This is a genomic window from Tistlia sp. (assembly GCF_040905785.1).
Lineage (GTDB): Bacteria > Pseudomonadota > Alphaproteobacteria > Kiloniellales > DSM-21159 > Tistlia.
The window spans coordinates 95,790-151,100 of sequence record NZ_JBBDQW010000016.1 but is presented as its reverse complement, the minus strand read 5'-3'; the positions used below and the strand labels follow the sequence as shown (position 1 = coordinate 151,100).

Below are 55,311 nucleotides of genomic sequence, written 5' to 3'. Positions count from 1 at the left end.
CGGCCGGCGCCGTCGACCACCGCCTGGGAGTCGCCCTCGGGGCCCATGCTGCAGGTGCAGGAAGGGTGGTAGGCGCTCTCGCCGTGGGAGCGCACGAAGGCGTCGATCTCGGCATCGCTCTCGGCCTGGGGGCCCGGCGCCAGCTCCTCGCCGCGCAGGCCCTCGAAGGCCTGCTGGTGGAAGATCTCGCGGGTCAGGCGCACCGCCTCGCGCATCTCCTGGCGGTCGCTTTCGCTCTGGTTATAGTTGAAGACGAAGGCCGGGGCCTGGCGCCAGTCGGCGCTGGCCAGCCACAGCCGGCCGCGGCTGGTCGGGCGCATCGGGCCGACGTGGGCCTGGAAGCCGTGGCCGGCGGCCGGCGCCGAGCCGTCGTAGGAGATCGCGATCGGCAGGAAGTGATACTGCAGGTTCGGGTGCTCGATGCCGGCGCGCGAGCGGATGAAGCCGCCGACCTCGAACTTGTTCGAGGCGCCGTGGCCGCGGCGCAGCAACATCCATTCCAGGCCGATGCGCAGCTTGTTCCAGGGCTTGAGCGCCGGGTAGAGCGTGATCGGCTGCTGGGAGGCGTACTGGACGTAGATCTCCAGGTGATCCTGCAGGTTCTCGCCGACGCCGGGCCGGTCGGCCACGACCTCGATGCCGAGCTGGCGCAGTTGCTCGGCCGGGCCGACGCCCGAGAGCAGCAGCAGGTGCGGCGAGCCGATCGCGCCGCCCGACAGGATCACCTCGCGGCCGGCCCGCGCGTGCCGGTCGCGCCCGCCCGCCCGGTAGTCCACGCCGACCGCGCGGCGGCCCTCGAAGACCACGCGCCGGCTCTGCGCGCGGGTCACCACCGTCAGGTTCGGTCGCGCCATGGCCGGGCGCAGGTAGCCCTTGGCGGCCGACCAGCGCTCGCCCTTCCAGCTGGTCTGGTCCATGCGGCCGATGCCTTCCTGGCGGTAGCCGTTCATGTCCTCGGTGACGGCGTAGCCGGCCTGGCGCCCGGCCTCGAGCCAGGCCTTCGAGAGCGGCGCCTCGACGTCGCCGGCGGTGACCTTCAGGGGGCCCGAATCGCCGCGGTACTCGTCGGCGCCCAGCTGGTGCGTCTGGGCGCGCCGGAAGTAAGGCAGGCAGTCGGCGTAGGACCAGCCGGAAAGCCCGGCCTGCGCCCAGCGGTCGTAGTCGCGGGCGTGGCCGCGGACGTAGGCGAGGCCGTTGATCGAGGAGGAGCCGCCCAGCACCTTGCCGCGCGGCTGGTAGATGCGCCGTCCGTCCATGTGCGGTTCGGGCTCGGAGTGGAAGCCCCAGTTGTAGCGCGTGCCCTTGAGCGGCTCGGCGAAGGCCAGCGGCATGTGAATCTGCCAGCTCATCGGGCCGCGGTCCTGGCCGCCGGCCTCGAGCAGCAGCACGCTGACCGTCGGGTCCTCGGTCAGCCGCGCCGCCAGCACGCAGCCGGCCGAGCCGGCGCCGACGATGACGTAGTCGTGGATCTTGTCGCTCATGCGCCCTCCTGTTTCGTCCCTCTTGCGCGGCCGTCCGCTCTGGCCGGCGCGTCGCGCTTCATGGTTCGACAGGCTCACCATGAAGCGACGGTGGGGCCGTCGCAGGCTTCTGGTCGCGCTTCATGGTGAGCCCTTCACCCTGAGCTTGTCGAAGGGCGAACCATGCAAGCGCGGAAGCGCGGACCCACCGCCCTCAGTAGGGCGACTCGACCTCGCCGAGCTCGACGTAGACCGACTTGAGCTGGGAGTAGTGCTCGATCGCCGCCTTGCCGTTCTCGCGCCCGATGCCCGACTGCTTGACGCCGCCGAAGGGCATCTCGACGGGCGTGATGTTGTAGGTGTTGATCCAGCACGTGCCGGCTTCCAGGGCCGCGACCGTGCGGTGGGCGCGCGCCAGGTCCCGCGTGAAGACGCCGGCCGAGAGGCCGAAGGGCGTGTCGTTGGCGCGTGCGACCGCCTCGGCTTCCTCGGCGAAGGAGAGCACGGTCATGACCGGGCCGAAGATCTCCTCGCGCACGATGGTCATGGCGTCGGTGCAGCCGTCGAACACGGTCGGGGCGACGAACCAGCCCCCGGCGCAGGCGCCCTCCGTGACCCGGCCGCCGCCGACCAGCGCGGTGGCGCCCTCGGCTTTGCCCTTTTCGATGTAGCCCAGGACCTTGTTCATGTGGTCCTCGGAGATCAGCGCGCCGACCTGGGTCTCGGGGTCGAGCGGGTCGCCGATGCGCATGGCCCGGGTCCGCGCGACCAGCTTCTCCAGGAAGGCCTCGCGCACGCTCTCCTGCACGAAGACGCGGGTGCCGTTGGAGCAGACCTCGCCGGCCGAGAAGAAGTTGCCGAGCATCGCCCCGGAGACGGCGCGGTCGAGGTCGGCGTCCTCGAAGACCAGGATCGGCGACTTGCCGCCGAGCTCCAGGGTCACGTGCTTCAGGCTGCCGGCGGCGTCGGCCATGACCTTGCGCCCGGTGCCGACTTCTCCGGTCAGCGACACCTTGGCGATGCCCGTGTGGCGGGTCAGCAGGCGGCCGGTCTCGGCGAAGCCCTGGACGACGTTGAAGACGCCGTCGGGCAGGCCCGCTTCCCGGTAGATCTCGGCCAGCTTGACCGCGCTCAGCGGCGTCAGCTCGGCCGGCTTGAAGATCATCGCGTTGCCGCAGGCGAGCGCCGGCGCCGACTTCCAGCAGGCGATCTGGATCGGGTAGTTCCAGGCGCCGATGCCGGCGCAGATGCCGAGCGGCTCGCGCCGCGTGTAGGCGAAGGCGCTCCCCAGGTCGATGTGCTCGCCGGACAGGGAGCCGGCGAGGCCGCCGTAGTACTCCAGGCAGTCGGCGCCGGAGGCGGCGTCGGCGACCAGGGTCTCCTGGATCGGCTTGCCGGTGTCGCGGGTCTCGATCTCGGAGAGCTCCTGGTTGCGCGCGCGCAGGATCTCGGCGGCGCGCTTGAGGACGCGGCCGCGCTCGGTGCCGGTCATTCGCGACCAGAGGCGGAAGCCGGCCGCTGCGGCCTCGACCGCCGCCTCGACCGTCGCCGCCTCGGCGATCTCGACCTCGGCGAGCAGCTCGCCTCGTGCCGGATCGCGGGTCTCGAAGGTCGCGCCGGCGGTCGGCTGGAAACGCCCGCCGATCCAGGGGCTGATCCTGCCGTACCTAGCCATGGCTCTTGCTCCTCTGTCGTGTCGGCCGGCCGGCCTGCAGGGCCTCGGCCGGCAGGTTGTCGTGGAGGAAGCGGCGCATCGTGGCGCGCGCCTCGTCGGGATCGGACGGCTCGACCGAGAGCGTCGCGCGCAGCCACAGACCGTCGATCAGCGCCGCCGTCGCGGCGGCCAGGCGCGCCGCTTCCGGCGCCGGCACGATCTGGCGGAAGGCGTGGCGCAGGTTGCTGGCCAGGCGCTTCTCGTAGACCATCTGCACGCGGCGCAGCCGGGGCGAATGCAGCACCTGGCCCCAGAAGGCCAGCCAGACCGTGGCGATGCGCCGGTCGAACTGCGCCGGCTCCAGGTTCGCCTCGACGACCGCCAGCAGCCGCTCGTAGGGGCTCGCCGCCGTCGCCAACCGCCTGGCGGCGCCGCGCCCGAGGTCGCCGGCGAGCTGGCGCAGGGTCGCCTCGAGCAGGCCCTCCTTGTCGCGGAAATAGTGCGCGACCAGGCCGGGTGAGACGCCGGCGCGCCGCGCGATCGACTGCAGGCTGGCGCTGGCGAAGCCGACCTCGTGAATCGTGTCGATCGTCGCCTCGATCAGCTGATGCCGGCGCAGCGTCTCCATGCCGACCTTCGGCAAGGCGGTTCTCCCCAGTGGGTGTGGGCATTGAATTTGATTGAATGTTCAATCAAAATCAATGGGCGGGAGCGCTATGCCGCGGACCTGTCGAACCATGACGTCCCCCATGACGCCCGGGGGAGCGCGGGCGTAGGCCCGCTCGCGTCGCCGCCACGGCACTTGCGTGGTTCGACAGGCGTCGGCGACCGGTCGCCCTTCTGCGAGGCTTATCGAGGGCCGGTCAAGGCCGGTGCCTTCGCGCCTCGTATTTTTTATTGAACGTTCAATCAAAAACCGGTTAGGCTTCGGCCTCGATTTTTGCCCCGGCGGGGACGATAGTGGTCCCGATTGAGCAGTTCCAGGATCGGCCGGGGCGGGCCGTCCGGCGCGCCAGGGGAACGGCGCGAGACCTGCCGGGCCGGCCTCCGTTTCAGTTCAGACAAGAACGGGAGGCAAGAAGACATGCGTTTCGCCATCACGCTCTCCGCGGCGGCCCTGACCGCCACGCTCGCCGCGGCGCTCGCCGCTACCGGCCCCGCCCAGGCGGCCGTGCCCGATAGCTGCCGCACGGTGATCTTTTCCGACGTCGGCTGGACCGACATCACGGCGACCACGGCCACCGCCTCGGTGGTCCTGCAGGGGCTCGGCTACGAGACCGAGACCGAGGTGCTGTCGGTGCCGGTGACCTACCAGTCGCTCAAGAACGGCGACATCGACGTCTTCCTCGGCAACTGGATGCCGACCATGGAGGCCGACATCGCGCCCTTCCGCGAGGACGGCTCGGTCGAGGTCGTCGGCGCCAACCTGGAGGGCGCCAAGTACACCCTGGCGACCCTCAAGAGCACCGCCGACAAGGGCCTGACCTCCTTCGAGGACATCGCCGGCATGAGGGACGCGCTCGACGGCAAGATCTACGGCATCGAGCCCGGCAACGACGGCAACCGCCTGATCCTCGACATGATCGAGCAGGACGCCTTCGGCCTGAAGGGCTTCGACGTGGTGGAGTCCTCCGAGCAGGGCATGCTGTCCCAGGTCGCGCGCGCCAAGAGCCGCGGCGAGGACGTGGTCTTCCTGGGCTGGGAGCCGCACCCCATGAACGCCAACTTCGACCTGGTCTATCTGTCGGGCGGCGACGACTGGTTCGGCGCCGACTACGGCGGCGCCACGGTCTACACCAACGTCCGCAAGGGTTACCTCGAGGAGTGCGCCAACGTCGGTGCGCTGCTGGGGAACCTGAAGTTCTCCCTGGCGATGGAGAACGAGATCATGGCCAGCATCCTGGACGACAACAGGCAGCCCGAAGCGGCGGCCGAAGCCTGGCTGAAGGAGAACTCCGACGTGCTGGACGGCTGGCTCGAAGGTGTCACCACGGTCGAGGGAGAGCCCGGCCTGCCCGCGGTCAGGAGCGCGCTCGGCCTGTAGCCGACGGCGCGGAACCGTCCCCTCACCCTCCCTCGCTCCCGCGTGGGCCCCGCCCTCTCGCCTCGGGGGAGTGGGTGCCAAGCCTAGGCGAGGCGGGTGAGGGGTGGTTCGGCTCCGAGCAACGCAGAACAGCGACCGGGGGGCCCAGACCATGGAAGAGTGGATCACCGCCTATCGCATCCCGCTCGGCGCCTGGATGCGGCAGTTCGTCGACTTCATCAACGCCTACGCGGCCGGCTTCTTCAACCTGATCTCCGACGTCTTCGGCTTCCTGATCGACGGCCTCGTCGACCTGCTGCTGTGGTTCCCGCCGCTGGCGCTGATCGCGGCGATCGCGGCCTTCGCCTGGTTCATGCAGCGCTCCTGGGTGCTGACCCTGGGCAGCCTGCTGTCGCTGCTGCTGGTGCTCAACCTCGGCTACTGGGAGGCCACGGTCGAGACCTTGGCCCTGGTGATCTGGGCGACCTCGCTGTGCATGACGATCGGCGTGCCGCTCGGCATCGCCGCGGCGCACCGTCCCTGGCTGTTCACCCTGCTGCGCCCGGTCCTCGACCTGATGCAGACGATCCCGACCTTCGTCTACCTGATCCCGACCCTGATCCTGTTCGGCCTCGGCGTCGTGCCGGGCCTGATCTCGACGGTGATCTTCGCGATCCCGGCGCCGATCCGCCTCACCCAGCTCGGCATCGCCTCGGTGCCCAAGCCGCTGGTCGAGGCCGGCCAGGCCTTCGGCGCGACCCGCAGCCAGCTGCTCTGGAAGGTCGAGCTGCCGCACGCCCTGCCGACCATCATGGCCGGCCTGACCCAGTGCATCATGCTGTCGCTCTCGATGGTCGTGATCGCCGCCCTGGTCGGCGCCGACGGGCTCGGCAAGCCGGTGGTGCGCGCGCTCAACACGGTCGACATTGGCCGCGGCTTCGAGGCCGGCCTCGCGATCGTCGTGCTGGCGATCATCCTCGACCGCGTCGTCCGGCAGCGGCCGCGCGGCAAGGGAGGCCGCTGACATGACGGACGAAGGCACCGGCGGCGGCGCCGCCGTCACCTTCGAGAAGGTCGACATCGTCTTCGGCGAGGCGCCGGCGAGCGCCCTGCCGCTGCTCGACGCCGGCAAGACCCGCTCGGAGATCAACGAGGCGACCGGCCAGGTGATCGGCGTCGCCGACGCCTCGCTGGCCATCGAGCCGGGCGAGATCTGCGTGCTCATGGGCCTGTCGGGCTCGGGCAAGTCGACGCTGCTGCGCGCCGTCAACGGCCTTAACGCCGTGACCCGCGGCCGCGTCCTGGTGCGCCATCGCGGCGACCAGGTCGACGTCGCCGCCTGCAGCCCCGCGACCCTGCGCCAGCTGCGCACCGAGCGCATCGCCATGGTCTTCCAGCAGTTCGCCCTGCTGCCCTGGCGCACGGTCGCCGAGAACGTCGGCTTCGGGCTCGAGCTGCGCGGCCTGCCCAAGGCCGAGCGCGACCGCATCGTCGCCGAGAAGCTCGAGCTGGTCGGCCTCGGCGAGTGGGGCGGCAAGTACGCCCACGAGCTCTCGGGCGGCATGCAGCAGCGCGTTGGCCTGGCCCGCGCCTTCGCCACCGACGCCGACATCCTGCTCATGGACGAGCCCTTCTCGGCGCTCGACCCGCTGATCCGCGACAAGCTGCAGGACGACCTGCTGGAGCTGCAGCGCTCCCTGCACAAGACCATCCTCTTCGTCAGCCACGACCTCGACGAGGCGATGAAGCTGGGCAACCGCATCGCCATCATGGAGGGCGGCCGGATCATCCAGGTCGGCACGCCCGAGGACATCGTGCTCAACCCCGCCAACGACTACGTCGCCGAGTTCGTCGCCCACATGAACCCCTTGCGGGTGCTGCGCGGCGGCTCGCTGATGACGCCGGTCGAGGAGCTCGCCTGCGACGGCGAGGAGCTGCTGCTCGACCGCGCCGGTCGCCTGCGCCTGGCGCTCGACGCGGAGGGACGGCCGAGCCGGGTGACCGGCGACGGCCGCCCGGGCGAGCTGGTGGCCTACGCGGGCGAGGGCAGGATCGCCGACCTGCCCGAGGGCGCCTTCGTGGTCGCGCCCGTCGAGCTCTCGATGCGCGCCGCCATCGAGCTGCGCCAGGCGACCGGCCACCCCGTCATCCTGACCGAGCAGGGCCGCGCCGTCGGCCTGTGCGGCGACGAGGAGATCTACCGCGGCATCCTGCGGCAATCGTCCCACGAGCCCGAATCCCGCGTGCCGGCGGACGGCACCGCCGCCTGAGGAGTCCCATGCCAGCCATTCGCGCCATCGTCTTCGACAAGGACGGCACGCTGTTCGACTACTACCGGACCTGGCTGCCGGTGAACCGCGCGGCGGCCCTGGCGGCGGCCGGCGGCAGCCAGGCCGTGGCCGATCGCCTGCTCGCCCTTTCCGGCCACGATCCCGAGACCGACCGGGTCGAGCCGGGCTCGCTGATCGCCGCCGGGGACACCCGGGAGATCGCCCTCGCCTGGCTGCCCGAGCTGCCGCACCGCCGGATCGAGGAGCTGGTGCCGCTGCTCGACCGGGTGTTCCTGGAGCAGGGCGTCGCCAACGCCGCACCGGTCACCGACCTGGCGGCGCTCTTCGCGCGGCTGCGCGCCCGCGGCCTGACCCTGGCGGTGACCTCCAACGACAGCGCGGCGGCGACCCTGGCCACCGTCGCCCGCTTCGGCCTGGAGGAGCACCTGGCCTTCGTCGCCGGCTATGACAGCGGCCACGGCCACAAGCCGAGCCCGGGCATGGTCCGTGCCTTCTGCGCGGCGACCGGGCTTGCGGCCGAGAGCGTCTGCGTCGTCGGCGACAACCTGCACGACCTCGAGATGGGCCGCGCCGCCGGGGCCGGGCTGGTGATCGGCGTGCTGACGGGCAGCAGCACCGCCCAGGTGCTGGCCCCCCAGGCCCAGCTGGTGCTCGAGTCGATCGAGAGCCTGGAAGCAGCCCTGGAGGCCTGGCAGGCTCGCGTGGCCTAGCCGCGCCGCCGTCGGCCCGTGCGGTGGCCGGCGCTCGCGCCCGGGCCCTGGCCCTGGCCGCCGGCCGAGACGCTGCCGAGTGCCGCGATCACCGACTCGATCGTCGGCGGCTCGCCCGGCGGCGTCGTCTCGAGGGCCTCGCGCATGGCACGGATGTGTTCCGGCGTGGTACCGCAGCAGCCGCCGATGATCCGCGCGCCGCTGTCGCGCGCCAGCACGGCGTAGCGCGCCATCAGCTCCGGCGTGCCGTTGTAGACGACCTCGCCCTCGACGAACTCGGGAATGCCGCAGTTGGCCTTGGCGATGACGACGTCGCCGGGGCCGGTCGCCTGGCGCATCTGGACCAGGGCGGCGACCAGCTCGGCGGCGCCCGTGCCGCAGTTGCCGCCGAAGGCCAGCGGCCGCGGCGCGCTGTCGTGAGCGAGGCCGGCGAGCTCGGCCGGGGTCACGCCCATCATGGTGCGGCCGTGGGTGTCGAAGGACAGGGTGCAGGTGACCGGCAGGCCGGCCTCGGTGGCGCCCTGGATCGCCGCCTTGAGCTCCTCGGGCGAGGACATGGTCTCGATCCAGGCGAGGTCGGCGCCGCCGGCCTTCAGGCCCTCGCACTGGGCCCGGAAGGCGGCCACGGCCTGGTCGTAGGTCAGCGGCCCAAGGGGCTCCAGCAGGTCGCCGGTCGGGCCGACCGAGCCGGCGCAGACGACGGGGCGGCCGCAGGCGGCGATTTCCTCGGCCAGCAGCCGCGCCGCGGCCTCGTTGATCTCATGCACCCGGTCCTGGGCGCCATGCAGGCGCAGGCGGTTCGCGGTGCCGCCGAAGCTGTTCGTCAGCACCAGGTCGCTGCCCGCCTCGAGGAAGCCGCGGTAGTGGGCGCGCACCTTCTCGGGCTGCTCCAGGTTCCACAACTCGGGCGCGTCGCCGTGCTGCAGGCCCATGGCGAAGAAGTTGGTGCCGGTGGCGCCGTCGGCGATCAGCCAGGGGCGCTCGGCGAGCAGCTTGGTCAGCAGGTCGGACACGGCTTGGGTCCCGGCGAGACGAGGGTGCGGCAGGGCCGCGTCCTCGCACGCGCCGCCGGGAGCGTCAAGCGCCGCACGCCGCCGCGCCCCGCCGGCAAGCGGTCGCCCCGGGAACGCTTTGCCGCAGCCGACCGTTGCTGAAGCTCCGCCACAGCTCCCGCAGAGGAACCGGCTGATGCCCGCAGGACCCACCGCCACGCGCCGGCTCGCAGGGCGCCGTCTCGCCGTCCTGCCGTCGGCGCTCGCGGTCGCTTTCTGCGTCGCCCTCCTCGGCAGCGCCGCGGCATCGGAAGGCCTCCCGCTCACCGGCCAGGCGGTCAACGACGCTACCTTTGCGAAAACCGTCCGGACGGCCGAGGGCGCCACCGTCGAGTCGAAGTCGATCGGGCGCGCCCTCCTGGTCAAGCTGCAGGTCCTGCTCGACCGCCGCAGCTTTTCGGTCGGCGTCATCGACGGCCTGCCGGGCGACAAGGTGACAGAGGCGGTCCGGGCACTGGAGTTCGCCGAGAGCCTGAAGCCGGACGGCCTGGTCGACGAGGACGTCTGGGCGACGCTGGCTGCCGAGAGCATCCGGCCCGCCCTGGTCGACTACGAGATCACGGAGGCCGACGTCGCCGGTCCGTACCTGGAGAGCGTGCCGGAAGACGTCGGGGCGCTCTCGAAGCTCAAGAGCGTGGCCTACACCGGCCCGCTGGAGATGCTCGCCGAGCGCTTCCACATGGCCGAGGAGTTGCTGGTCGAGCTCAACCCCGGCAAGGACTTCGCCGAAGCCGGCACCGTGGTGGTCGTCGCCGATCCCGGCGAGCCGCTGGCCGAGCCTGGGGTCGAGAGCCTGGAGATCGACGGCGCCGCCGGGCGGGTCCGCGCCTTCGACGGCGAGGGCGCCCTGGTCGCCGCCTACCCGGCGAGCGTCGGCAGCCCGGCGGCGCCGGCGCCCCGGGGCAGCCACAAGGTCCGCACCGTCGCCCTCGACCCCGCCTATACCCACGTCTCCAGCTCCGGCGACGAGAAGCTGCACGTTCCGCCCGGCCCCAACGGGCCGGTCGGCAGCGCCTGGATCGACCTGACCCTGGAGGGCTGCGGCCTCCACGGCACCGCCGAACCGGCCGCGCTCGACAGGGAACCGGTCCAGGGCTGCGTGCGCCTGACCAACTGGGACGCGCGCGAGCTGGCCCATCTGGTCCGCGAGGGCACGAAGGTCGTCTTCCTCGAGGCCGGCGAGGCGCCGGATGACCCGGCCTCGGCAACCGGAAGCTCCGAGGAGGCCGCGGCGCAGTGACAGGTCCCGGCCGCCTGCTGCGGGCGAGCGCGCTCATCGGCCTCCTGGTCGGCCTCGGCGGCGCGCCGGTCGCCGGCGAGACGCTGCCGCTGCCGCCGCTGCGTCCGCCCGAGCTGGGCGGACCCGACCCGGTCGCCGACTGGTCCGACCCGGACGCGCCGCTGCAGGCCTCGCCGCCGAAGGACAGGCGGCTGGCGCCGGCTGCCGAGGCGACGGTCGCCGAGGCGGCGGCTCCCGAGGACGCCGCGCCGGTCGCAGCCGAGGCGGCGGAAGCGGTGGAGGAACCCGAGCACCCGCCGCTGGCGGCGCCGGAAGGGCCGGTCGCGGACGAGCACGAGTCGCCGCCGCTCGACGAGGCCATGGCGGAGGAGCGGCCGGCCTTCGAGCTCGCCGAAACCCTGGACTGCGAGGCGGAGCTGCGCCGCCTGGGCGCCGTCTTCACCCTGGCCGAGCCGATCGAGGAGAACGGCTGCGGTGCCGAGCGGCCGCTGGCGGTCACGGCGCTGCCCGGCGGCATCGCCCTCGAGGGCCCCGAGGTGCTGCTGCGCTGCGAGGCGGCGCTGGCGGTGGCGCGCTGGATTGGCGGGGTGGTGGCGCCCTCGGCGGTGCTGCACCTCGGCACCGCCGTCGAAAGCCTGCTGGCCTCGACCAGCTATCACTGCCGGGGCCGTGACGGCAGCGCCACGCCCAGCGAGCACGCCTTCGCCAACGCGCTCGACGTCATGGGCCTGCGCTTCGCCGACGGCAGCGTCATGCTGATCGCGCCGCGGCCGGACAGCGCAGCGCCGCAGCGCGCCTTCCAGGCGGCGATCCGCGGCGGCGCCTGCGCCTACTTCACCACCGTCATCGGCCCGACCACCAACGCCGCCCACGACGACCACCTGCACCTGGACGTCAAGCGCCGCTCCGGCGGCTACCGGATGTGCGAGTAGCTACCCGGCGATCTCGTCGTAGCCGCGGCCCTGGAACTGCAGCAGGCAGATGCCGTGGCCGAAGGGATCGGCGATCTGGGCGATGCGGCCCCAGCTGTGCTCGCGGATCTCGCCCTCGAGCTCGGCGCCGGCGTCGCGGGCGCGCTGCAGGGCCGGCTCCAGGTCCTCGACGAGGAAGTCCAGGTGCACCGGCGTCCAGTGTCGCCGGTAGTCGCGCCGCGTCCCGCCCGGTCCGGCCGCCGCCGCCGTGCCGGCCGGCTTGGCGAGCAGGTAGAGCGGCGCGTCGGCCCCGAGCAGCTCGACGACCTCGGGCCCGAGCCGGCGCCCGACGGTGAGGCCGAAGGCGCGGCCGTAGAAGGACTCGGCCCGGTCGATATCGTCGACGTCGATGTTGATCAGCACGCTCGCCGTCATGGCCCCGGCGCCTCCCGATGTCCGAGCTTCCGATGGACGGCCGCCGCCTGCGCCGCGGTCGCAATCGGCCCCGGATTCCAGGCCGCCGAGGGTGCTTCGGCCAGACCGCCGCGACGGAACTGCAGCAGGCACACCCGGTTGCCGAAGGGATCGGTGAGCTGCGCGATGCTGCCCCAGTCGTGGTCGCGGACCTGACCCTCCAGCCGAGCCCCGGCCTGGGCCGCCCGCGCGCGCGCCGTCTCGAGGTCCTCGACCACGAGGTCGACCTGGACCGGCGGCCTCAGCCGCCCGCCTTCCCCGGGGACGGGGTCGCGGGCGAGTAGATGAATCGGCGCGCTGCCGCCGATCAGCTCGACGACCGCCGGCCCGAGACGCCTGCCGACGACCAGCCCGAAGGCGCGGACGTAGAAGGCTGCCGCGGTGTCGAGCTCCTCGGCTTCGACCTGGATCAGGATCAGCGGTGCCATGGCGACGGGCTCCCGGTCGTTCACGATCCGTTCCAGAATACCTCGAGCCCCGGCCGCTGTCAGCCGGAAAAGTGCGGCACCGCCCGGTGCTGGATTGCATCAGGCCCGTAGCGCCTCGTTGTCCGGGTCGTAGGGGCTCTCGGCGACGATGCGCGCCGGGCGCAGCTGGTCCAGAACGCGGACCTGGCAGGTGCGGCCGATCTCCGCGAAGGGCGTCTTGACGTAGCCCAGCATCAGCGACTTGCCGACGTGGTGGCCGTAGCCGCCGGCGGTGCCGCGGCCGACGACCTCGCCGTCCATGTAGATCGGCTCGTTGCCGAAGGGGTCGGCGTCGTCGGCCTCGATCTCTAGCGTGCAGTAGGTGTTGGGGATACCCGCCTCCTGCTGGCGCACCAGGGCCTCGCGGCCGGTGAACTCGGCCTTGTTGAGCCGTACGAAGCGGGACAGCCCGGCTTCCAGCACGGTGTTCTCGGCGTTGAGGTCGGTGCCGAACAGGCGATAGGACTTCTCCAGGCGCATGGAGTCCATGGCGCGCATGCCGACCAGCCCGATGTCGTAGGCGCGGCCCGCCTCCATGATCTGGTCGTAGAGGTGGTTCTGGTACTCGATCGGGTGATGCAGCTCCCAGCCGAGCGAGCCGACGAAGTTGACCCGCAGCGCCCGCACGCCGGTGCACCAGCCGACCGGGATGTCGCGCCCGGTCAGCCAGGGGAAGCCCTGGTTCGAGACGTCGGCGTCGGCCAGCTGCTCCAGGATCTTGCGGGAGTCGGGGCCGGCCAGCACGAAGACGCCGTACTGGGTCGTGACGTCCTGCAGGAAGACCGAGCCGTCGCGCGGCAGGCGCCGGGTCAGGAAGTCCCAGTCCATGTCGTGGGCGCGGCCCGGGCCGACGACGTAGAAGCGCTCGCCGTAGAGTCCGTCGGGCAGGCGCAGGATGGTGAACTCGGCGCGCACCGAGCCCGAGTCGGTCAGGGCGTGGCAGAGGTTCATGCGCCCGACGCTCTTGGGCACGTTGTTGGCGATCATGCGGTCGAGCCACTCGCGCGCGCCGCGGCCCTCGACCAGGTACTTGGCGAAGCTGGAGAGCTCCAGCAGGCCGGCGCGCTCGCGCATCGCGCGGACCTCGTTGCCGACGTGCTCGAACCAGTTGGAGCGGCGGAAGGAGTAGACGTCGCGGCGCTCGACGCCCTGCGGTGCGAACCAGTTCGGCCGCTCCCAACCGAAGGCCTGGCCCCAGACCGCGCCGGCGCGCTCGAGCCGCTCGTAGGCCGGCGGCGTCTTGGCCGGGCGTCCGGCGGGGCGCTCCTCCATCGGGTAGTGGTTGAAGAAGACGTGCTCGTAGGCCTCCTCGTTCTTGATCTTCGCGAACTTCTTGGAGACGACGCCGAAGCGCCGGGGGTCGACGCCCATCATGTCGACCGTCGGCTCGCCCTCGACCATCCACTCGGCGAGCTGCCAGCCCGCGCCGCCGGCCGCGGTGATGCCGAAGGAGTGGCCCTCGGAGATCCAGAAGTTCGGCAGCCCGAAGGCCGGCCCGACCATGGGGTTGCCGTCGGGGCAGTAGGAGATCGGCCCGTTGACGATGTCCTTGATGCCGGCGTTCTCGAAGGAGGGGACGCGCCGCATGCAGGCCTCGACGTGGGGCAGCAGCCGCTCCAGGTCGCCGGGGAAGAGATCCTTCTCGAAGGTCGGCGGCACGCCGTCGACGAAACAGGCCGGGGCGTGCTTCTCGTAGGGCCCGAGGATCCAGCCATTGCGCTCCTCGCGCAGATAGTACTGGGCGTCGGATTCGCGCAGCACCGGCAGCTCGGCGTTGCCGGCGGCGCGGTAGGCCTTCAGCTCGGGGTCGACGTCGGTGACGATGTACTGGTGCTCGACCGGGATCGCCGGGAGCTCCAGGCCGACCATCCGGGCGGTGGTGCGCGCGTAGTTGCCGGTCGCGCAGACGACGTGCTCGCAGGCGATCTCGCCCTTGTCGGTCCTGACCAGCCACTCGGACGAGCCGTTGCGCTCGATCGCGGTCACGGCGGTGCCCTGGAGGATCCGGGCGCCCCGGTCGCGCGCGCCCTTGGCCAGGGCCATGGTGACGTCGACCGGCGCGACGTGGCCGTCGGTCGGGTGCCAGAGCGCGCCGACCAGCCCCTCGGCGTCGATCAGCGGCCAGAGCCGCTTGATCTCCTCGACGTCGATCAGGTGGCATTCGACGCCGATGGTCTCGGCCGTGCACTGGTAGTTGCGGTACTCGTCCATGCGGTCGCGGTTGGTCGCCAGCCGCAGATTGCCGGTCTGGTGGAAGGAGACGGCCTGGCCGGTCTCGGCCTCGAGCTTCTTGTAGAGCTCGACCGAGTACTGGTGCAGCTGCCCCACCGAGTAGCTCATGTTGAACAGCGGCAGCAGGCCGGCCGCGTGCCAGGTCGAGCCGGCGGTCAGCTCGCTGCGCTCGAGCAGCACGACGTCGTGCCAGCCCTTCTTCGCCAGGTGGTAGAGCGCCGAGGCGCCGTTGACGCCGCCGCCGATGACCACGACCCGCGCCGTCGAGGGGAAACCCGCCATGACCAATCGTCCTTTTCGAGCGCCCGGCGCCTTCGGCTCCGCAAGGCCACCGGGCCACGCTTGCGGACCGGCGAAAACTGGCAAGGCCGCGCGCGCCGCGCGGAGGGAAAAGCGACAGCGATTAGGGCGGAAGCGACGCGGCGCGCCCGCGGCCTGTGGCGCGCGCGGTAGCCGGGGCGGGCGACGCCGCATTCACGGCGTTACCTGTCGCCTGCCGGACAGCCTGCCGGGCCTGCGCGCTCGCACAAACGCATCAGGAGTTTCCGGCCGGCCGCACCGCCAGACACCGCGGTCGGCCCTTGGCCCTTGGAGGGTGCGATGGTCGACCAGGCAGCGGGTCCGGCGGATGTGGCGGCGACGGGATCGGAGGAAGAGTCCGGCGCCCGGGGCAGCCGGCGCGGTCGCGGCAGCGGCAGCGGCGGCGCCGACGCGAGACGCGCCCTCCGGCGCGGCGGCGCCATCAAGCAGCTCGGCCAGATCCACCGCAAGATCCCGGTCTTCGAGGTCCTGAACGAGGAGGCCCTCGAGATCGTCGAGCACAACGCCGACACGATACTGGAGGAGATCGGCATCGAGTTCCGCGGCGACGCCGAGGCGCTCGAGCTGCTCGCCGCGCACGGCTGCGACGTCCAGGGCGAGCGGGTCCACTTCCCGCGGGGCCTGGCGCGCAAGATCGTCCAGGACAACGCGCCGGCGCGCTTCACCCAGCACGCCCGCAATCCCGAGCGCTCGGTCACGATCGGCGGCGACGGCACGGTCTTCGCGCCGGTCTACGGCCCGCCCTTCGTCCACGACCTCGAGGGCGAGCGGCGCTACGGCACCATCGAGGACTTCCGCAACTTCGTGAAGCTGGCCTACATGACGCCGGCGATGCACCACTCCGGCGGCACGGTCTGCGAGCCGACCGACATCCCGGTGAACAAGCGCCACCTGGACATGGTCTACAGCCACATCCGCTACTCGGACAAACCCTTCATGGGCTCGGTGACCGCCCCGGAGCGCGCCGAAGACACGGTGGCCATGGCCAAGATCCTGTTCGGCGACGACTTCGTCGAGCAGAACTGCGTGACCGTCAGCCTGATCAACGCCAACTCGCCGATGGTCTGGGACGAGACCATGCTGGGCGCGCTCAAGGTCTACGCGCGTCACAACCAGGCGACCATCGTCACGCCCTTCATCCTGTCGGGCGCCATGGCGCCCTGCACGGTCGCCGGCGTCATGACCCAGACGCTGGCCGAGTCCCTGGCCGGCATGGCCTTCGCCCAGATGGTCCGGCCCGGCGCCCCGGTGATCTTCGGCTCCTTCGCCAGCTCGATGTCGATGCAGTCCGGCGCGCCGACCTTCGGCACGCCGGAGCCGGCGCTGGTGCTCTACGGCGTCGGCCAGCTGGCGCGGCGCCTCGGCGTGCCCTTCCGCTCGGGCGGCGGCCTCTGCGGCTCCAAGCTGCCCGACGCCCAGGCCGCCTACGAAAGCGCGGCGACGCTGCAGCCGACGCTGCTCGGCGGCGTCAACTTCGTGCTCCACGCCGCCGGCTGGCTGGAGGGCGGGCTGGTCAGCTCCTATGAGAAGTTCGTCATGGACGCCGACCAGCTCGGCATGCTGCAGACCCTGAGCCAGGGCGTCGACATGAGCGAAAACGGCCAGGCGATGGACGCGATCCGCGAGGTCGGCCCGGGCAGCCACTTCCTCGGCGCGACCCACACGCAGCGCAACTTCGAGACCGCCTTCTACCGCTCGACCATCGCCGACAACAATTCCTACGAGCAGTGGCTGGCCGAGGGCGAGCAGGGCGCCCAGCAGCGCGCCAACGCCCTGGTGCGCAAGCTGCTCGACAGCTACGAGGCTCCGGCCCTGGACGAGGGCATCGACGAGGCGCTCAAGGCCTTCATGACCGAGAAGAAGGCCTCCATGCCCGACGCCTTCGCCTGAGGCCCGGCGGTCGCCAACGGCGCCGCTATCGGCTCGTCCGGGCCGGTGCGTTCGCCTGGAGCAGTTCGGCCTCGAGCCAGGGCGTCAGCTTGACGATATCGGGCACGCAGTGGCGCATCACCGCGTGGTGCGCGGCGGTCGCTATGCGCTCCGCCAGTTCCGCCCCCTCGGTGCGCCGGGCGATGAGCCAGAGCCTGCGTTTCGGCGACTGGTCCGGCAGCCGGTGGCATTCGATCTGCGCTGCCGCGGGATGGCTCTTCAGCGCGACCAGTGGGGTCGTGATCGCCCAGCCGATCCCCGCCCGGACCATCGCCATGACCGCATCCGAGGTGTCGAACTCGTAGCGGTGCGGCGGCACGACCGCGCGCTGGCGCAGGTAGCTGTCGACCTGGCCTCCGAAGAATGAGCGCCTGGAGTAGCGGATCAGCGGGATCTCGCCGCTCAGCGCCTCGATCGTCTTTCCCTTCACCGAGTCCCGCTTCGGGGTGACCAGGAAGAACGGCTCTTCGAAGATGGGAAAGGCGATCAGGTCGAACTGCGCAAAGGTGTCGTCGGGGCTGATGATGAAGTCGACCCGGCGCTCCAGCAGCGCGCGCACGCTGGTGTCCTCAAAGCCCGAAGCGACCGACCACTGGGCGGCAATGCTGTCCAGTTCCTGCACCAGGCTCGGCCCTGCCGTGGCGGCAAAGGAGTCGACCATGCCGATGCGCAGTAGGGGCAGCAGCTTGTTGAGGTCGAGGTCGACGACCTGCTCGAGCTCCCAGGCACGGTCGAGCACCTCGGTCGCCTTCTTGTGAAAGGAGCTTCCGGCGAGGGTGAGCTTGGCCGGCCGCACCGAACGGTCGATCAGCTGGCAGCCGACCGCGCGCTCCAGGCTGGAGATCGCCTGCGAGACCGCCGATTGCGTCAGCCCGAGCCGCTCGGCCGCCTTCGACATGCTCTGGTCTTCGATCGTCGCCACGAAGGCCTCGATCGAGCGCAGGTTCATCCAGCTTTTCATCGGCCCAGTCCCGTTCTGTATCGGTGGATCGTTCGCGTCGCTCGCCGGTTACGGATTGACGCGCACCTGCCGAGTGGCTTATATTTACTATTAGTAAAACTAATAATAACCAGACGCAACTGTTAGTCGCTGCCGTCGGCGGCACGAGCACGGGAGAGCGAAGATGACCCAGAGCTTGATCAAGGCACTGCTGGTAGGGGCGGCGCTGTTCGGCGCCGCGGGCGTCGCGTCGGCGGAGACGGTGACGCTGCGCCTCGGCAATATCACCGGCCCAAAGCACATCGAGACGCGGGCGCAGGAACGTTTCGCGGAGTTGGTCGCCGAGAAGACGGGCACACAGGTGCAGGTCGAAGTCTTCTCCGGCAGTCAGCTCGGAGACGCGCCGTCGCAGCTCGAGGCCATCCGCCTCGGCGCTCAGGACATGTACGGCGGCGGGACGGGCAACTTCGGCAAGTACGTCAAGGACTGGAACATCACCTCGGTCGGCTTCGTGTTCCGCGATAAGGAGCACTTCGAGAAGGTCCTGGACAGCGACGTCTACAAGGGCATGGAGCAGGCGCTGCTCGACAAGGCTGGCTTCCGGATGGTGCTGCGGAACGGCGCCCGCCCCGGCAAGCCGGTGATCGCGACCAAGCCGATCATGAGCCCCGACGACCTCAAGGGGATGAAGGTCCGGATCCCACCGTGGGAGGGCTACGTGAAGACCTTCGAGGCGATGGGCGCGAAGACGGTCAGCTTGCCCTGGGGGGAGACCTACCTTGCTCTCAAGCAGGGCATCGCCGAGGTCGCCTCGGCGACCGCTTCGGGCCTTTACGGTCAGTCGCTGCAGGAGGTGGCGCCCTACCTGACGCGGGTCAACTTCTTCAGCGACGGCTTCACCATCGTGATCGGTGAGCGCAAGTTCCAGAAACTCTCGGCCGAGCACCAGGCGGCGCTGCTCGAAGCCGGCGAGGAAGCCGGCGCGTACTACAACGAGCTGGCCGTCCGCGACGAGGCCGAGGTGATCGAGAAGATGATCGAAGACGGCGGGGTCGTCATCCGCGTCAGCCCGGAGCCGTTCATCGCCAGGATGGGGCCGGTGATCGAGCAGATGGAGGAGCAGGGCGTCTGGACCACCGAGGGGCTGTTCCAGAAGATCCAGGCGATCCAGTAGACCCTAGGGCCGGCGCCCCGCATTCCGGCGCGCCGGCCCGCTCCACGCTTCCCTTGTGCCGCGGGCCGCGCCAGCGCGGCGAGTCCCTGCAACGGATGCCGTGCGAGCCCGCCCCGGCTCCTGCCGGGCCCCGCGCGGACAGTCCACGAAGACCAGGAAAGAAAATGGACCGCTTAGAGACCGTTTCGACCACCCGGAGGCTCGCCACGTTCGTCGCCCAGACGACCTGGGAAACGCTGCCGGAAGCGGCACGCGAGTCCTCCAAGCAGGCGATCGCCGACTGCATCGGCGGGGCACTCGCCGGTGCCGCCGAGCCCCCGGCCGTCGCCGCTATGCGGATGGCGCAGGGCGAGCCGGGGGAGGCGGTGATCTGGGGCTCGGTCCTGCGCACCGGCGAACGCACCGCCGCGCTGGTCAACGGCACCATGGCGCACGCTCACGACATCGACGACACCAATGAGTCGATGCGCGGACATCCCTCCGCCCCGGTGGTGCCGGCGGCCTTCGCGGTGGGTGGCGCCGGACCGGGCCAAGACCTGATCCTGGCCTACGCCGTAGGCGTCGAAGTTGAGGCGAAGCTGGGTCGCGCTATGAACATGGAGCACTACGAGCGGGGCTGGCACACGACCTCGACCCTCGGCTCGCTGGGCGCCGCGGCGGCAGCGGCGAGCCTGCTCGGCCTGGACGCCGAGCGCTGCGCCCATGCCCTCGCGATCGCCGCCTCGACTGCCTGCGGCCTGCGCGCCAACTTCGGCACGATGACCAAGCCGCTGCACGCCGGCCTTGCCGCCGAGAACGGCGTCCTTGCGGCGCGCCTGGCGGCCGCCGGGCTGACCGCGAATCCGACAGCGATCGAGGCCGCCGAGGGCTTCTTCGACCTGTTCTGCGGCAGCGACAACGTCGCGGCCGACCGGGCCGTCGCCGGGCTCGGCGCCCCCTTCGACGTTGTCAGCCCCGGGATCATCTACAAGCTTTATCCGACCTGCTCACTGACCCACCATGTCCTCGACCTGCTGTTCGAGGGGATCGCCAGCGGCGCGATCGAGCCGGCGACCATCGAGCACGTCGATTGCGGCATCGGCTACCGCTGCGAAAAGACGCTGCCCTACCATCGGCCGACGAACGGCCTGGAGGGCAAGTTCAGCATGGAGTATTGCATTGCCGCGGCGCTCCATTACGGGCAGGTCGGCTTCGCCGAGTTCAGCGACGAGGCGGTCAATGCGCCCGAGATCGCCGCGCTTTATCCGAAGCTCAACATTTACTTGCATTCGGACCTGCGCGAGCGCGACTCGGTGTTCAACGACTTCGCCGACATCGAGATCCGGCACCGCGACGGCAGGGTGTTCCACGAGCGCCTCTACAAGCCGAAGGGCCACCCGAGCAATCCGCTGACCTGGGACGACCTGGAGGCGAAGTTCCGTCGCTGCGCCGACCCCGCCGTCGGGGCGGCGGCGGCGGCTCGGATCTGGGGCGGCCTGCGCAGCCTTGAGACGCTGGCGCCCGGCGAGGTCAATGCCCTCTTCTGAGTTTCAATAGCCCACCGCAGAGAGGGAAGATGGGGATGCTGCGCCTGGAGAGGCTGCTGCAACGGACCGAAGAGCTGGCCGCTCTGCTGCTGGTCGCCGCCCTGGCGCTGCTGATCGGCGGCCAGATCGCGTTCCGCTACCTGTTCGACGACCCGCTCTCGTGGAGCGAGGAACTGACCACCTTCCTGCTGATCTCGCTCACCTTCGTCGCGGCGACGGCGGTGCTCAAGCGGGGCGAGCACTTCTCGATCGACACCTTCCTCGCGTCGCTGCCCCGGGCCGCGCGTCGCATCGTCGAGATCGCGGGGCTCGCGCTCCAGGCCGTGGTGATGCTGGCACTGGCCTACTACTCATTCAATCTCGCCCGGCTCTACGAAGGCACCGAGACGGTGGTGCTCGGCATCCCCGAGGAAGCCAAGGCCTACGTCATGGTCTACTGCTTCCTGTCCATGGCGCTGCATCTCGGCGTGCGCCTCGTGCGCTCGCTCGCCGCGCACCCCTAGGAGAAGCCCATGGAAGGCATCGTCTTCGGGCTCCTGCTCGTCGTCCTCTTCTTCGCCAACGTGCCGATCGCGGTGACGCTGCTGATCGCCACCATCGGCTTCATTCTCGTCAGCGGGGACTTTCCGTTGGAGATCGTCGCCCAGCGCATGTGGGGCGGCGTCACCAGTTCGATCCTCTCGGCGATCCCGATGTACATCCTCGCCGCGATCCTGATGAACAACATGGGCGTGACGGAGCGGATCTTCCGCTTCGCCCTGGCCTTAGTCGGCCACCTGCGCGGCGGGCTCTACTATGTCAACATTCTCGCCAGCGTGATCTTCTCCGGCATGTCGGGCTCCAACACCGCCGACGTCGCCGGCCTCGGCAAGATCGAGATCAAGGCGATGGTCGACGCCAACTACGACCGTGCCTACAGCGCGGCCGTGACCGCCGCCTCGTCGATTATCGGTCCGATCATTCCGCCGAGCATCATCCTGGTCGTCTACGCGCAGCTGGCAAGCGTCTCCACGGGGCGGCTGTTCCTGGCGGGAATCCTGCCCGGTCTGGTAATGGCGGCCTGCCTGTCGCTGATCGTTTTCGTCCTGGTGCGCCATCGCGCCGCCGCCGGCGACCCGCTGCCCCGCGCAACTGCGGGCGAGGTAATGCGCCGGGCGCGCGACGGCCTCTTCGCGCTGATCGCTCCGGCGATCATCGTCGGCGGCATGACCCTGGGCATCGTGACCCCGTCGGAGGCTGGCGTGCTGGCGGTCTGCTACTCGCTGCTGCTCGGCGTCGTCTATCGGAGTCTCAGCTTCCGGCTACTGGTCAAGTCGCTGCACGAGGCCGCGCTGTTCAGCGGGGCCATCCTGCTGATCATCGCCGCCTCCGGCGCATTCGGCTGGGCGGTCAACATCATGCAGGTCCCGGAGGCGGTGGGCGACACCATCCAGGCGATTACCGACCGGCCCTGGCTGGCTCTGCTGATGATCAACCTGGGGCTGCTGATGCTGGGCTGCCTGGAGGCCGGTTCCGCGGCGCTCGTGGTGGTCGCGCCGGTGCTGATCTACCTGGGTGGCCTCTACGGTATCGATCCCGTGCACCTTGGCATCATCGCCGCGATCAACCTTACGCTCGGCTCGATGACGCCGCCCGTGGCGCTGTCGCTGTTCATTTCCGCACGGATCGCCGGGGTGCCGATGCGCGCGGCAGTGATCGCCTCGCTGCCGTTCTTCCTCGCGCTCCTCGCATCGCTGCTCATCGTGACCTTCGTGCCGGCCTTCTCCCTGGCGCTGCCGAATTGGCTGATGGGCAGCTGACGGCGCCCGGACGACAGGATTGGCGACAGACAGAAGGAGAGCAGGACGATGCTTCGGCGCGACGATCACGAGGGTATCCGGGTGCTTCGGCTGGACAGGCCGGAGAAGCTGAACGCCTGGGACCAGGAACTGCGCGACACGCTCGCCGCCGCGCTCGCCGAGGCGGATGGCGACGCGGCGGTCGGGGCTGTGGTGCTGACCGGCACAGGAGACCGGGCCTTCTGCGCCGGCGCCGACCTCACCGACCCGACGGTCGGGACGGCGGCCGCGGCCGCCACCCGGATGGCCGGCTATCGCGCGCTCTACGGCTCGCTCCTGGAGTTCGCGAAGCCGCTGGTCACCGCCCTCAACGGTCTGGCGGCCGGCTCGGCGTTCCAGGCGATCCTGCTGACCGACCACCGAGTCGGCCATCCCGGCGTGCGCCTGGGCATGCCCGAGATCAACGCCGGCATGCCCTGCATCACCGGTTCGACGATCCTGAGCCACACGGTAGGCGCGGCCGTTGCGCGCAGCCTCGTGACGACCGCGCGCTTCCTCGACGCGGAGCGCGCGGTGGCGCTGGGGCTGATCGACGAGCTGGTCGAGCCGGCGGCGGTTCTAGACCGCGCCGTCGCCGTCGCCCGCGACGGCGCCGGAAAATCGCCGCGCGCCTACGCGGAAACCAGACGCTGGTTCAGCGAGATGCTGCGTCCGGCGCTCGACCAGGCGTTCGAGCACGCGGCGACGGTTCGCTCGCACGCCAGCATGGGCGAGTCGATAGAGGCGGGGGTCCAGGGCTTCCTGGGCCGGTCCAGGCGCAGCCGCTAGCCCACCGTCCTCGAACATGAGCAGGGAGAGTCCCATGGTATCGGGAAGCGCGCCGGCCTTGCCGGCAGAACAGGAATGGCCGGTCCCCGGGGAGGTAACGTTCCGCACGATCCTGGAGCGCCGCGCCGCCGAGGACCCCGAGCACCGCTTCCTGGTTTGGGACGGCGGCGCGCTCACCGTCGGCGAGGTGCACCGGGCCTCGACGAGGCTCGCCAATGCGCTGCTCGCCAGAGGTCTGCGCAAGGGCGACCTCGTCGCCTTCATGCTGGACCAGCACGCCGAGCACATCGTCGCCCTCGTCGCCTGCGCGATTGCCGGCCTGGTGCGCACGTCGGTGAACGTCAGCGCCAAGGGCGACTACTTGGCGCACCTGCTCGCCGACGCCCGGCCGCGGGCGCTGATCGCGGAGACCGGCTATCGCCGGCTGCTCGAGCCGGCCTTCGGCGCGCAGGTTCCGGAGCTGCTGGTGTGGAACGAAGCCGACGGCGCACCGGCCGGCGAGGGCCTGAAGCAGCTGATCGCGACCGGCGCCGAGACCCCGCTACCGACGGTGGTCGAGCCCGACGATCCGCTGGTCGTCAACTACACCTCCGGCACGACCGGCGCGCCGAAGAAGTTCTCGAGAAGCGATCGCGTGCTGCAGATTGGCTCTCTGGCCTGCCTGCGCATCGGCGAGTTCGAGCCGGGGGACGTCCTGCTGTTCTGGGAGCCGCTTTTCCACGGCGCCGGCAGCCAGACCGCGCTGGCCGCGCTCCTGGAGAAGGTCACGCTGGCGATGACCCCGCGCTTCAGCGCCTCGCGCTTCTGGGATCAGGCGAGGTTCTTTGGAGCAACCAAGATTCACTACATCGGCGGCATCCTGCCGATTCTGCTGAAGCAGCCCGCGCGCCCGGACGACCTCGACCACGGCGTGCGCATCGCCTGGGGCGCCGGCTGCCCGCCCGATGCCTGGGAGACCTTCGAGCGGCGCTTCGGCGTGCGCGTCCACGAGGGCTACGGGCTCAGCGAGGTCGCCAACTACGTCTGCGTCAACAGGGGCGGGCCCAGGGGATCCGTCGGCCGCGTCCTGCCATACTTCTCGATCCGGCTGCTCGACGAGGAGGGTCGGGAGGTCTCTCCCGGCGAGACTGGAGAGATTGTCGTCAAGGGCGAGCGCCCGGAGTACACCTCAGTATCGCTGAACCGCACGAGTACGACGACTCGCGACGGCTGGATCCGGACAGGCGATCTCGGGCGCTTCGACACGTCGGGCTATCTCTTCTTCGCGGGCCGCAAGAGCGACAGCCTGCGCCGCCGCGGCGAGAACGTGTCTGCCTGGGAGGTCGAGCGTGTCGTGGCTCGTCACCCAGAGGTCGAGGAATGCGCGCTGATCGGCGTGCCGAGCGGTCTCGGGGACGACGACCTCAAGATCTTCGTCCGACGGCGCCCAGGCAGCACGCTCGATCCGCTCGGGCTCGTTCGATGGTGCGAGGACAGGATGCCCTACTTCCAGATCCCGCGCTACGTGTCGCTGGTCGAGGAACTGCCGAAGACGCCGACCCAGCGCGTCCGCAAGGGTGAGTTGCCAAGGACGACCGACGACTGCTGGGATCTCGAGGCGACCGGCTATCGCCTGAGCCGTTAGATTCCGCGAGACTGCCCTCACTTCAGCAGGATGCGGCCCTCGATCTGCGGCGCGACGTAGCCGATCGAGCGGATGTAGCTGATGACCTGGCTGGCCAGCAGGCCGGCCTCGTTGGCAGAGACGAGGGTGTCGGCCAGGGTCAGCACCTCGTAGCCGTCGCCGCCTCTCGCCAGGAAGTCGTTGATCGCCAGGGTGTAGCGGGCCTCCGGCTCGACCGGCAGGCCGTTGACCGCGAGCGCGATCACGCGCCCGCCCACCGGCTGCGAGAGATCGACGGTGACGGCCATGCCGGAGAGCTGGGGGAAGCGGCCGGCGGCCTCGGTGATCTGCGAGAAGCCGTTCTCCAGGGCGCTGCGAAGCTGCAGGCCGGTCAGCTCGAGCAGCACCGTGCGGTTGCCGAAGGGCAGCTCGGTCAGGATGTCGCGCGAGGTGATGCGGCTGCCGGGCGGATAGACCTTGTTGCCCCGGATGCCGCCGCCGTTGACGATGCCGACGTCGGCCCCGGTCATCTCGCGCATGGCGTCGGCGATCAGGTTGCCGATGGTCGTCTCCCGGCTGCGGACCTCGATGCGCCGGCTGTCGAGCCGGGTCGCGGTCATGCCGATCTGGACGTCGAGCTCGCGCGACAGCTCGGCGTCGTAGGCGGCGACGCGCTCCGCCACCGCCGGGTCGGGCTCGACGTCCGCCGTGTCGACGACCCGGAAGGCCGGCGTCCAGCGCAGCGCCTCGCCTACGCGATGAAGGGTGAGCGTCAGGATGTTCACCCGGTCGGCCTGCTCGCCCGACTCCATCAGGACCGTGCGGCCGTCGTAGAGGGTGGTCAGCAGATGGTCGTCGCCGCTGACGACCACGTCGAAGGCGCCGGAGCGCACGAACTCGAGATCCTGGCTGAACGGGGTGTGGGCGATGGCGACGACGACCTCCGCGCCCTTCTCGCGCAGCGTCTCCGCGATCTCCTCGGCGATCGGGAGCGGCGGCAGGAAGCTGTAGCCGCCCGGCGTCGAGCGCTCGGAGACGTCGTCGAGCATGACGCCGACGATGCCCACGGACATGCCCGCGACCTTCAGGATCTGGCTGGTCAGGACGCCGTCCGGAAGGGTTCCGGCGGGCGAGCGCAGGTTGGCGGCGAGCACCGGGAAGTCGGCCTCGGCGATGCGTGCGGCAAAGGCATCGGGGCCGAAGTCGAACTCGTGATTGCCCGGCACGAAGGCGTCGGGCCGGATCATGTTCAGCAGCGCGACCATGTGCGCGCCCTCGTCGAAGGCCGAAAGCACCGAGGGCGAGAAGGCGTCGCCGGCGTGCAGGAACAGGACCGCGCCGCCGTTCCTGGCCCGCTCCGCCTCGACCACCGCGGCGAGGCGCGCGAGGCCGCCACGGCCGTCCTTCTCCTCCATCCGGTCGAGGTCGTTGGTCGTGACCAGGGTGAGCCTCATCGGCCCGCCTTCGGGCGGCGCGGCGCGGGCGACCGGCACGGCGCCCAGCAGGCCGGCCAGGAAGGCGACCGCGCACAGCCTCAGTGCCAGGGGTGCCATCGATCGCGCTGCTGTCATCTCGCTGCCCGTCCTCGGTGCCGGCTGGGTGCGGGTGGTAGGAGCCCTGGGCGCCTACCACCTTTGGTTTCGGTAGGTTATCAGGATATGCGGCGGCGTGGCCAAGGGCTTTGCAACCGAAGCGCGCCCTAGAGATAGCGGGCGCCGACGTCGACCGAGGATTTGACCCCGATGCTGCCCCAGGTGTCGGCGAGCCAGGCGTCGGCGGTGCGCCGGCCGACGTCGCGCAGGCGCTCCAGGAACGGCCAGTCGGGCGAGAGCTTGCTGGCGACGTTGAAGCCGGCCAGCGCCGCGTCGTTGTCGATCGAGTGGATCAGCATGCGCTTCATGGTGCGGCCGTGTAGCTGGCCCTTCTCGATCATCTCGGAAACGAAGGCGATGGTGCGCATCTCGCGCATCAGCGAGGAGTTGAAGGAAATCTCGTTGACCCGGTTCAGGATCGCCGCGGCGTCGGTCGGCACCTCCTCGCGGCGGATCGGGTTGACGTGGACGATCGCCACGTCGGGGCTCCGGCAGCCGTAGATCAGCGGGAAGATCGCCGGGTTGCCCATATAGCCGCCGTCCCAGTAGGCCTCGCCGTCGATCTCCACGGCCTGGAACAGGAAGGGCAGGCAGGCCGAGGCCATGACGGCGTCGGCGGTGACCTCCCGGTCCGAGAATACGCGGATCTTGCCGCTGCGCACGTTGGTCGCCGAGACGAACAGCTTGAGCGCGCAGTGCCGCCGGATCGCCGCGAAGTCGACGGTCTCCTCCAGGAGGTCGCGTAGCGGGTTCAGGTTCAGCGGATTGAACTGGTAGGGCGAGAAGCTGCGGGTCGCGATGTCGAACCAGAAGTGCGCGACCGCCGGCACGGCCAGCGAGAACAGCCACTCGAAGGGGGTGCGGCGGATCGGGCTGAAGGTCGCGGCCCGGGCGACGTTGGACCAGAAGTCGTGCAGCGCCTGCTGCGCGCCGGCGCGGCCGCCCGCGGTCATGCCGTGGGCCAGCACGGCCGCGTTCATGGCGCCGGCCGAGCTCGCCGAGATGCCCTCGAGGTCGAGCCGCTCCTCCTCGAGCAGCCGGTCGAGGACGCCCCAGCCGAAGGCGCCGTGGGCACCGCCGCCCTGCAGCGCCAGGTTTATCGTCTTGCGCTCCTGCGTCGCGGGCGCCGCACCCTTGGTCCTTGCCATCCTGCGCGCCGGGCCCCGCCCTCGATCTGGATCTGGCCGCGACAATAGAGGACCCGGTGCCGGCTTCAAGTCGTCCTAGCGGGGGTGGCCGACCAGGGCGACGGCGGCCTTGCGTCCCGAACCGTGGGCGCGCAGGGCGAAGCCGAGGTGCGCGGCCGCCGGCTCGAGCAGCCTCGATCGGTACTGCGGGTCGTCCAGCCACTGCTCGACGAAGCTGCGCACGTCGGCGGCGGTCGGCTCCGTGCCGCAGCCGCCGCAGGCGGCGGCCAGCACCTCCAGGCCCTGCCAGCGGCCGGCCGCCTGCTCTGGTAGCAGCGAAAAGAGATCGTCCGTCGGCCGCGTCAGGGCCGTGCTCTCGGCGTCTTCCGGAAGCAGGCGCCGCGCCGCTTGGTCGAGCGCCGCGCTGCCCTCGAGCGCCGCCACCCCCTCGCGCTCGCGCGCCCGGTTGACGGTGGCCAGGGCGACCTCGGCCAGCGCGGCGGCCGGCAGCGGCTCCGCGGCCTCGCCGGCGGCGAGGCCCCGCGGCTGGCCGGGCCCGGCGAAGGTCTGCACCGCATAGGTCTGCCGCTCCGTGCCGGCAATGCCGAAGCCGAAGCGTGTCAGCCCGGGAGCGAGAATGTTCTCGCGGTGCGGCGGACTGTCCATCCAGCCCTCATGGAAGGCCTGGACCCGCGTCTCGTCCGGCGGCGGCTCGCAGCGCCGGCAGGTCGCGATGTTCTCGGCGACCAGCTGCCAGTCACTGCCGCCCTCGGTGCGGAAGCGGTCGCGCACCGTCTCGCCCTCCGGCGAGGCGTGAGCGTAGTAGTCGCGCAGGGCCATATCCTCGGCGTGCTTCTGCGCCGCGGCGGCCAGCGAGTCGCCCGCTTCGAGCGGCGCCAGGCCCTCGACCTGCCGCGCCTCATTGACCAGGGAGAGGGCCCGCTCGCGCAGCGCCGCCAGCTCGCCGGTATCGAGCGCCGCCGCCGGCGCGGCGGCGAGCCAGAGGAGGAGGGCGGGCAGCAGGAGGAGGGGGCGTGACTTCATTGCGGCTCCTTTCCCATTGGCAACGCCTGCGGGCCGGGGTCGATCCGCCGCCGGCGCCCGTGACCGGCGCCCGTGACCCGGCGCCCGTGACCCGGCGACACGGGGCCTGGCCGGTGGCGGTGCGCCGGGGCGGTCGCCTTGCGGCGCCGGCTGGTCCACACTGCCTGCAGCCGAACCGGAGGGAAGAGCACCATGAGCGAACGCGAGAACGCCGTGATCGTCGGCGTCGGGCCCGGCCTAGGCTGGCACCTGGTCGAGACCTGCAGCACCGAGGGCATGCGCGTCGCCATGGCGGCGCGGCGGCGCGAGCGCCTGCAGAGCCTGCTCGGCGAGGCCGGGCTCGCCGACGTCCTGGCCCTGGAGTGCGACGTCGCCGAGGCCGAGCAGGTCGAGGCGCTCTTCGCCAAGGCCGAGAGCGAGCAGGGACCGCCGGACCTAGTGGTCTTCAACGCCAGCGCCCGCGCGCTGGGCGGCGTTCTGGAGCTCGATCCGGACGAGGTCGAGCGGGCCTGGCGTGTCGGCGCGCTCGGCGCCCTGCACGTCGCCCAGGCGGCGCTGGCGCGCATGGCCAAGCGCGGCCGCGGCACGCTGATCTTCACCGGCGCCACGGCCGGCCTGCGGGGCGGCAAGGGCTTCGCCGGCTTCGCCATGGTCAAGTTCTCGCTGCGCGCGCTCGCCCAGTCGGCGGCGCGCGAGTTCGGTCCGCAGGGCGTCCACGTCGCCCACGTCAACATCGACGGCCAGATCTCCAGCGCCCGCACCGCCGAGCGCGACCCCAAGGAGCTGCTCGATCCGGGCGCGATCGCCGAAACCTACATGATGCTGCACCGCCAGCACCCGACCGCCTGGACCCAGGAGCTCGACCTCAGGCCCGCGGTGGAGAAGTTCTGACGGGCCGTTCCCCGGCGCCGTCAGTCGCAGAAGCGCCAGCGGCCCATGTCGAAGTGGAAGTGATCGCGGTGAGCGGCGTTGGCGGCCGGGCCGAGCACGCCGTTGAAGATCCGGCAGCCGCCGGCGTGGATCTCCGACAGGAAAGCGCCTTTTTCGCCCCAGCCGCCCCAGTCGCCCTCGACGGTGATCCGGGTGCCGTCGGCGAGATGGAAGGCGGCGATGTCGATGGCGTTGGCGGTGGCGTGCTCGCTGCGCGGCCCGGCCTGGCGGCTGTTGCGGTTGCGGCAGGAGTAGGTGCCCCAGTGCTCGACGCGCGCCAGCGGCTGGCCGAAGTGCCGCATCGCCGCCGGGCCGGCCACGCTCTCCTGCCAGATCGCCACGGCGGCGGCGAGCTTGCAGGTCGCCACGAAGGGCTGGTTGTAGTCGAGCCGGCCGCCGCCCGAGACCTGCACCGCGCCGGGATGGCCGCAGCCGGCGCTGAGTGGCCGGTCGACCATCCGCTCGATGGTCAGCGGTCCCTGGCCGAGCGCGAAGTAGCAGAGGTCCTGGTTGGCCTCGATCTGCGACAGCGGCACGCCGTGCAGCAGCGGGTCGTAGGCGCGCTGCTGGCCGGAGGGCTGGGGCGGCGCCGAGGTGCCGCACCCGGCGAGGGCCGCGAGCGCGAGCAGGGCCGCGAGCGACCGGAGGACTGCCTGGAGAGTCACCGGCTCAACGGCCCTTCCAGACGGCCGGCCGCTTCTCGATGAAGGCGTCGATGCCCTCGCCGGCGTCCTCGGCCATCATGTTGCAGGCCATCACCTCGGCGGCGTAGTCGTAGGCGTCGGGCAGGCCGCGGCGGAGCTGCTCGTAGACCATGCGCTTGCCGGTGCGCACCGCGACCGGCGACTTCGCCAGGATCTTGCCGACCAGCGCCGCGACCGCCTCGTCGAGCTGCGCGGCGGGCACCGCGCGGTTGATCAGCCCCAGACGCTGCGCCTCCTCGGCCGCGATGAAGTCGCCGGTCACCAGCATCTCGAAGGCCGGCTTGATGGCGACGTTGCGGGTCAGCGCGACCGCCGGGGTCGAGCAGAACAGGCCGGCGTTGATGCCGCTCGTGGCGAAGCGCGCCTCCTCGGCCGCGACCGCCAGGTCGCAGGTCGCGACGAGCTGGCAGCCGGCCGCCGTCGCCATGCCCTGGACGCGGGCGATCACCGGCACCGGCAGGGCGACGATCGCCTGCATCATGGCGCTGCAGGCGCCGAAGAGGCGGCGGTAGTAGTCCTGGTCCGGGGTCGCGCGCATCTGCTTCAGGTCGTGGCCGGCGCAAAAGGCCTTGCCGGCCGCGCCGAGCACCAGGCAGCGCAGGGAGTCGTCGCCGGCCAGGGCCTCGAGCTCGGCGGTCAGCGCGGTCAGCAGCTCCTCGGAGAGGGCGTTGTACTGGCGCGGCCGGTTCAGGGTCAGCAGGGCGACTCCGTCGGGCCGGCGCTCGCTGAGCAGGACCGGCGCATCCGCTGTGGCGGTCGTTTCGGCGGCCGGGGTGGCGGACATCGGGCGGCTCCTCGTCGAAGCGGCTTGACGAACGAAAGGCGAATCGTCCGGACTCTGCGCCTTCGCGCCGCGCCGGATCAAGCCGCCCCAGTGATGAAGGTGACGATGCCGCGGAGCCCCACTGGATCCGCCTCAGGTGAGGATGGGCGTGACAGCACCGCCGTGAATGCGAATGCCGGTGACGTAGGACCCAAGCCTATCTGCACGTTTCGACTGTGTGCGCTGGAACGAGAATCATCGTGCCTTGGGATGCACCGAACGACCATGATCCTCCAATGCGTGCAAAACCCTTGTCTTCGCCCTGACCCTCATCCTCGGCCGCTAGCCCAATGTCGAGGACCGCATAGCCAATCATCGACCCGCTAGCCTCGAGCGACGTCTCTGAGCGGCTTCTCCAATTGTACGTGACAAAATCATTATTGATAGCAACCGATGTCGATCCAAAAGAGTATTCATCTGGGGCAAGAGACCGCCCATATATAGCTACACTAAGTTCTTCACCGTCCGGAACGATATCCATGTATCCTTTGTATGCCACGTCGCGCTTTTCGTCATTGGGGTCGCGTGCGTCATCTGCTGGTGTTTTTGCAGGATAAGAAGTAAAGCAGTAGTTTCCAATTACGCGGTTGATGGTCTTCATTCTGCTGGCATGCTGTTCAAGTATCGGCTTTATGGCTTCGATCTTGTCCGCAGCGTATCCGTAGTCTTTCAAAGTCGCGGTAACGCGCTCCAGATTCTGGTTTAAATTATCGATCTGGGCCGTAGCCGGCTGAAACTGATAGAAAAGCAAGTAGCAAAAACCCGCAAGTATGACTACGAAAAATGCGGTCGGCCCACCAAGTTTCACGAAAACTTTGGTTTGTTTCGATACTTCGTGGTTGGCTTCGAACTCAGCGATTCCAGGCGAAAGAATCAGGTACATGACTAGCGTCGTGCCAATGGCAAGCGCTACCAGCGAGGTGAGAACGAGAATCGAGTTCCACGTCGGGTCGAGGCCAATCAGCATGATCGCTGTCCTTCAGCCTCTTGGCGAGGCTGACCATCAGGGCTCGTTCTCTCAAAGATAGCTTTTTTTGAACGGACACTCAATTGGTAAGTGTTCTGGCGGGTAACTCTGCACCAAGGGGGGATCTGCGTGAAAATTGTCGGCGTCGCCTCGAGGCGGGGAATCGTCTAAGCGGGTGGCAGCAGCGGGAAGTCGGGGAAGGGGGCGGGCGGCATGGCGGCGAAGATCGACGAGAAGGACCTCAAGCGGATCCGCGAGCAGCTGCCCTGGCTCGACGGCCTGGGCATCGAGATCGCCGAGATGGGCGACAAGCGGGCGGTGCTGACCCTGGCGGCCAGTCGGGACGTGCTGCGGCCCGGCGGCACGGTCAGCGGGCCAGCCATGATGACGCTCGCCGACGCCGCCATGTACTTCGCGATCCTGGGCACCATCGGCCTGGTCGAGATGGCGCTGACGACCTCGCTGTCGATCAACTTCCTGCGACCGCCGCCGCCGGGCGAGATGCGCGCCGAGTGCCGGATCCTCAAGCTCGGCAAGCGCCTGGCCTACGGCGAGGCCTTCATCTATTCCGCGGGCGCCGATCCCGAGCAGCCGGTCGCGCACGCCACCATGACCTACTCGATCCCGCCCGACCGGCCGGCGCCGCCGGCGGGCACGGCCTCTTGAGCGAACCCAAGCCGCTCTGGCTGCGGCTGGCGCCGGCGATCTTCCTGCTGCTCTGGTCGGGCGGCTTCTCCTTCGCCAAGTTCGGACTGGAGAACGCCGAGCCGATCACCTTCCTGGCGCTGCGCTACGCCCTGGTGCTGGCCGTGCTGCTGCCGGTCGCGCTGGTCCTGCGGCCGCCGCTGCCGAAGCGGCGGATCGACTGGGGCCACCTGGCGGTCGTCGGCTTCCTGATCCAGGCGGTCTACTTCGGGCTCAGCTACTACGCCTTCTACCTCGGCATCTCGGCCGGCGGGGTTGCGTTGATCGTCGCGCTGCAGCCGATCCTGGTCGCCCTCGCGGTGCCCTGGAGCGCCGGCGAGAAGGTGCCGCCGCTGCGCTGGCTCGGCCTGCTCTGCGGCCTCGCCGGCGCCGGCCTGGTGATCGCCTCGCGCTATGCCGTCGAGGTGACCTCGCTGATCGGCGTGCTGGCGGCGGTCGGCGCGCTCTTCGGCATCACCGTCGCGACGCTCTACGAGAAGCGCTTCGGCCTCAGCCACCACCCGGTGACCTCGAACGCCGTGCAGTATGCCGTCGGCCTGGCCGCGGTGCTGCCGCTCGCCTTCTTCACCGAGACCATGGCGGTCGAGTGGACCCTGCAGCTCGGCGCAGCGCTGGCCTACCTGGTGATCGGCAACTCGCTGATCTCGGTGACGCTGCTGCTCGCCATGGTCCGCCACGGCGAGGCGAGCCGCGTCTCGGCGCTCTTCTTCCTGGTGCCGCCCATGGCCGCCCTGATCGCCTGGGGCCTGATCGGCGAGGTCCTGCCGCCGCTCGCCTGGGCCGGCATGGCGCTGGCGGCCTGCGGCGTCGCGCTGGTCGGCCGTCCGGGGCCGAGGGCGCGGCGCGTCTAGCTGCTCCGCTCAGAAATCCTTGGCCAGCCTGAGCGCGTCGTAGATCGCGGCGTGGATGTTGCGCGAGGCGACGGCGTCGCCGATGCGGTAGAGCCGGAAGGCGCCCACCGGGTTCGGTGTCGCGGCCTGGGGCCCGCCGGCGACCAGCGCCTCGTAGTCGACCGCGCCCAGGTTGGCCGACAGGGGCTTGAGCGCGAGATAGAGCTCGTCGAGCGGCAGGGTGCCGTGCTCGACGATGACCTGGTCGACCCGGCGCTCGCTCGTCTGCCGGCTGTAGTCGCTCCACAGCACCGCGGTCAGCGCGTTGCCGTCGCGGCGCACGGCCTTGAGGCGCTGGCCGAGGGTGATCGTGGCGCCGGCCTTCTGCAGCGCCGCCAGGTAGGCCGGGTAGTTCATGCCGCCGACGTCGGGCGCCAGCACCCGCTCGGGCGTCGCCAGCTCCAGCCTCGCGCCCGCCTCGCAGAGCGCCTCGGCCGCGGTCAGGCCGGGATGGTCACCGTTGTCGTCGAACAGCAGCACCGACTCGCCGGGCCTGACGGCGCCCGAGAGCAGGTCCTAGGTCGTGGCGACGAGCTCCTCGCCGGCCTTGAGGAACCCGGTGTTGGGCAGGCCGCCGGTCGCGATCACGACGAGGTCCGGCTCCTCAGCCAGCACGTCCGCCGCCTCGGCCCAATGATTGAAGCGGATCGGCACGCCGAGCCGCTCCAGCTCGGCCAGGCGCCAGTCGACGATGCCGAGCAGCTCGCGCCGGCGCTTCAGCGCCGCGGCCAGCACGATCTGGCCGCCGGCGCGGTCGGCCGCCTCCAGGACGACGACCGCGTGGCCGCGCTCGGCGGCGACCCGCGCCGCCTCCAGGCCGGCCGGACCGGCGCCGACGACCACTACCTTCTTCGCGGGCGCGGCGGCGCGCGGCACGACGTGGGGCATGGTCAGCTCGCGCCCCGTGGCGGCGTTGTGGATGCACAGGGCCTCGCCGTTCTCGTAGATCCGGTCGATGCAGTAGGCGGCGCCGACGCAGGGGCGGATGCGGTCCTCCTCGCCGCGCGCGATCTTGGCGGCGATGTGCGGGTCGGCGAGGTGCGCGCGGGTCATGCCGACCAGGTCGAGCAGGCCCTCGGCGACGGCGTGGCGTGCGGTCGCGACGTCGGCGATGCGGGCGGCGTGCATGACCGGCAGGCCGAGCGTGGCCTTGATGCGGCCGGCGGCCTCCAGGTGCGGGGCGGCCGGCGTGCCCATGATCGGGATGACGTGGCTCAGCGCCTCGTCGCTGTCGATGTGCCCCCTGATCACGCTGAAGAAGTCGAGCTGCCCGTCGCCGGCCAGGGCGCGGGCGATCTCCAGGCCCGCCTCGGCGTCCAGCCCGACCGGTCCGGCCTCGTCCGTCCAGGCCTCGTCGACGACCAGGCGGATGCCGACGACGAAGGCGGCGCCGACCTCGGCACGGATCGCGCACAGCACCTCGCGGGCGAAGCGCAGGCGGTTGTCGAGGCTGCCGCCATAGGCGTCGCCGCGCCGGTTCGTCGCCGGCGACCAGAAGCCGTCGAGCAGGTGCCCGTAGGCCTCGATCTCGATGCCGTCCAGGCCGCCGTCGCGGCAGCGCCGAGCGGCAGCGGCGTACTGGCCGGCGATGCGCGCCAGGTCCCAGTCCTCGGCCTCCTTGGGGAAGGCCCGGTGCGCCGCCTCGCGCACCGGCGAGGCCGCCAGCACCGGCAGCCAGTCGCCGGTGTTCCAGCCGGTCCGCCGGCCGAGGTGGGTGATCTGGCACATGACCGCGGCGCCGTGACGGTGCACGGCCTCGGAGAGCTCGGCCAGCCAGGGTACGACGGCCTCGTCGTAGAGCAGGATGTTGCCGAAGGAGGGCGGGCTGTCGCGCCCGACGACCGCGGAGCCGCCGATCATGGTCAGGCCGATGCCTCCCTTCGCCTTCTCCTCGTGATAGGCGCGGTAGCGCTGCTTCGGCAGGCCGTCCTCGGTGTAGGCGGGCTCGTGGCTGGTGCTGACCAGCCGGTTCCGGAGGGTCAGGTGCTTCAGGCGGAAGGGCTGGAGCAGGGGGTCGCGGGCGCCGCCGCTCATGGCGCGAGCGGTCTCGCGAAGGAGATCTCGTGGCCGTCGGGGTCGGTGATGTGGAAATAGCGCTCGCCCCAGGGCGCGTCCGCGGGCGGGAAGTCCGGCCTCAGGCCGGCCGCCAGGGCCTGGGCGTGGAAGCCGTCGACGTCGTCGACGTAGAAGATCGCCCGGCCCCAGAGCCCCGACCAGGGCTGCTCGGCGCGGAACAGGTTGAGGTGGCAGGGACCGGCGTGGAAGGAGGTGAAGGGCGCCTCGGCGCCGCCGTGCTTCAGCCGGAAGCCGAGCGCCTCGTAGAAGGCCACGGCCCGGGCCATGTCGCGGGTCGCCAGGGTGACGGCGTTCAGCGCGGTGACCTCGGCCACGGTTCAGCCGAGCTCCTTTGGCACGACGAACTCGACCAGGCGCCCGCGGCCGGCGGCGATCCCGGCCCAGGGGCCTTCGATCTCGAAGCCGGCGAGCGCCGCGGTCGGGTACTTCTCCGAGATCCGGGCCAGGGCCTCCGGCTCCGAGCCCGGGCCGGCGAGCGAGATGGCCAGCGTCTCGATCCCGGGGCTGTGGCCGATCAGCAGCAGCGTCGCGACCGACTCCTCGACGGCACGGATCCGATCGAGAATCCGAGAGGGCGCCGCCAGGTAGAGGCTGCGCAGCAGGCGCACCGGCGGCTCCTCCGGCAGCTCCGCGGCGAGCCGGCGCCAGGTCTCCTGGGCGCGCGCCGCGGCCGAGCAGAGCGCCAGCTCGGGCCGTGGCCCGCGCCGCGCCAGCAGGCTGCCGACCGCGCTCGCCGCGCGGCGCCCTCGCTTGTTCAGCGGCCGGTCGAAATCGCTGCGCGCCGGGTCGTCCCAGGTCGACTTCGCGTGGCGAAGCAGGTAGAGGCGGCGGCGCTGGGGCGCTCTCGGGGGCACGGGCGATCCTCCTGCCGGCCGGCGCGCCCGCTTCGGACGGACGCTCGGCCGCTGGGTTTCGTCGTCCGTTACGCTACTGTAGCTTTGGACGGCTAGTCTATGCGGCCGCCGGTCGTGCCCGGCGCGCCGGAAAGGAACCGAGTTGGATACCAGCATCGAACCCAAGGACAGCGCCGAGGCGGCGCCGGCCGCGCCGCTTCCCGACCTGGACTCGCCGGGCCGCTTCATCAACCGTGAGCTCTCCTGGCTGGCGTTCAACGAGCGCGTCCTGGAAGAGGCCTACAACCCGAACCACCCGCTGCTCGAGCGGGTGCGCTTCCTGTCGATCTCGGCCGGCAATCTCGACGAATTCTACATGGTCCGGGTCGCCGGCCTGAAGGCGCAGGTCCGCAACGGCGTGCGCGAGATCAGCCAGGAAGGGCGCACGCCCGCCCAGCAGCTGGCGGCGATCAACGAGCGGGCGGCGCGGCTGATGCATCAGCAGCAGCACTGCTGGCGCCGGCTGCGCAGCGAGCTGCGCGAGACCGAGATCGTCGTGCTAGAGCCCGAGGAGCTGACCGCCAAGGAGCGGGAGTGGCTGGGCGGCTACTTCCACGAGCAGGTCTTCCCGATCCTGACGCCGATCGCCATCGACCCGGCGCATCCCTTTCCCTTCATGCCCAACCTCGGCTTCGCGCTGGTCGTCGAGCTCTACCGGCCGGCCGAGGAGGAGTACATCAACGGCCTGATCCCGATCCCGGCCCAGACGGTGCGCTTCGTGCGCCTGCCGGGGCGCGGCACGCGCTTCCTGCGCATCGACCAGATCATCGAGATGTTCATCGACCGCCTGTTCCCGGGCGTCGAGGTCCGCGGCCGCGGCATGTTCCGCGTCGTGCGCGACAGCGACATCGAGATCGAGGAGGAGGCCGAGGACCTGGTGCGCCTCTTCGAGTCGGCCCTGAAGCGCCGGCGCCGCGGCTCGGTGATCCGCCTGACCATGGACGAGATGCCCGAGTCGATGCGCCGCTTCGTGGTCCGCGAGCTGGAGGTCGAGGACGACGACGTCTTCGTGCTCGGCGGCCTGCTCGGCCTGGTCGACACCAAGCAGCTGATCGTCGGCGATCGCCAGGACCTGATGTTCGAGCCCTACAGCGCGCGCTTCCCCGAGCGCATCCGCGACTACGACGGCGACTGCTTCAAGGCGATCGCCGCCAAGGACATCATCGTCCACCATCCCTACGAATCCTTCGACGTGGTGGTCCAGTTCCTGCGCCAGGCGGCCGACGACCCGCAGGTCGTGGCGATCAAGCAGACGCTCTACCGGACCAGCGAGGACTCGCCGATCGTGCGCGCCCTGGCCGACGCCGCCGAGGCCGGCAAGTCGGTGACGGCACTGGTCGAGCTCAAGGCGCGCTTCGACGAGGAGCGCAACATCCGCTGGGCGCGCAACCTGGAACGCGCCGGGGTCCATGTCGTCTACGGCTTCATCCGCCTGAAGACCCACGCCAAGGTCTCTCTGGTCGTGCGGCGCGAGGGCGGTGGGCTCAAGTCCTACTGCCACTTCGGGACCGGCAACTACCACCCGATCACCGCCAAGATCTACACCGACCTCAGCTTCTTCACGACCGATCCGGTGCTCTGCCACGACGCCCAGCGCGTCTTCAACTATATGACCGGCTATGCCGAGCCCGGGGAGCTGCGCAAGCTGGTCATCGCGCCGATGTACCTGAAGCCGAAGCTGATCGAGCTGATCGACGGGGAGATCGAGCACGCCCGGGCGGGCCGCCCGGCGGCGATCTGGGCCAAGCTGAACTCGCTGGTCGAGGGCGAGGTCATCGACGCGCTCTATCGGGCCTCCCAGGCCGGCGTCCAGATCGACCTGGTGATCCGCGGCGTCTGCTGCCTGCGCGCCGGCGTCGCCGGCCTGTCGGACAACATTCGCGTCAAGTCGATTGTCGGCCGCTTCCTGGAGCACAGCCGGATCGTCTGCTTCGGCGACGGCCACGGCCTGCCCGGGCCCGAGGCGAAGGTCTTCATCTCCTCGGCCGACTGGATGCCGCGCAACCTGACCCGCCGCGTCGAGACGCTGGTTCCGATCGAGAACGAGACGGTGCACCAGCAGGTCATGGACCAGGTCATGATGGCCAACCTGAAGGACGAGGCGCAGAGCTGGGTAATGGGCACCGACGGCGAGTTCGTGCGCGTCCACGCCGGGCCGGACGCCTTCAGCGCCCAGCACTTCTTCATGACCAACCCGAGCCTGTCCGGACGCGGCAGCGCGTTGCGCCGGGACCGGGAGCGCGGCAACGCCAAGGGCCGCGGCGCCCGCCAGCGGAAGGCGGGCTGAGCTCCTTGACGACTTTGCCCGCCAACTCCGGTCCCCGCGAGCCTGGCCCCAGCGAGCGTGGCCCCCGCGAGGCTCGCCGATGACCGCGCCGGCCCAGGTCGCAGCCATCGCGCCGCTGCCGAAGCGGGAGCCGAGTGCCTCGGAGGGCGAGGAGCGCGTCGGCGTCGTCGACATCGGCTCCAACTCGGTCCGCCTGGTCGTCTTCGACGGCCTGAAGCGGGTGCCGGTGCCGGTCTTCAACGAAAAGGTCCTGCCCGGCCTTGGCCGCGGCCTGGTCGGGAGCGGCAGGCTGAACGAGGAGGGCGTCGCCGTGGCGCTGGAGAGCCTCGAGCGCTTCGCCGGCCTCGCCCGCGCCATGGGCACCCGGCGGCTCGACCTGCTGGCCACCGCCGCGGTGCGCGAGGCCAGTAACGGCCCGGAGTTCGTGGCCGAGGTCGAAAGGCGCTGCGGCCAGCCGGTCTCGATCCTCAGCGGTCCCGAAGAGGCGCGGCTGTCGGCGCTCGGCGTCCTCTCGGGCCTGCCCGGCGCGCGCGGCGTCATGGGCGATCTCGGCGGCGGCTCTCTGGAGCTGGTCCGGCTCGAGGACGCCGAGGCTCTGGAGAGCATCACCCTGCCTCTCGGCCCGCTGCGCCTGGCCGACGAGAGCGGCGGCGACCGCGACCGCGCGGCCGCCTTCGTCGACGGCCAGCTCGACCGCGTTCCCTGGCTGGCCGAAGTCACCGACGCGCTCTATCCGGTCGGCGGCGCCTGGCGCGGCCTAGCGCGCCTGCACATGGACCACACCAGCTACCCGCTGCACATGATCCACGGCTACGGCATCCCGCTGGACGAGGCCGAGGAGCTGGTGCGCCTGGTCAGCCGGCTCGGCAAGCGCTCTCTCGCGCGCATCGGCAGCGTCTCGAAGCGGCGCCTGGACAGCCTGCCGCTGGCCGCGCTGGTGCTCGAGAAGCTGCTGGAGCGGGTCGGCAGCAAGCGTGTCGTTTTCTCCGCCTTCGGCCTGCGCGAAGGCTGGATATTCGACCGCCTGTCCGAGGCGGAGCGGGCGCTCGACCCGCTGTTCGAGGCCGCCGAGGACTGGTCGGCGCGCGAGGGGCGCTTCCCGCACCTGGCGCCCGCGCTGGTCGACTGGACGGCGGCCCTTTTCCCCGGCGAGAGCGCCAACGCCAACCGCCTGCGGCTGACCGCCTGCCGGCTCTCGGACATCGGCTGGCGCTACCATCCCGACTACCGTGCCGAGCAGATCCTGCTGCGCATCCTCCGCGCCCAGGAGCTCTTCGTCGAGCATCACGAGCGCGCCTTCCTGGGGCTGGTGCTCTACAACCGCTACGGCGGCAAGTCCGGCGACGAGGGCCTGGAGACGGTGCGCGCGCTGCTGCGGCCGAACAAGGCGCGCCGCGCCGAGGCGTTGGGCACGGCCCTGCGGCTCGCCTACGCGACCTGCGGCGGCGCCGAGCAGGGCCTGCGCGAGACCCGGCTGGAGTGGGACGGCAAGGCGCTGCGCCTGTTCATCCCGCCCGACAGCTCGGTGCCGCCCGGCCAGACCCTGGAGCGTCGCCTGCAGACCCTGGCCGACGCGCTCGAGGCCGAAAGCGCCGCCATCGTACGCTAGTCTAGCCTGTCGTCTCCGGCCGCAGGTGGCGCGGGCGCTGCCGAAAGACGGCCTTCCGCCGCAATCTTCCCGCCTCCGGGGAAGCCGGGCGGGAGTTCCGGCGGCGGTCAGCTGGCGGCGTTCGCGTGCGACGACGATCTTGCGCAGGTCGTCGTGGCGCTGGAGGGCGGCGGCTTCGGGCCGGAGAACTGTCCGGTCGGCCGGGCCGCCTTCGTCGACCTTCCCGCCGTCGACCCGCTGCGGCGCCTGCTGGCTTCGCTCCGGCTCTAAGAGGGCCTCAGTCGCGCGCGTGCAGGTCGAAGGCGATGCTGACGCGCTGCTCCGGCCCGGCGAAGGGCAGGGTCCGGTGCCAGACGTAGGAGGGGAAGAGCAGCGCGAGGCCGGCCTCCGGCCTGACCAGCAGCGTGTCCGGCTCGAACCGGCAGGGCAGGCCGTAGCCCGGCCGGCCGAATTCGATCCAGCCGGCGTGCTCCGGATCCTCCTCGCGAATCGTCTCCGGGACCTGCGGATAGAACACCCCGCTCAGCCAGCCGAGATTGTGGATGTGGGCCTCCTGGTGGCCCTGCGGCTCCAGCAGGTTGGCCCAGATGTCGAGCGTGTAGTCGCGCGGCTTGCGGCGGCGGAAGGGGTGCGAGGGATCCTCCGGCAGCTGCGCCACGAAGGCGTCGATCGCCTGCCTCAGCACCCGCTCGAAGGCGGCGACGGCGGGGGGAGGGTCCTGCTGCAGCGAGACGATCAGGGCGCCGCCGCGCGCCGCCCGCTGCTTGGGGTCCCAGGTCTGGATCAGCCGCGGATGCCCGCGCAGCTCCTCGAGCAGCGTCTTCGAGAAGGCGGCGAAGTCGCCGTAGCCCTCGGGCGTGGCAAGCCGCGTGCGGCGAAGCAGCTCGGCGTAGTCGGTCAGGCGCGCCGCCTCGTCGCGCCGTCCGAGCTCCTGCAGCACGACCGTCTTGTAGGCCACGCTGCGCACGTCCTGGGGCGCCTCGGCGAGGTTCTCCTCGAGCAGGTCCAGCGCCTGCTCGACCCGGCCGCTCTTCAGGCAGGCCGCGGCGAAGTTGTTGCGCAGGCCCGGCAGCGAGGGGGCCGCGGCATGGGCGGCGCCGTAGGCCTCCAGCGCCGCTTCCGCCTGGCCGTCCTGCTGCAGAGCGTTGGCGAGGCTGAGTTGGGCCGACGCGTTGCCGGGGGCGACGGCGACGGCGCGCCGGTGCAGCGCGATCGCCTCGGGCAGCCGCTCCTGGGCCTCGCGCACGCCTGCCAATCCGCTGAGGGTGGGGGCCGAGAAGGGCCGCAGCGCGAGCGCCCGCTCGAAGGCCGTGGCGGCCTCCTCGAGCCGCTCGAGCTGTCGCAGGGCGACACCCAGGTTGGCGTGGGCCTCGGCATAGTCTGGCCGCGCCGCCACCGCTCGCCCGATCAGGTCGACCGCCGCCTCCAGGTGGCCGCTCTGGCGGGCGATGACGCCGAGCAGGTGCAAGGCGACCGGCTGGCCCGGCTGCTGCTTCAGGACGGTTCGATAGAACGCTTCCGCCTCGCCCAGGCGGCCGGCGCGGTGGTGTTGGACGGCGGCCCGCAGGTTGGCCTCGGCCTCGGCGGGCGTCGATGAAAGGCTCTGCTGCATCGCCTCGCGCTCGGTCAGGCGTTCTTACGGTCCGTCCCGCTCGGCGAGGGCAGCCTGCCGGCGGGGCGCTGGCGAGAGACTAGGCGCAAGCGGCGGCGATCTCAATCCGCCGGGCCGGCGCTCGGCGCCCCCGGTGCCCGGCGAGCGGGCGCGTCGGCGCAGGCCTCGTGCTCGATCTCGACGGTCGCATGGACGATGCCGAAGCGCTCCTGGAGCCTTGCCTTGATCGCCGCCGTCAGGGCGCCGGCCGCAAAGGCCGGCGCGATGCGCGCGTGCAGCGTCATCATCCTGCGCTTCTCGGTGATCGACCAGGCGTGCAGATGGTGGACGTCTTCGACGCCCTCGATCGTCTTCAGGTCGCGGGCGACGGCGCGGGTGTCGAAGCCGCGCGGCGCCGCCTCCAGCAGGATCCGGCCGGACTCGCGGACGACGTACCAGGCGCTGCGCAGGATCAGCAGCACGACCAGCACCGAGAGCAGCGGGTCGGCCAGCATCCAGCCGGTCAGCAGGATGATGACGGCGGCGGCGATCGCCGCTACCGAGCCGAGCAGATCGCCGAGCACGTGCAGCGCCGCGCCGCGGACGTTGAGGTTGTCCCGGTCGGCACCCTGCAGCACCCGGAAGACCACCAGGTTGACGGCCAGGCCGGCGACGGCGATCACCAGCATCGGTCCGCCCAGCACCGGCACCGGCTCCTGCAGGCGTTGCACCGCCTCCCAGACGATCAGAAGGGCAATCACGAAGAGGCTGAGGCCGTTGACGAAGGCGACCAGGACCGAGAAGCGGTCGAAGCCGTAGGTGCGTTTCCAGTCTGCCGGTCGGCGCGCGACCCGGAAGGCGAACCAGGCCAGCAGCAGCGCGGCGAAGTCGGTCAGCATGTGGCCGGCGTCGGCGAGCAGCGCCAGCGACCCGGCGATCACGCCGCCGGCAGCCTCGACCAGCATGAAGCTGCCGGTCAGCGCCGCGGCCAGGGCCATGCGTCGCTCGTTGCCGGCGCCGACCTCGGGGATGTGGGCGTGGCCGTGGTGCCCGTGACCGTGAGGGTCGAGGCCCGTCCGGTCGTCGGAATGGTCGTGCATTACGAGAGCCGTCGCCTTCTGGTCGTTCGCGCTAGACATAGCCCCACCGCGCTCCAACGCCAACAGCTCCGCCGGCTCAGGATTCCCGCTTCGGCGGGCGCAGCCGGTCGAGGCGCAGGCGGTGGCGCCGGTCGGTCAGGCGGCGGACGCCGCCGAGCACGGCGAGCAGCACGCCGCAGGCGGTCGCGCCGGCGATCAGGAACATGATCAGCAGCTGGTATTTGACCGCCTCGGTCGGATCGACGCCCGAGACGATCTGGCCGGTCATCATGCCGGGCAGGGCGACCACGCCGGTCGCCGCCATGGCGTTGATGATCGGCATCATGCCGCTGCGCAGGGCGCGCCGGGTCACCGGCCGGACCGCCTGCCAGCGGGTCGCGCCCAGCAACAGCTGCGCCTCGACCGAGCGGCGCTCCCGGTCGAGCGTGGTCGAGAGGCTGTCGAGGGCCAGGCTGACGCCGGTCAGGGCGTTGCCCAGGATCATGCCGAACAGCGGCAGGGCGAAGCGCGGCGACCACCAGGGCTCGGGCCGGATCAGCGCGGCGAGGCCGACGACGATGACCAGGCTGCCGGCGAAGGCGATGGCGCCGCCGCCCAGTCCCCAGCCCCAGGGGCCGGCCAGCCTGCGCTCCTGGCGCGCCCAGACCTCGCGCGCCGCGAAGCCGACCATCAGCAGCGCGACGCCGGCGGTCAGCCAGGGCGAGCCGGCGGCGAAGATCGCCTTCAGCACCAGCCCGACCAGCAGCAGCTGCACGACCATGCGCCCGGCGGCGACGCCGATCTGTTGGGCCAACCCCAGGCGCAGCCTGATCGACAGGCCGGCGTTGAGCAGCAGGAACAGCGCGGCGAGGGCGACGTCCCAGTAGGAGAGGCTGAGGTAGTCGGCGGTCATGGCCCGGCCTCCGCCGCCGGCGTCACCAGCCGCCCTTTCTCGACGACGAGCGTGCGGTCGGCGAGGCGCGCAGCCTGCTCGCGGTCGTGGGTGACCAGAAGGATCGAGCGCCCCGCGTCGCGCTGGCGCCGGATCAGCGCCTCGACCGCACCTGCCGCCTCGGGATCGAGCGCCGAGGTCGGCTCGTCGAGCAGCAGCACGCGCGGGGCCTGCTCCAGGGCACGAACCAGCGCCAGGCGCTGCTTCTCGCCGGTCGAGAGGCGGGCAACATCCCACTGCAGGCTGTCGGCCGGCAGGCCGAGCGCTTCGACCAGGGGGGCGGCCTCGTCCGGCCGGGCGAAATGGTCGGCCACCCGGTCGGTCCACCAGCCGCTTTCCGCCGGCAAGTAGGCGAGGCGTCGGCGCCAGTCGGGGGCGGGCAGGGCGCCGCGCTCGGTGCCGTCGAGGAGGACGCGGCCCTCGCCGGGGTCAAGGTCGACGAGGGCGCGCAACAGCAGGGACTTGCCGGCGCCCGAGGGCCCGCGCAGCGCCAGGATCTCGCGGTCGCCCAGGACGAAGTCCAGGGGCCCGAGGTTGGCCGTGCGCAGCCCCTCGACCGTCAGCACCGCCCCGGTCCTCGGCGATCCACTAGCGACCCCTTCCAGTATGAGACATCCAGGCTAGGTCGAGGTCCGTCCGCTGCGCCGCAGGGCCTCGGCGACGCCCCAGCAGAGCAGCGCCCAGAAGGCGCCGGCGGCCCAGCCGGCGAGCACGTCGCTCGGCCAGTGGACGCCCAGGTACACGCGGGTGACGCCGATCGCGCAGGCCAGGAAGGCGGCGGACAGCAGCACGTAGGCCTTGAGGCGGCGGTCGCGCACCATCCGCGCGAGCAGCGCGCCCAGGGTCAGGTAGACGACCGCGGAGAGCATGGCGTGGCCGCTCGGAAAGCTGGTGGTGGCGACGTAGGCGGCGTGCGGCACCAGATCCGGTCGCTCGCGCTCAAAGACCAGCTTCAGCAAGTGGGAGGCCAGCATGCCGCTGGCGGTGGCCGCGGCGACGAAGAGGGCGCTGCGGGGGTGGCGCGCCAGCAGCAGGAAGCCGATGATCGCCAGGGTGAGCAGGGTGACGATGCCGATGCTGCCGAGCGCGGTCACGTCGCGGGCGAACTCCTCGAGCCAGCGCGGACCGAGCGGGTCGCCGACATCGCCCGGCTCGCGGAAAGCCAGCAGGATCGCTTTGTCGACCGATCGCGTCTCGCCCTCGGCAACCTCCTCCGCCAGCTCGGCGAAGAGCAGCACCGCGGAAACCGCGGCGATCGCGCCGAGGATGCGCGGCTCCAGAAAATTCCGGAAGGGCAGCTTCATGCCTGTCGGTTCCTACTTTTGTGGCGAGAGCCTACTCCCGGCGAGCCTGCCTGCCAAAGGGGGGCGTCGGCGCGTCCTTGACTCCTTCCGATAATTCGAGAATGCTCGATATATGGATACGAAACAGTCGCTCCTGGCGCTCGGCGCCCTGGCGCAGGAAACCCGGCTCGAGGCCTTCCGGCTGCTGATGCAGAACGCCCCGGAGGGTCTCTGCGCCGGCGAGATCGCCGAGCGGCTCGGCGTGCGCCAGAACACCCTCTCGACGAATCTGGCGGTGCTGGAGCGCGCCGGCTTGGTGCGCGGCGCTCGCGAGGGCCGCTCGGTGCGCTACCGCGCGGAGCTCGAGGGCATGCGCGGGCTGATTGGCTTCCTGATGGAGGACTGCTGCGGCAGCCGTCCGGAGCGCTGTCGCGCCCTGCTCGACGAGCTGGCCTGCGCCTGCTGAAGCGGCCCCTTCAAACGTCTCGACCCTCGGGAGAAGCGCCATGACCGACGGCAAGGTCTTCAACGTCCTGTTCCTCTGCACCGGCAACTCGGCGCGCTCGCTGCTGGCCGAGGCTATCTTGAACCGGCTGGGCGAGGGGCGCTTCCGCGCCTTTTCCGCCGGCTCGCAGCCCAAGGGCGTGCCTCATCCCTACACGCTCGACCTGCTGACGAAGCTGAACCACGACGCCAGTCTCGCCCGCTCGAAGAGCTGGGAGGAGTTCGCCGCGCCCGACGCGCCGGTGCTCGACTTCGTCTTCACCGTCTGCGACAGCGCCGCGGCCGAGACCTGCCCCATCTGGCCGGGCCAGCCGATGACGGCGCACTGGGGGATCCCCGATCCGGCCGCCGCCGAGGGCAGCGAAACGGAGCGGCGCCTCGCCTTCGCCGAGGCCTACCGCATGCTCTACAACCGCATCTCCATCTTCACCAGCCTGCCGATGCGCTCGCTCGACCGGCTCAGCCTTCAGCGGCGCCTCGACGAGATCGGGCGGGCTCTGCCCGACACCGCCTGAGGCAGCCCTTCACCCTTTCTGTGAAACGGGAGTCGAGATGAACAGCGACAGGGCGGCCGACCGCCTGCCTCAAGCCGGCGGCATCGGCGTCTTCGAGAAGTGGCTCTCGCTGTGGGTCGCGCTCTGCATCGCGGCGGGCGTGACCCTCGGCAGCCTGCTGCCCGGTCTCTTCGAGGCGCTGGCGGCGCTGGAAGTGGCGCGCGTCAACCTGGTCGTCGCGCTGCTGATCTGGGCGATGGTCTACCCGATGATGGTCGCCGTCGACTTCGGCAGCCTGGGCCGGATCGCCGAGCGGCCCAAGGGCCTGGTCATCACGATCGCCGTCAACTGGCTGATCAAGCCCTTCACCATGGCGGGGCTCGCGCTGCTGTTCTTCGAGGTCGTCTTCGCCGACCTGATCGCGCCCGCCGACGCCCAGCAGTACATCGCCGGCCTGATCCTGCTGGGCGCCGCGCCCTGCACCGCCATGGTCTTCGTCTGGTCGCAGCTGACCCGGGGCGATCCGAACTACACGCTGGTCCAGGTCTCGGTGAACGACGTCATCATGGTCTTCGCCTTCGCGCCGATCGTCGCCTTCCTGCTCGGCGTCACCGACCTCGTGGTGCCCTGGGAGACGCTGCTGATCTCGGTCGGGCTCTACGTCGTGATTCCGCTGGTCGCCGGCGCCATCACCCGCCAGCGGCTGACCGCCCGGGCGCGGCGGGACGGGGACGGCGCGGCCGCGGTCGCGCGCTTCGTCGCCGGGGTCAAGCCGGTCTCGGTGCTCGGCCTGCTCGCCACCGTGGTGCTGCTGTTCGGCTTCCAGGGCGGAGTCATCCTGGAGCGGCCGCTGGTCATCCTGCTGATCGCCGTGCCGCTGCTGGTCCAGTCCTACGCCATCTTCGGCCTCGCCTACGCCGCCGCCTGGGCCTGGCGGGTACCCTTCCCGGTCGCCGCGCCCTGCGCGCTGATCGGCACCTCCAACTTCTTCGAGCTGGCGGTCGCCGTGGCGATCAGCCTGTTCGGCCTGAACTCGGGGGCGGCGCTGGCGACCGTCGTCGGCGTCCTGGTCGAGGTCCCGGTCATGCTCTCGCTCGTCGCCTTCGCCAATCGCACGCGCGGCGCCTTTCCCACCGCCTGAGGTTCCATGTCCGATTCGCTCTCTTCCGACCTGCCCAACGTCGATGCCGCCCTGCTCTCCGTCCCGGACCCGCAGCGCCTGCGCGCCGCGAGGCCGGCCACGCATCCGCCGCGGATCCTGCTGCTCTACGGCTCCCTGCGCGAACGCTCCTACAGCCGCCTGCTGGCCCAGGAGGCCCAGCGCCTGCTCGGCCATCTCGGCGCCGAGGCCCGTCTCTACCGGCCCGAGGGGCTGCCGCTGCCCGACGGCGCTCCGGTCGAGCATCCCAAGGTCGCCGAGCTGCGCGACCTGGCCGCCTGGTCCGAGGGCATGGTCTGGTGCTCGCCCGAGCGCCACGGCGCCATGAGTGCGGTCCTGAAGGCGCAGATCGACTGGATCCCGCTCGCCCTCGGGGCGCGCCGCCCGACCCAGGGCAAGACGCTGGCGGTGATGCAGGTCAGCGGGGGCTCGCAGTCCTTCAACGCGGTCAACCAGCTGCGCGTGCTCGGACGCTGGATGCGCATGGTGACGATCCCCAACCAGTCCTCGGTGCCCAAGGCCTACCAGGAGTTCGACGAAGCCGGCCGCATGAAGCCCTCCCCGCTCTACGACCGCGTGGTCGACGTCATGGAGGAGCTGGTCAAGTTCACGCTGCTGACCCGCGACGTCTCGCCCTACCTCGTCGAGCGCTACAGCGAGCGCCGCGAGAGCGCGGCGGCGCTTTCGTCGCGGCTGAACCAGCGCGCGATCTGAACCGCCTGGCCGAGCCGGCTTGGGCGGCCCGCCGGGCTGCGCTATAGCAGCACCGGTGAGCGCTCAATCGAACGATAGCCCGGCCCAGGCGCGGGTCCTGGTCACCGGTGCCTCCGGTTTCGTCGGTCGCCGGCTCTCGGCCTGCCTGCTCGAGGCCGGCTTCGCCGTGCACGGCTCCCTGCGCAAGGCAGGGCGCCCCCTGCCGGAGGGCGTCGAGCCGGTCGTGGTCGGCGAGATCGGGCCGGACACCGACTGGTCGGCGGCCCTGGAGGGTGTCGGCCTGGTCGTCCACTGCGCCAACCTCGCCCACGTCTCCAGCCGCACGCCGGCCGCTCTCGCCGCGGCGCGCCGGGTCAACGTCGAGGGCAGCGCCGCCCTGGCGCGGCAGGCCCTGGCGGCGGGCGTCCATCGCTTCGTCTACCTGAGCTCGCTCCTGGCGCGACTCCCGAGTCCGGACCGCGAGCCGGAGGATCCCTACGCCGCGACCAAGCGCGAGGCCGAGGCGGCCCTGGGCGCCATCGCCGGCGGCTCCGCGATGCAGCTGGCGATCCTGCGGCCGCCGCTGATCTACGGGGCCGGCGCCGGCGCCAACTTCGCCCGCCTGGTGCGCGCCATAGAGCGCGGCCGGCCGCTGCCCTTCGGCGCCATCGAAAACCGCCGCTCCTTCCTGTGGATCGACAACCTGGCCGACCTGGTCGTGCTGCTGCTCCGCCAGCCGCTGCCGATCGAGGGCCTGCACGAGCCCCAGGATCCCGAGCCGCTCTCGACCCCGGCCTTCTGCCGCGCGATCGGCGAGGCGCTCGGCCGGCCGGCGCGCCTGCCGGCGGTGCCGGTGGCCCTGCTGCGGCGGGCCGGCCGCCTCGCCGGGCGAGGCCGCGCGCTCGAGAGCCTGACCGGGAACCTCGTCGCCGACGACCGCAGCCTGCGCGAGGGGCTGGGCTGGGTCGCCCCGGTCGAGACGCCGGAGGCGCTGCGGCGCAGCCTGGGCCGTCCGGCACCCTCGCCGGTCCAGGGGCCGCTCTGGCTTGAGGCGCTGTACGGCGGCCTCGGCGTCGGGCTGGCGCTGATCCGCCCGGGCTTGCGCGCCTACCTGGCGCGCCGCGCCGGGCGCGGCCGCGAGGACCCGAAGCGCCTCGCCGAGCGCCTGGGCGACGAGGGCGAGGTGCGTCCCGAGGGCCTGCTCTACTGGCTGCACGCCGCCAGCAACGGCGAGCTGGCTTCGGTGCTGCCGCTGATCGATGAGATCGCTCGGCGCCACCCGCACTGGCGCCTGCTGGTGACCACCGGCACCGTGACCTCGGCCCGGCTCGCCGCCGAGCGCCTGCCGGCGGCGGCCTTCCACCGCTTCCTGCCGATCGACGAGCCGCGGGCCGTCGAGGGCTTCTTCCGCAGCTGGCGCCCGGACCTCGGCCTGGTCGTCGAGTCCGAGCTCTGGCCGACCCTGCTGCGCCGGGCGCGCCGGCGGGGCGTGCCATTGGCGCTGGTCAACGCCAGGATGTCGCCGCGCTCCTTCAAGCTCTGGCGCGCCCTCGGGCCGATCGCCCGCGACCTGCTCGGCTGCTTCCGCCTGGTCGCCGCCCAGAGCCGCGTCGACGCCGAGCGCCTGACCGCCCTCGGCGCGGCGGCCACCTTCTTCGGCAACCTGAAGGACTGTGCGGCGCCGCTGCCGGCCGACCAGGACGAGCTGCGCCGGCTGCGCCAGGAGACGGTGGGACGCACGCTGTGGCTGGCCGCCTCGACCCATCCGGGCGAGGAGGCCATGGTCGCCGACGCGCACCGGGTGATCTCGGTCGGGCAGGTCGATCTGCTGACGATCCTGGCGCCGCGCCACGCCCGGCGCGGCGCGGCGGTGCGGCGCGTGATCGAGCAGCGCGGCCGGAGCGTCGCACAGCGCAGCCGCGGCGAGGCCATCGAGGAGACCACCGACGTCTACCTGGCCGATACAATGGGTGAGCTCGGGCTGTGGTACCGGCTGTCGCGGCTCGCCTTCGTCGGCGGCTCGCTGGTGCCGCACGGCGGCCAGAATCCGCTCGAGGCGGCCAAGCTCGGCTGCGCCCTCGTCACCGGCCGGCAGGTCGAGAACTTCCAGGAGACCGTCGAGCGCCTGGAGGCGGCGGGTGCGATCCTGCTGGTCGAGAACACCGACGGCCTGGCGGCGGCGATCGGCGGGCTGCTCGCCGACCCGAGCCGACGCGCCGCCCAGGCCGAGCGGGGCCTGGCCGCCGCCGAGGCCCAGGCCGGCGTCCTGGCCGGCATCGCCGACGCCCTGGACCCGCTGTTCGCCGAGGCGGAGAAGCGCAGGTACCGCTGAGGCGGCTCCGAGGCGCGCACGCCCGCCGAGCGGCGCCGGCTCAGGGCTGCCACCAGACCCGCAGCAGGTTGAACAGGGCGTTCTTGAGGGTGGTCAGCTCCGGCGCGTCCGGCTGGCGCTCCTCCAGCGCGTTCTTGGCGTCGGAGAGATCGACCAGGATCTGGCGCTGCAGCGGATCGCCGATGAAGCTCTGCAGCCAGGTCACGGCGGCGAGGCGCGAGCCGCGGGTCACCGGCGCGACGTGGTGGCGCACCGTGGTCGGGTAGATCACCGCCTCGCCGACGCCGTACTTGATGCGCATCTCGGCGTCGCCCTGGCTCATCACCAGCTCGCCGCCGTCGTAGTCGGCCGGGTCGGTCAGGAAGATCGTCATCGAGAGGTCGGCGCGGAAGCGGCCCTCGTTCATCGAGGGCGCGTCGACGTGGTCGCCGTATTCCATGCCGACGTCGTAGCGGTTGTAGGTCGGCGGCGCGACCAGCTTGACCAGGGTCTTGTCGCGCAGCCTCTGCGAGCGGGCGACGGCCTCGCGGACGATCTGGTCGGCCTGCTTGCGCGCCTCGCTGCCGCGCGCCAGCTGCAGGTTGTTCTTGATCAGGGCGGCCTGGCCCGAGGCCGTCGCGCGGCCGTCCTCGAAAGCGCCCTTGAGCAGCAGGCCGCGCAGCACCTCGGCCTCGTGGCGCTGCAGCAGGTCGGGGATGCGGATGATCACGGCGGCAGGACCTTCGCTCGGAGTCGATAGGGGGCTGCCGGAGGGATAGACCGAAACGGCAGGCGGGGCAAACGAGCCGCTAGGCGGCCGGGGCGAACGAGCCGCCAGGCGGCCGGGGCAAACGAGCCGCTAGGCGGCCAGCAGCGCGCCGCGCCGGTCCAGCTGCTCGAGCGCCTGCTCGACGACCTCGGGGCCGGCGCCGGGTCGGTGTGCGGCCTCGCTGAGGTGGCGGCGCCAGGCGCGTGCGCCGGGCAGGCCGTTGAACAGGCCGAGGATGTGCCGGGTCATGGACTTGAGCGGCGTGCCGCGCGCGCACTCCGCCTCGAGGTAGGGCAGCAGGCGCGCGACCACCTCGGCGCGTCCCGGCGCCGGCGCCGTCTCGCCGAAGACCCGACGGTCGGCTTCGGCGAGACACCAGGGGTCCTGGTAGGCGGCGCGCCCGATCATGGCGCCGTCGACGGACTCCAGGTGCGCGAGGGCCGCCTCCACCGACAGGATGCCGCCGTTGATGACGATCTCCAGGTCTGGTCGCTCGCGCTTCAGGCGGTGGACCTCCGCGTGGCGCAGCGGCGGCACCTCGCGGTTCTGCTTGGGCGAGAGGCCCTGCAGCCAGGCCTTGCGCGCGTGGACCGCGAAGGAGCCGCAGCCGCCGATCGCGGCGACCTCGTCGACGAAGGCCAGCAGGTCCTCGTAGCCGTCGCGCTCGTCGATGCCGATGCGGCACTTGACCGTGACCGGCAGCGCGGTCGCCGCGCGCATCGCCGCGACCGAGCTGCCGACCAGCGCCGGCTCGGCCATCAGGCAGGCGCCGAAGCGGCCGGTCCGCACGCGGTCGCTCGGGCAGCCGACGTTGAGGTTGACCTCGTCGTAGCCGAAGGCCTCGGCGATCCGCGCGCATTCGGCCAGCGCCGCCGGATCGCTGCCGCCGAGCTGCAGTGCGAGCGGGTGCTCGGACTCGTCGTAGGCCAGGAAGCGCTCGCGGTCGCCGTGCAGGATCGCGCCGGTCGTGACCATCTCGGTATAGAGCAGGGCACGCCGGGTGATCTGCCGCAGGAAGAAGCGGCAGTGCCGGTCGGTCCAGTCCATCATCGGCGCGACGGACAGCCTATGGAATTGATCTGGGGTCATTTGGTCGAGAGAGCCACTGAGCCGGAATTGGCGGCCTTCGCCTGATCGGCAAGGTGTCTCACGTCCGGCGCGGCCCGGTCAAACCGGTCAGCGTCGCCGACCGCTCCCTGATGTCCGCCGTGACCCGGCGCAGCCCGCCAGATCGAGCCGAGGCCCGCCGAGAGCGCGTAGGGCAGCTCCGCGAACTGCGCGTCGTGGCCGTGCCTCAAGGCCACGCTCCAGTCGACCGGGGCGTAGCCCCCGAGCCAGGTCCCGTCGTTCGAAGTGGGCTTTGGCTGGCCCTCGGCTGCTGATCCTTGCGCGCGTGGTTTTGGCCATAGCAGCGCGGATCACGTACATTAGCAAATGAAAGGGAGAAACTGACAATGACCTACACGATCAATCGAACGATCGCCGGCGCGGGCATCGATGACGTCGATGCCCGAACGCGCAAAGCGCTTGCGGCCGAAGGCTTCGGCGTGCTGACCGAGATCGACGTCAAGGCGACGATGAAGAAGAAGCTCGATGTCGAGATGCCGGCCTATCGCATTCTCGGCGCCTGCAATCCGGGCATGGCACACCAGGCCATCGGCATCGAGCCGCGGGTGGGCGCGATGCTGCCCTGCAACGTGATTCTGCGCGAAGTCGAGGCTGGTGTGGAGGTCAGCGCCATCGACCCGGTCGCGTCGATGCAGGCGATCGACAACGCCGAACTGACGGCCGTGGCGGGCCAGGTCCGCGACCTTCTGGCGAAGGCCGTCGAGGCGATCTGAAGTGAGCCTGCGAGCCGGCATCCTCGCGGGGCTGGCGATCCTCGGGATGACCCTGCTCGGTGTCTGGCTGTTCGCACCTTCGGTGTTCACCGAGGCACGCGGTCTGCTGGACAGCGAGGCCCTCGAGATGGTGGTGGCGCGCGCTGGCTTCTGGGGGCCGGTTCTGATCGTCACGCTCATGACCGTCGCGGTCGTGGCCAGCCCGATCCCGAGCGCGCCCATCGCCCTCGCCGCCGGCGCGGCCTACGGCCATTTCTGGGGGACGGTGCAGGTCGTGATCGGCGCCGAGCTTGGAGCGCTGATCGCGTTCGGCCTGGCACGGGTTCTGGGGCATGATGTCTTGCGGCGAGTGTTCGGTGACCGGTTCGATGCAGGGCTGCTCGGCTCGCAAACCGCATTGACGGCGACGGTCTTCGCAAGCCGCCTGATGCCCTTCGTGTCCTTCGACATGATCAGCTACGCGGCAGGGCTCAGCCGCCTGCACGCCTGGCGTTTCGCGCTAGCGACGCTGGCGGGAATTGTTCCGGCGAGTTTCTTCCTCGCCCATGTCGGCGGTGAGGCCGCGAGCGGAGACCTTGGCAGGGCGACGTGGGCGGTGCTCGGACTGGGGCTCGTGACGGGATTGCCGCTGCTGTGGGTGGCGATACGAAAAAAGACCGACAAGGATGGCTGATGGCGAAGGAATACGAAAAGAGCAGCATCACCCTACCGGGCGCGGTGGCCATGGGAACCGGCGTCATGATCGGCGCCGGCATCTTCGCGCTGACCGGGCAGATTGCCGAACTCGCCGGGTCGCTCTTCCCGCTCTCGTTCGTCGCGGGCGCGGTCGTGTCCGCGTTCAGCGCCTACACCTATATCAAGATGTCGAACGCATTTCCGTCTGCGGGCGGCATCGGGATGATCCTGAAGAAGGCCTACGGGCCGACGACGGTCGCGGCCGGCGCCTCACTCCTGATGGCGCTTTCGATGGTCATCAACGAGAGTCTCGTCGCACGCACCTTTGGAACCTACACGCTGCAGGCGTTTGGCGGCGATCCGGACAGCGTTCTCGTGCCGGTTCTTGGCGTTGGCCTAATCATCTTCGCGTATCTCGTGAACGTCTCCGGCAACCGTTCGGTCGGGCTTTTGTCCATCGTCATGGCCGTGATCAAGGTGGGCGGCATCGCGCTGTTCGGGGCGGCCGGTCTCTGGGCGAGCGGCATCTCGTTCGAGGCCGCGGGCGGAGATGCCGGCGCAGGGGGCTTCGTGGCATCGGTCGCGCTGTCGATCCTCGCCTTCAAGGGCTTCACGACCATCACCAACAGCGGCGCCGAGATCACCGATCCACACCGCAATGTCGGCCGGGCCATCGTCTTGTCCATCGCGATCTGCGTTGTCGTCTATCTGCTTGTCGCCTTCGCGGTCGGCTCCAGCCTGCCGCTCGACCGCATCGTCGCGGCGAAGGACTACGCGCTGGCCGAAGCAGCCCAACCCGCCCTCGGCCAGATCGGCTTCTACCTAACGGTGGCGCTCGCGCTCGTGGCAACGGCCTCGGGTCTGATCGCCAGCGTCTTCGCCGTATCGCGGATGCTGGCGATGCTGACCGACATGAAGATGATCCCGCACAGCCATTTCGGTATGCCGGGCACGATCAAGGACCACACGCTCGTCTACACCGTCGTGATCGCAGGCTTTCTGACGGTCTTCTTCGACCTCAGCCGGATCGCCTCTCTCGGGGCCTTCTTCTATCTGGTGATGGACATCGTCATTCACTGGGGCGTGTTCCGGCATCTCCGCCGGGAGATTGGCGCTCGCGGCTGGGTGCTGCTGACCGCCATCGTCCTCGATGCAGCGGTGCTGGCCGCCTTCGCCGCGATGAAGTGGCAGTCCGATCCGCTCATTGTCGTGATCGGCATCGTCGGCATGGCGCTGGTATTCCTGTTCGTGCGGGTTTTCCTCGCGCGCAATCCGGTCAGAGAAGGCGATCACGACCACCATTGAGAATGGCTTGAATTTCCAATCGCTGGAAGCCTCAAGCCGGGATGAGGCAGCAAAAGGTTGGCAGGACATGGGACACGATCACCATCCACGATCAGCGTGTCGACAGTGGCGCGGCATTTCGGCGGAACCGAAGCGACCAGTCCATCATCGGCGCGACGGACAGCCTATGGAATCGATCTGGGGTCATTTGGTCGAGAGAGCCACTGAGCCGGAATTGGCGGCCTTCGCCTGATCGGGAAGGTGTCTCACGTCCGGCGCGGCACGGTCAAACCGGTCAGCGCCGCCGACCGCTCCCTGATCTCCGCCGTGACCCGGCGCAGCCCCGCCAGTCCCAGCTCCAGGAGATCCGGGTCGGCGGGCGTCCGGCTGTAGATCAGGCAGCCGGTGCGCTCGAA

At 70.9% G+C, this 55,311-nt stretch carries 52 protein-coding genes (2 of these 52 running past the window's edge); 26 read left to right on the top strand and 26 right to left on the bottom strand.

What is annotated here, in order from left to right; all coding sequences use genetic code 11:
- The 3 genes from betA to betI form a co-directional block, all read right to left on the bottom strand.
- On the bottom strand, positions 1-1,481 hold the 5' portion of the coding sequence (gene betA / locus WD341_RS04845; RefSeq protein WP_368424298.1) for a choline dehydrogenase. 190 nt of this gene lie to the left of the window's left edge; 1,481 of the gene's 1,671 nt are visible here — the first part of the coding sequence; the start codon lies at positions 1,479-1,481; the stop codon falls past the left edge of the window.
- 193 nt (positions 1,482-1,674) lie between these two features.
- A complete protein-coding gene (gene betB, locus WD341_RS04840; protein WP_368424297.1) occupies positions 1,675-3,135 on the bottom strand; it encodes a betaine-aldehyde dehydrogenase in 1,461 nt (486 codons plus the stop codon).
- Positions 3,128-3,757 (bottom strand): transcriptional regulator BetI, encoded by a 630-nt coding sequence (gene betI, locus WD341_RS04835; protein WP_368424296.1) that lies wholly within the window; start codon positions 3,755-3,757, stop codon positions 3,128-3,130. The genes betB and betI overlap by 8 nt, the downstream gene beginning before the upstream one ends.
- 441 nt (positions 3,758-4,198) lie before the next feature.
- On the opposite strand from betI, the gene WD341_RS04830 reads away from it, so the two are divergent.
- From WD341_RS04830 to WD341_RS04815, 4 genes are all read left to right on the top strand, one after another.
- Entirely contained in the window at positions 4,199-5,158 is a 960-nt protein-coding gene (locus WD341_RS04830; RefSeq protein WP_368424295.1) for a choline ABC transporter substrate-binding protein, read from the top strand.
- A 151-nt stretch (positions 5,159-5,309) separates the two neighbouring features.
- A complete protein-coding gene (gene choW / locus WD341_RS04825) occupies positions 5,310-6,161 on the top strand; it encodes a choline ABC transporter permease subunit (RefSeq protein ID WP_368424294.1) in 852 nt (283 codons plus the stop codon).
- A 1-nt stretch (position 6,162) separates the two neighbouring features.
- Positions 6,163-7,407, top strand: coding sequence for a choline ABC transporter ATP-binding protein (gene choV, locus WD341_RS04820; protein WP_368424293.1), 1,245 nt, complete (start codon positions 6,163-6,165; stop codon positions 7,405-7,407).
- 8 nt (positions 7,408-7,415) lie between these two features.
- Entirely contained in the window at positions 7,416-8,138 is a 723-nt protein-coding gene (locus WD341_RS04815) for an HAD family hydrolase (protein ID WP_368424292.1), read from the top strand.
- Here the strand turns inward: WD341_RS04815 and bmt are convergent.
- Positions 8,135-9,151, bottom strand: a complete 1,017-nt coding sequence (gene bmt, locus WD341_RS04810; RefSeq protein WP_368424291.1) for a betaine--homocysteine S-methyltransferase — start codon at positions 9,149-9,151, stop codon at positions 8,135-8,137. The two genes, WD341_RS04815 and bmt, sit on opposite strands and share 4 nt — an antisense overlap.
- Positions 9,152-9,326: 175 nt before the next feature.
- On the opposite strand from bmt, the gene WD341_RS04805 reads away from it, so the two are divergent.
- On the top strand, positions 9,327-10,430 hold the full coding sequence (locus WD341_RS04805) for a L,D-transpeptidase family protein (RefSeq protein WP_368424290.1): 1,104 nt from the start codon (positions 9,327-9,329) through the stop codon (positions 10,428-10,430).
- The gene (locus WD341_RS04800; RefSeq protein WP_368424289.1) at positions 10,427-11,362 is read left to right on the top strand and encodes an extensin family protein; all 936 of its coding nucleotides are present in this window, start codon (positions 10,427-10,429) and stop codon (positions 11,360-11,362) included. The genes WD341_RS04805 and WD341_RS04800 overlap by 4 nt, the downstream gene beginning before the upstream one ends.
- On the opposite strand, the gene WD341_RS04795 is transcribed toward WD341_RS04800, so the two are convergent.
- The 3 genes from WD341_RS04795 to WD341_RS04785 all read right to left on the bottom strand — a co-directional run bounded on the left by WD341_RS04795 (position 11,363) and on the right by WD341_RS04785 (position 14,796).
- Entirely contained in the window at positions 11,363-11,776 is a 414-nt protein-coding gene (locus tag WD341_RS04795) for a VOC family protein (RefSeq protein ID WP_368424288.1), read from the bottom strand.
- Positions 11,773-12,243: a VOC family protein gene (locus WD341_RS04790; protein ID WP_368424287.1), complete on the bottom strand. Its 471-nt coding sequence runs from the start codon at positions 12,241-12,243 to the stop codon at positions 11,773-11,775. Before WD341_RS04790 ends, WD341_RS04795 begins: the two co-directional genes overlap by 4 nt.
- 99 nt (positions 12,244-12,342) lie before the next feature.
- Positions 12,343-14,796 carry an FAD-dependent oxidoreductase gene (locus tag WD341_RS04785; RefSeq protein ID WP_368424286.1) on the bottom strand — a complete coding sequence of 818 codons (2,454 nt, stop codon included), beginning with the start codon at positions 14,794-14,796 and terminating at the stop codon, positions 12,343-12,345.
- Positions 14,797-15,114: 318 nt separating this feature from the next.
- On the opposite strand from WD341_RS04785, the gene WD341_RS04780 reads away from it, so the two are divergent.
- Complete coding sequence (locus tag WD341_RS04780; protein WP_368424285.1) at positions 15,115-16,725, top strand: trimethylamine methyltransferase family protein; 1,611 nt, start codon at positions 15,115-15,117, stop codon at positions 16,723-16,725.
- Between the two features lie 25 nt (positions 16,726-16,750).
- Here the strand turns inward: WD341_RS04780 and WD341_RS04775 are convergent, their stop codons facing one another.
- Positions 16,751-17,725, bottom strand: coding sequence for a LysR family transcriptional regulator (locus WD341_RS04775; protein WP_368424284.1), 975 nt, complete (start codon positions 17,723-17,725; stop codon positions 16,751-16,753).
- A gap of 163 nt (positions 17,726-17,888) precedes the next feature.
- Between WD341_RS04775 and WD341_RS04770 the strand changes: the two genes are divergently transcribed.
- From WD341_RS04770 to WD341_RS04745, 6 genes are all read left to right on the top strand, one after another.
- Entirely contained in the window at positions 17,889-18,878 is a 990-nt protein-coding gene (locus WD341_RS04770) for a TRAP transporter substrate-binding protein (RefSeq protein ID WP_368424283.1), read from the top strand.
- Between the two features lie 164 nt (positions 18,879-19,042).
- The gene (locus tag WD341_RS04765) at positions 19,043-20,404 is read left to right on the top strand and encodes an MmgE/PrpD family protein (RefSeq protein WP_368424282.1); all 1,362 of its coding nucleotides are present in this window, start codon (positions 19,043-19,045) and stop codon (positions 20,402-20,404) included.
- A gap of 35 nt (positions 20,405-20,439) precedes the next feature.
- Positions 20,440-20,907 (top strand): TRAP transporter small permease, encoded by a 468-nt coding sequence (locus tag WD341_RS04760; protein ID WP_368424281.1) that lies wholly within the window; start codon positions 20,440-20,442, stop codon positions 20,905-20,907.
- Between the two features lie 9 nt (positions 20,908-20,916).
- Complete coding sequence (locus WD341_RS04755; protein WP_368424280.1) at positions 20,917-22,203, top strand: TRAP transporter large permease; 1,287 nt, start codon at positions 20,917-20,919, stop codon at positions 22,201-22,203.
- A gap of 48 nt (positions 22,204-22,251) precedes the next feature.
- Positions 22,252-23,010: an enoyl-CoA hydratase/isomerase family protein gene (locus WD341_RS04750; RefSeq protein WP_368424279.1), complete on the top strand. Its 759-nt coding sequence runs from the start codon at positions 22,252-22,254 to the stop codon at positions 23,008-23,010.
- 34 nt (positions 23,011-23,044) lie between these two features.
- Positions 23,045-24,634, top strand: a complete 1,590-nt coding sequence (locus WD341_RS04745; RefSeq protein ID WP_368424278.1) for an AMP-binding protein — start codon at positions 23,045-23,047, stop codon at positions 24,632-24,634.
- A 17-nt stretch (positions 24,635-24,651) separates the two neighbouring features.
- On the opposite strand, the gene WD341_RS04740 is transcribed toward WD341_RS04745, so the two are convergent.
- From WD341_RS04740 to WD341_RS04730, 3 genes are all read right to left on the bottom strand, one after another.
- On the bottom strand, positions 24,652-26,184 hold the full coding sequence (locus WD341_RS04740) for a bifunctional UDP-sugar hydrolase/5'-nucleotidase (RefSeq protein WP_368424277.1): 1,533 nt from the start codon (positions 26,182-26,184) through the stop codon (positions 24,652-24,654).
- Between the two features lie 128 nt (positions 26,185-26,312).
- On the bottom strand, positions 26,313-27,353 hold the full coding sequence (locus WD341_RS04735) for a patatin-like phospholipase family protein (RefSeq protein ID WP_368424276.1): 1,041 nt from the start codon (positions 27,351-27,353) through the stop codon (positions 26,313-26,315).
- Positions 27,354-27,428: 75 nt separating this feature from the next.
- Complete coding sequence (locus tag WD341_RS04730; protein ID WP_368424275.1) at positions 27,429-28,376, bottom strand: CAP domain-containing protein; 948 nt, start codon at positions 28,374-28,376, stop codon at positions 27,429-27,431.
- Positions 28,377-28,568: 192 nt separating this feature from the next.
- On the opposite strand from WD341_RS04730, the gene WD341_RS04725 reads away from it, so the two are divergent.
- Entirely contained in the window at positions 28,569-29,267 is a 699-nt protein-coding gene (locus tag WD341_RS04725; RefSeq protein WP_368424274.1) for an SDR family NAD(P)-dependent oxidoreductase, read from the top strand.
- Positions 29,268-29,287: 20 nt separating this feature from the next.
- On the opposite strand, the gene WD341_RS04720 is transcribed toward WD341_RS04725, so the two are convergent.
- From WD341_RS04720 to WD341_RS04710, 3 genes are all read right to left on the bottom strand, one after another.
- Positions 29,288-29,971 carry an extensin family protein gene (locus WD341_RS04720; RefSeq protein WP_368424273.1) on the bottom strand — a complete coding sequence of 228 codons (684 nt, stop codon included), beginning with the start codon at positions 29,969-29,971 and terminating at the stop codon, positions 29,288-29,290.
- 4 nt (positions 29,972-29,975) lie between these two features.
- A complete protein-coding gene (locus WD341_RS04715; protein WP_368424272.1) occupies positions 29,976-30,794 on the bottom strand; it encodes an enoyl-CoA hydratase in 819 nt (272 codons plus the stop codon).
- A 196-nt stretch (positions 30,795-30,990) separates the two neighbouring features.
- A complete protein-coding gene (locus WD341_RS04710) occupies positions 30,991-31,800 on the bottom strand; it encodes a hypothetical protein (protein WP_368424271.1) in 810 nt (269 codons plus the stop codon).
- 213 nt (positions 31,801-32,013) lie between these two features.
- Here WD341_RS04710 and WD341_RS04705 point away from each other — a divergent pair, with 213 nt between their 5' ends.
- Positions 32,014-32,466, top strand: a complete 453-nt coding sequence (locus WD341_RS04705; RefSeq protein WP_368424270.1) for a PaaI family thioesterase — start codon at positions 32,014-32,016, stop codon at positions 32,464-32,466.
- Positions 32,463-33,356 carry a DMT family transporter gene (locus tag WD341_RS04700; protein WP_368424269.1) on the top strand — a complete coding sequence of 298 codons (894 nt, stop codon included), beginning with the start codon at positions 32,463-32,465 and terminating at the stop codon, positions 33,354-33,356. Before WD341_RS04705 ends, WD341_RS04700 begins: the two co-directional genes overlap by 4 nt.
- Before the next feature lie 9 nt (positions 33,357-33,365).
- On the opposite strand, the gene WD341_RS04695 is transcribed toward WD341_RS04700, so the two are convergent.
- The 4 genes from WD341_RS04695 to WD341_RS04680 are packed head-to-tail and all read right to left on the bottom strand — an operon-like array spanning position 33,366 to position 36,325.
- Positions 33,366-33,875 carry a hypothetical protein gene (locus WD341_RS04695; RefSeq protein ID WP_368424268.1) on the bottom strand — a complete coding sequence of 170 codons (510 nt, stop codon included), beginning with the start codon at positions 33,873-33,875 and terminating at the stop codon, positions 33,366-33,368.
- A 36-nt stretch (positions 33,876-33,911) separates the two neighbouring features.
- Positions 33,912-35,429, bottom strand: a complete 1,518-nt coding sequence (locus WD341_RS04690) for an FAD-dependent oxidoreductase (RefSeq protein ID WP_368424267.1) — start codon at positions 35,427-35,429, stop codon at positions 33,912-33,914.
- Positions 35,426-35,785 (bottom strand): VOC family protein, encoded by a 360-nt coding sequence (locus WD341_RS04685; RefSeq protein WP_368424266.1) that lies wholly within the window; start codon positions 35,783-35,785, stop codon positions 35,426-35,428. Before WD341_RS04685 ends, WD341_RS04690 begins: the two co-directional genes overlap by 4 nt.
- A gap of 3 nt (positions 35,786-35,788) precedes the next feature.
- A complete protein-coding gene (locus WD341_RS04680) occupies positions 35,789-36,325 on the bottom strand; it encodes a histidine phosphatase family protein (RefSeq protein WP_368424265.1) in 537 nt (178 codons plus the stop codon).
- 154 nt (positions 36,326-36,479) lie between these two features.
- Between WD341_RS04680 and WD341_RS04675 the strand changes: the two genes are divergently transcribed.
- Together WD341_RS04675 and WD341_RS04670 are read left to right on the top strand one after the other, a co-directional pair.
- A complete protein-coding gene (locus WD341_RS04675) occupies positions 36,480-38,651 on the top strand; it encodes an RNA degradosome polyphosphate kinase (protein ID WP_368424315.1) in 2,172 nt (723 codons plus the stop codon).
- Between the two features lie 79 nt (positions 38,652-38,730).
- Complete coding sequence (locus WD341_RS04670; protein WP_368424264.1) at positions 38,731-40,260, top strand: Ppx/GppA family phosphatase; 1,530 nt, start codon at positions 38,731-38,733, stop codon at positions 40,258-40,260.
- A gap of 277 nt (positions 40,261-40,537) precedes the next feature.
- Here the strand turns inward: WD341_RS04670 and WD341_RS04665 are convergent, their stop codons facing one another.
- The 5 genes from WD341_RS04665 to WD341_RS04645 form a co-directional block, all read right to left on the bottom strand.
- Entirely contained in the window at positions 40,538-41,872 is a 1,335-nt protein-coding gene (locus tag WD341_RS04665; RefSeq protein ID WP_368424263.1) for a putative 2OG-Fe(II) oxygenase, read from the bottom strand.
- Positions 41,873-41,973: 101 nt separating this feature from the next.
- Positions 41,974-42,951: a cation diffusion facilitator family transporter gene (locus WD341_RS04660; RefSeq protein WP_368424262.1), complete on the bottom strand. Its 978-nt coding sequence runs from the start codon at positions 42,949-42,951 to the stop codon at positions 41,974-41,976.
- A gap of 76 nt (positions 42,952-43,027) precedes the next feature.
- Positions 43,028-43,843, bottom strand: a complete 816-nt coding sequence (gene fetB, locus WD341_RS04655; protein ID WP_368424261.1) for an iron export ABC transporter permease subunit FetB — start codon at positions 43,841-43,843, stop codon at positions 43,028-43,030.
- On the bottom strand, positions 43,840-44,448 hold the full coding sequence (locus WD341_RS04650; protein ID WP_368424260.1) for an ATP-binding cassette domain-containing protein: 609 nt from the start codon (positions 44,446-44,448) through the stop codon (positions 43,840-43,842). Before WD341_RS04650 ends, fetB begins: the two co-directional genes overlap by 4 nt.
- A 54-nt stretch (positions 44,449-44,502) precedes the next feature.
- On the bottom strand, positions 44,503-45,186 hold the full coding sequence (locus WD341_RS04645; protein ID WP_368424259.1) for a phosphatase PAP2 family protein: 684 nt from the start codon (positions 45,184-45,186) through the stop codon (positions 44,503-44,505).
- A gap of 112 nt (positions 45,187-45,298) precedes the next feature.
- Between WD341_RS04645 and WD341_RS04640 the strand changes: the two genes are divergently transcribed.
- Genes WD341_RS04640 through WD341_RS04620 form a run of 5 tightly spaced genes read left to right on the top strand, consistent with a single transcriptional unit; the run spans position 45,299 to position 50,347 of the window.
- Positions 45,299-45,631, top strand: coding sequence for an ArsR/SmtB family transcription factor (locus WD341_RS04640; protein ID WP_368424258.1), 333 nt, complete (start codon positions 45,299-45,301; stop codon positions 45,629-45,631).
- 40 nt (positions 45,632-45,671) lie between these two features.
- Positions 45,672-46,184, top strand: coding sequence for an arsenate reductase ArsC (locus WD341_RS04635; RefSeq protein WP_368424257.1), 513 nt, complete (start codon positions 45,672-45,674; stop codon positions 46,182-46,184).
- A gap of 37 nt (positions 46,185-46,221) precedes the next feature.
- Complete coding sequence (gene arsB / locus WD341_RS04630) at positions 46,222-47,304, top strand: ACR3 family arsenite efflux transporter (protein ID WP_368424256.1); 1,083 nt, start codon at positions 46,222-46,224, stop codon at positions 47,302-47,304.
- 6 nt (positions 47,305-47,310) lie between these two features.
- Positions 47,311-48,036 (top strand): arsenical resistance protein ArsH, encoded by a 726-nt coding sequence (arsH, locus tag WD341_RS04625; protein ID WP_368424255.1) that lies wholly within the window; start codon positions 47,311-47,313, stop codon positions 48,034-48,036.
- A 55-nt stretch (positions 48,037-48,091) separates the two neighbouring features.
- Positions 48,092-50,347 (top strand): glycosyltransferase N-terminal domain-containing protein, encoded by a 2,256-nt coding sequence (locus WD341_RS04620; protein WP_368424254.1) that lies wholly within the window; start codon positions 48,092-48,094, stop codon positions 50,345-50,347.
- A gap of 40 nt (positions 50,348-50,387) precedes the next feature.
- Here WD341_RS04620 and WD341_RS04615 read toward each other — a convergent pair whose 3' ends face one another.
- Both WD341_RS04615 and dusA read right to left on the bottom strand, forming a co-directional pair.
- The gene (locus WD341_RS04615; RefSeq protein WP_368424253.1) at positions 50,388-51,056 is read right to left on the bottom strand and encodes a Fe2+-dependent dioxygenase; all 669 of its coding nucleotides are present in this window, start codon (positions 51,054-51,056) and stop codon (positions 50,388-50,390) included.
- A gap of 129 nt (positions 51,057-51,185) precedes the next feature.
- Positions 51,186-52,184, bottom strand: coding sequence for a tRNA dihydrouridine(20/20a) synthase DusA (dusA, locus tag WD341_RS04610; RefSeq protein WP_368424252.1), 999 nt, complete (start codon positions 52,182-52,184; stop codon positions 51,186-51,188).
- Positions 52,185-52,549: 365 nt separating this feature from the next.
- Here dusA and WD341_RS04605 point away from each other — a divergent pair, with 365 nt between their 5' ends.
- The 3 genes from WD341_RS04605 to WD341_RS04595 are packed head-to-tail and all read left to right on the top strand — an operon-like array spanning position 52,550 to position 54,916.
- Complete coding sequence (locus tag WD341_RS04605) at positions 52,550-52,936, top strand: DUF302 domain-containing protein (protein ID WP_368424251.1); 387 nt, start codon at positions 52,550-52,552, stop codon at positions 52,934-52,936.
- 1 nt (position 52,937) lies between these two features.
- A complete protein-coding gene (locus tag WD341_RS04600) occupies positions 52,938-53,609 on the top strand; it encodes a TVP38/TMEM64 family protein (RefSeq protein ID WP_368424250.1) in 672 nt (223 codons plus the stop codon).
- Positions 53,609-54,916, top strand: coding sequence for an APC family permease (locus tag WD341_RS04595; protein ID WP_368424249.1), 1,308 nt, complete (start codon positions 53,609-53,611; stop codon positions 54,914-54,916). Before WD341_RS04600 ends, WD341_RS04595 begins: the two co-directional genes overlap by 1 nt.
- A gap of 245 nt (positions 54,917-55,161) precedes the next feature.
- Here the strand turns inward: WD341_RS04595 and WD341_RS04590 are convergent, their stop codons facing one another.
- Positions 55,162-55,311 carry the end of a LysR family transcriptional regulator gene (locus WD341_RS04590; protein WP_368424248.1) on the bottom strand. The gene runs 753 nt beyond the window's last position, so 150 of the gene's 903 nt are visible here — the last part of the coding sequence; its start codon lies beyond the right edge, outside the window; it ends in the stop codon at positions 55,162-55,164.

What these genes read in the sequence shown, in the direction of transcription:
- betB (WP_368424297.1), bottom strand. Translation starts at nt 3,135, where the DNA reads ATGGCTAGGTACGGCAGGATCAGCCCCTGGATCGGCGGGCGTTTCCAG.
- WD341_RS04830 (WP_368424295.1), top strand. Translation starts at nt 4,199, where the DNA reads ATGCGTTTCGCCATCACGCTCTCCGCGGCGGCCCTGACCGCCACGCTC.
- choW (WP_368424294.1), top strand. Translation starts at nt 5,310, where the DNA reads ATGGAAGAGTGGATCACCGCCTATCGCATCCCGCTCGGCGCCTGGATG.
- choV (WP_368424293.1), top strand. Translation starts at nt 6,163, where the DNA reads ATGACGGACGAAGGCACCGGCGGCGGCGCCGCCGTCACCTTCGAGAAG.
- WD341_RS04815 (WP_368424292.1), top strand. Translation starts at nt 7,416, where the DNA reads ATGCCAGCCATTCGCGCCATCGTCTTCGACAAGGACGGCACGCTGTTC.
- WD341_RS04805 (WP_368424290.1), top strand. Translation starts at nt 9,327, where the DNA reads ATGCCCGCAGGACCCACCGCCACGCGCCGGCTCGCAGGGCGCCGTCTC.
- WD341_RS04795 (WP_368424288.1), bottom strand. Translation starts at nt 11,776, where the DNA reads ATGACGGCGAGCGTGCTGATCAACATCGACGTCGACGATATCGACCGG.
- WD341_RS04790 (WP_368424287.1), bottom strand. Translation starts at nt 12,243, where the DNA reads ATGGCACCGCTGATCCTGATCCAGGTCGAAGCCGAGGAGCTCGACACC.
- WD341_RS04785 (WP_368424286.1), bottom strand. Translation starts at nt 14,796, where the DNA reads ATGGCGGGTTTCCCCTCGACGGCGCGGGTCGTGGTCATCGGCGGCGGC.
- WD341_RS04780 (WP_368424285.1), top strand. Translation starts at nt 15,115, where the DNA reads ATGGTCGACCAGGCAGCGGGTCCGGCGGATGTGGCGGCGACGGGATCG.
- WD341_RS04775 (WP_368424284.1), bottom strand. Translation starts at nt 17,725, where the DNA reads ATGAAAAGCTGGATGAACCTGCGCTCGATCGAGGCCTTCGTGGCGACG.
- WD341_RS04770 (WP_368424283.1), top strand. Translation starts at nt 17,889, where the DNA reads ATGACCCAGAGCTTGATCAAGGCACTGCTGGTAGGGGCGGCGCTGTTC.
- WD341_RS04765 (WP_368424282.1), top strand. Translation starts at nt 19,043, where the DNA reads ATGGACCGCTTAGAGACCGTTTCGACCACCCGGAGGCTCGCCACGTTC.
- WD341_RS04760 (WP_368424281.1), top strand. Translation starts at nt 20,440, where the DNA reads ATGCTGCGCCTGGAGAGGCTGCTGCAACGGACCGAAGAGCTGGCCGCT.
- WD341_RS04755 (WP_368424280.1), top strand. Translation starts at nt 20,917, where the DNA reads ATGGAAGGCATCGTCTTCGGGCTCCTGCTCGTCGTCCTCTTCTTCGCC.
- WD341_RS04750 (WP_368424279.1), top strand. Translation starts at nt 22,252, where the DNA reads ATGCTTCGGCGCGACGATCACGAGGGTATCCGGGTGCTTCGGCTGGAC.
- WD341_RS04745 (WP_368424278.1), top strand. Translation starts at nt 23,045, where the DNA reads ATGGTATCGGGAAGCGCGCCGGCCTTGCCGGCAGAACAGGAATGGCCG.
- WD341_RS04740 (WP_368424277.1), bottom strand. Translation starts at nt 26,184, where the DNA reads ATGACAGCAGCGCGATCGATGGCACCCCTGGCACTGAGGCTGTGCGCG.
- WD341_RS04735 (WP_368424276.1), bottom strand. Translation starts at nt 27,353, where the DNA reads ATGGCAAGGACCAAGGGTGCGGCGCCCGCGACGCAGGAGCGCAAGACG.
- WD341_RS04730 (WP_368424275.1), bottom strand. Translation starts at nt 28,376, where the DNA reads ATGAAGTCACGCCCCCTCCTCCTGCTGCCCGCCCTCCTCCTCTGGCTC.
- WD341_RS04725 (WP_368424274.1), top strand. Translation starts at nt 28,569, where the DNA reads ATGAGCGAACGCGAGAACGCCGTGATCGTCGGCGTCGGGCCCGGCCTA.
- WD341_RS04715 (WP_368424272.1), bottom strand. Translation starts at nt 30,794, where the DNA reads ATGTCCGCCACCCCGGCCGCCGAAACGACCGCCACAGCGGATGCGCCG.
- WD341_RS04710 (WP_368424271.1), bottom strand. Translation starts at nt 31,800, where the DNA reads ATGCTGATTGGCCTCGACCCGACGTGGAACTCGATTCTCGTTCTCACC.
- WD341_RS04705 (WP_368424270.1), top strand. Translation starts at nt 32,014, where the DNA reads ATGGCGGCGAAGATCGACGAGAAGGACCTCAAGCGGATCCGCGAGCAG.
- WD341_RS04690 (WP_368424267.1), bottom strand. Translation starts at nt 35,429, where the DNA reads ATGAGCGGCGGCGCCCGCGACCCCCTGCTCCAGCCCTTCCGCCTGAAG.
- WD341_RS04670 (WP_368424264.1), top strand. Translation starts at nt 38,731, where the DNA reads ATGACCGCGCCGGCCCAGGTCGCAGCCATCGCGCCGCTGCCGAAGCGG.
- WD341_RS04665 (WP_368424263.1), bottom strand. Translation starts at nt 41,872, where the DNA reads ATGCAGCAGAGCCTTTCATCGACGCCCGCCGAGGCCGAGGCCAACCTG.
- WD341_RS04660 (WP_368424262.1), bottom strand. Translation starts at nt 42,951, where the DNA reads ATGCACGACCATTCCGACGACCGGACGGGCCTCGACCCTCACGGTCAC.
- fetB (WP_368424261.1), bottom strand. Translation starts at nt 43,843, where the DNA reads ATGACCGCCGACTACCTCAGCCTCTCCTACTGGGACGTCGCCCTCGCC.
- WD341_RS04645 (WP_368424259.1), bottom strand. Translation starts at nt 45,186, where the DNA reads ATGAAGCTGCCCTTCCGGAATTTTCTGGAGCCGCGCATCCTCGGCGCG.
- WD341_RS04640 (WP_368424258.1), top strand. Translation starts at nt 45,299, where the DNA reads ATGGATACGAAACAGTCGCTCCTGGCGCTCGGCGCCCTGGCGCAGGAA.
- WD341_RS04635 (WP_368424257.1), top strand. Translation starts at nt 45,672, where the DNA reads ATGACCGACGGCAAGGTCTTCAACGTCCTGTTCCTCTGCACCGGCAAC.
- arsB (WP_368424256.1), top strand. Translation starts at nt 46,222, where the DNA reads ATGAACAGCGACAGGGCGGCCGACCGCCTGCCTCAAGCCGGCGGCATC.
- arsH (WP_368424255.1), top strand. Translation starts at nt 47,311, where the DNA reads ATGTCCGATTCGCTCTCTTCCGACCTGCCCAACGTCGATGCCGCCCTG.
- dusA (WP_368424252.1), bottom strand. Translation starts at nt 52,184, where the DNA reads ATGACCCCAGATCAATTCCATAGGCTGTCCGTCGCGCCGATGATGGAC.
- WD341_RS04605 (WP_368424251.1), top strand. Translation starts at nt 52,550, where the DNA reads ATGACCTACACGATCAATCGAACGATCGCCGGCGCGGGCATCGATGAC.
- WD341_RS04595 (WP_368424249.1), top strand. Translation starts at nt 53,609, where the DNA reads ATGGCGAAGGAATACGAAAAGAGCAGCATCACCCTACCGGGCGCGGTG.